At 49.1% G+C, this 57,671-nt stretch carries 52 protein-coding genes and 2 pseudogenes (1 of these 54 running past the window's edge); 8 read left to right on the top strand and 46 right to left on the bottom strand.

The window, feature by feature from the left end:
- The 20 genes from ACQ5DJ_RS04340 to coxB all read right to left on the bottom strand — a co-directional run.
- Positions 1-348, bottom strand: partial view of an ABC transporter ATP-binding protein gene (locus tag ACQ5DJ_RS04340; protein ID WP_429841356.1) — the beginning only. Its footprint begins 414 nt before the window's first position; 348 of the gene's 762 nt are visible here — the first part of the coding sequence; its start codon is at positions 346-348; the stop codon falls past the left edge of the window.
- A complete protein-coding gene (locus ACQ5DJ_RS04335; protein ID WP_429841355.1) occupies positions 345-1,376 on the bottom strand; it encodes a branched-chain amino acid ABC transporter permease in 1,032 nt (343 codons plus the stop codon). The genes ACQ5DJ_RS04340 and ACQ5DJ_RS04335 overlap by 4 nt, the downstream gene beginning before the upstream one ends.
- Positions 1,373-2,251: a branched-chain amino acid ABC transporter permease gene (locus tag ACQ5DJ_RS04330; RefSeq protein ID WP_017251567.1), complete on the bottom strand. Its 879-nt coding sequence runs from the start codon at positions 2,249-2,251 to the stop codon at positions 1,373-1,375. The genes ACQ5DJ_RS04335 and ACQ5DJ_RS04330 overlap by 4 nt, the downstream gene beginning before the upstream one ends.
- Positions 2,252-2,384: 133 nt before the next feature.
- Positions 2,385-3,212 (bottom strand): phenylacetic acid degradation operon negative regulatory protein PaaX, encoded by an 828-nt coding sequence (gene paaX, locus ACQ5DJ_RS04325; RefSeq protein WP_429841354.1) that lies wholly within the window; start codon positions 3,210-3,212, stop codon positions 2,385-2,387.
- Between the two features lie 169 nt (positions 3,213-3,381).
- Positions 3,382-3,807 carry a thioesterase family protein gene (locus ACQ5DJ_RS04320; protein WP_429841353.1) on the bottom strand — a complete coding sequence of 142 codons (426 nt, stop codon included), beginning with the start codon at positions 3,805-3,807 and terminating at the stop codon, positions 3,382-3,384.
- A 27-nt stretch (positions 3,808-3,834) separates the two neighbouring features.
- Positions 3,835-5,034, bottom strand: coding sequence for a thiolase family protein (locus ACQ5DJ_RS04315; RefSeq protein ID WP_429841352.1), 1,200 nt, complete (start codon positions 5,032-5,034; stop codon positions 3,835-3,837).
- Positions 5,035-5,068: 34 nt separating this feature from the next.
- Entirely contained in the window at positions 5,069-6,268 is a 1,200-nt protein-coding gene (locus ACQ5DJ_RS04310) for a thiolase family protein (protein WP_429841351.1), read from the bottom strand.
- Positions 6,265-7,020 carry a 3-hydroxyacyl-CoA dehydrogenase family protein gene (locus ACQ5DJ_RS04305; RefSeq protein WP_429841350.1) on the bottom strand — a complete coding sequence of 252 codons (756 nt, stop codon included), beginning with the start codon at positions 7,018-7,020 and terminating at the stop codon, positions 6,265-6,267. Before ACQ5DJ_RS04305 ends, ACQ5DJ_RS04310 begins: the two co-directional genes overlap by 4 nt.
- Positions 7,004-7,861 carry a 3-hydroxyacyl-CoA dehydrogenase family protein gene (locus ACQ5DJ_RS04300; protein WP_429841349.1) on the bottom strand — a complete coding sequence of 286 codons (858 nt, stop codon included), beginning with the start codon at positions 7,859-7,861 and terminating at the stop codon, positions 7,004-7,006. Before ACQ5DJ_RS04300 ends, ACQ5DJ_RS04305 begins: the two co-directional genes overlap by 17 nt.
- Before the next feature lie 22 nt (positions 7,862-7,883).
- Positions 7,884-8,663: an enoyl-CoA hydratase-related protein gene (locus tag ACQ5DJ_RS04295; RefSeq protein WP_429841348.1), complete on the bottom strand. Its 780-nt coding sequence runs from the start codon at positions 8,661-8,663 to the stop codon at positions 7,884-7,886.
- 9 nt (positions 8,664-8,672) lie between these two features.
- The gene (locus ACQ5DJ_RS04290) at positions 8,673-9,446 is read right to left on the bottom strand and encodes an enoyl-CoA hydratase-related protein (RefSeq protein WP_429841347.1); all 774 of its coding nucleotides are present in this window, start codon (positions 9,444-9,446) and stop codon (positions 8,673-8,675) included.
- Positions 9,447-9,479: 33 nt separating this feature from the next.
- A complete protein-coding gene (paaK, locus tag ACQ5DJ_RS04285) occupies positions 9,480-10,808 on the bottom strand; it encodes a phenylacetate--CoA ligase PaaK (RefSeq protein WP_429841346.1) in 1,329 nt (442 codons plus the stop codon).
- 56 nt (positions 10,809-10,864) lie between these two features.
- On the bottom strand, positions 10,865-11,650 hold the full coding sequence (locus ACQ5DJ_RS04280) for an enoyl-CoA hydratase-related protein (RefSeq protein WP_429841345.1): 786 nt from the start codon (positions 11,648-11,650) through the stop codon (positions 10,865-10,867).
- Positions 11,650-12,051, bottom strand: a complete 402-nt coding sequence (locus ACQ5DJ_RS04275) for a PaaI family thioesterase (protein ID WP_016741459.1) — start codon at positions 12,049-12,051, stop codon at positions 11,650-11,652. Before ACQ5DJ_RS04275 ends, ACQ5DJ_RS04280 begins: the two co-directional genes overlap by 1 nt.
- Positions 12,052-12,144: 93 nt before the next feature.
- Positions 12,145-12,606 carry a PaaI family thioesterase gene (locus ACQ5DJ_RS04270; protein ID WP_048034722.1) on the bottom strand — a complete coding sequence of 154 codons (462 nt, stop codon included), beginning with the start codon at positions 12,604-12,606 and terminating at the stop codon, positions 12,145-12,147.
- Between the two features lie 2 nt (positions 12,607-12,608).
- On the bottom strand, positions 12,609-12,908 hold the full coding sequence (locus ACQ5DJ_RS04265; protein ID WP_007723387.1) for an EthD family reductase: 300 nt from the start codon (positions 12,906-12,908) through the stop codon (positions 12,609-12,611).
- 588 nt (positions 12,909-13,496) lie between these two features.
- The gene (locus ACQ5DJ_RS04260; protein WP_106834647.1) at positions 13,497-13,814 is read right to left on the bottom strand and encodes a cytochrome C oxidase subunit IV family protein; all 318 of its coding nucleotides are present in this window, start codon (positions 13,812-13,814) and stop codon (positions 13,497-13,499) included.
- Between the two features lie 3 nt (positions 13,815-13,817).
- Positions 13,818-14,444 carry a cytochrome c oxidase subunit 3 gene (locus tag ACQ5DJ_RS04255; protein ID WP_429841344.1) on the bottom strand — a complete coding sequence of 209 codons (627 nt, stop codon included), beginning with the start codon at positions 14,442-14,444 and terminating at the stop codon, positions 13,818-13,820.
- Positions 14,444-16,288 carry a cytochrome c oxidase subunit I gene (gene ctaD / locus ACQ5DJ_RS04250; RefSeq protein ID WP_429841343.1) on the bottom strand — a complete coding sequence of 615 codons (1,845 nt, stop codon included), beginning with the start codon at positions 16,286-16,288 and terminating at the stop codon, positions 14,444-14,446. Before ctaD ends, ACQ5DJ_RS04255 begins: the two co-directional genes overlap by 1 nt.
- Positions 16,289-16,359: 71 nt before the next feature.
- Positions 16,360-17,388, bottom strand: coding sequence for a cytochrome c oxidase subunit II (gene coxB / locus ACQ5DJ_RS04245; protein WP_429841342.1), 1,029 nt, complete (start codon positions 17,386-17,388; stop codon positions 16,360-16,362).
- Positions 17,389-17,724: 336 nt separating this feature from the next.
- Here coxB and ACQ5DJ_RS04240 point away from each other — a divergent pair, with 336 nt between their 5' ends.
- Positions 17,725-18,561, top strand: coding sequence for an oxidoreductase (locus tag ACQ5DJ_RS04240; protein WP_429841341.1), 837 nt, complete (start codon positions 17,725-17,727; stop codon positions 18,559-18,561).
- Between the two features lie 60 nt (positions 18,562-18,621).
- Here ACQ5DJ_RS04240 and ACQ5DJ_RS04235 read toward each other — a convergent pair whose 3' ends face one another.
- The 6 genes from ACQ5DJ_RS04235 to ACQ5DJ_RS04210 all read right to left on the bottom strand — a co-directional run bounded on the left by ACQ5DJ_RS04235 (position 18,622) and on the right by ACQ5DJ_RS04210 (position 23,316).
- The gene (locus tag ACQ5DJ_RS04235; RefSeq protein WP_017251586.1) at positions 18,622-18,972 is read right to left on the bottom strand and encodes a DUF2512 family protein; all 351 of its coding nucleotides are present in this window, start codon (positions 18,970-18,972) and stop codon (positions 18,622-18,624) included.
- Positions 18,973-19,019: 47 nt separating this feature from the next.
- On the bottom strand, positions 19,020-19,247 hold the full coding sequence (locus ACQ5DJ_RS04230; protein ID WP_429841340.1) for a hypothetical protein: 228 nt from the start codon (positions 19,245-19,247) through the stop codon (positions 19,020-19,022).
- 28 nt (positions 19,248-19,275) lie between these two features.
- Positions 19,276-20,457, bottom strand: a complete 1,182-nt coding sequence (locus ACQ5DJ_RS04225; protein WP_429841339.1) for a Ger(x)C family spore germination protein — start codon at positions 20,455-20,457, stop codon at positions 19,276-19,278.
- 34 nt (positions 20,458-20,491) lie between these two features.
- Positions 20,492-22,000 (bottom strand): spore germination protein, encoded by a 1,509-nt coding sequence (locus ACQ5DJ_RS04220; RefSeq protein WP_429841338.1) that lies wholly within the window; start codon positions 21,998-22,000, stop codon positions 20,492-20,494.
- Between the two features lie 142 nt (positions 22,001-22,142).
- Entirely contained in the window at positions 22,143-22,787 is a 645-nt protein-coding gene (locus ACQ5DJ_RS04215) for a SurA N-terminal domain-containing protein (RefSeq protein ID WP_429841337.1), read from the bottom strand.
- 109 nt (positions 22,788-22,896) lie between these two features.
- Entirely contained in the window at positions 22,897-23,316 is a 420-nt protein-coding gene (locus ACQ5DJ_RS04210) for a hypothetical protein (protein WP_429841336.1), read from the bottom strand.
- Between the two features lie 218 nt (positions 23,317-23,534).
- On the opposite strand from ACQ5DJ_RS04210, the gene ACQ5DJ_RS04205 reads away from it, so the two are divergent.
- On the top strand, positions 23,535-24,278 hold the full coding sequence (locus ACQ5DJ_RS04205) for an ABC transporter ATP-binding protein (protein WP_429841335.1): 744 nt from the start codon (positions 23,535-23,537) through the stop codon (positions 24,276-24,278).
- A complete protein-coding gene (locus ACQ5DJ_RS04200; protein WP_429841334.1) occupies positions 24,275-25,414 on the top strand; it encodes an ABC transporter permease in 1,140 nt (379 codons plus the stop codon). Before ACQ5DJ_RS04205 ends, ACQ5DJ_RS04200 begins: the two co-directional genes overlap by 4 nt.
- Positions 25,415-25,739: 325 nt before the next feature.
- On the opposite strand, the gene ACQ5DJ_RS04195 is transcribed toward ACQ5DJ_RS04200, so the two are convergent.
- The gene (locus tag ACQ5DJ_RS04195; RefSeq protein WP_429841333.1) at positions 25,740-27,464 is read right to left on the bottom strand and encodes a methyl-accepting chemotaxis protein; all 1,725 of its coding nucleotides are present in this window, start codon (positions 27,462-27,464) and stop codon (positions 25,740-25,742) included.
- Positions 27,465-27,674: 210 nt separating this feature from the next.
- A complete protein-coding gene (locus tag ACQ5DJ_RS04190; RefSeq protein WP_429841332.1) occupies positions 27,675-28,439 on the bottom strand; it encodes a class I SAM-dependent methyltransferase in 765 nt (254 codons plus the stop codon).
- Between the two features lie 293 nt (positions 28,440-28,732).
- On the opposite strand from ACQ5DJ_RS04190, the gene ACQ5DJ_RS04185 reads away from it, so the two are divergent.
- Positions 28,733-30,862 (top strand): multicopper oxidase family protein, encoded by a 2,130-nt coding sequence (locus ACQ5DJ_RS04185; RefSeq protein ID WP_429841331.1) that lies wholly within the window; start codon positions 28,733-28,735, stop codon positions 30,860-30,862.
- Positions 30,863-30,919: 57 nt separating this feature from the next.
- On the opposite strand, the gene ACQ5DJ_RS04180 is transcribed toward ACQ5DJ_RS04185, so the two are convergent.
- The 9 genes from ACQ5DJ_RS04180 to ACQ5DJ_RS04140 all read right to left on the bottom strand — a co-directional run bounded on the left by ACQ5DJ_RS04180 (position 30,920) and on the right by ACQ5DJ_RS04140 (position 44,573).
- Positions 30,920-33,763, bottom strand: a complete 2,844-nt coding sequence (locus ACQ5DJ_RS04180; protein WP_429841330.1) for a VWA domain-containing protein — start codon at positions 33,761-33,763, stop codon at positions 30,920-30,922.
- A complete protein-coding gene (locus ACQ5DJ_RS04175) occupies positions 33,753-35,627 on the bottom strand; it encodes a vWA domain-containing protein (protein ID WP_429841329.1) in 1,875 nt (624 codons plus the stop codon). Before ACQ5DJ_RS04175 ends, ACQ5DJ_RS04180 begins: the two co-directional genes overlap by 11 nt.
- Before the next feature lie 16 nt (positions 35,628-35,643).
- Entirely contained in the window at positions 35,644-36,525 is an 882-nt protein-coding gene (locus ACQ5DJ_RS04170; RefSeq protein ID WP_429841328.1) for a DUF58 domain-containing protein, read from the bottom strand.
- Positions 36,522-37,505, bottom strand: coding sequence for an AAA family ATPase (locus ACQ5DJ_RS04165; RefSeq protein WP_144619222.1), 984 nt, complete (start codon positions 37,503-37,505; stop codon positions 36,522-36,524). The genes ACQ5DJ_RS04170 and ACQ5DJ_RS04165 overlap by 4 nt, the downstream gene beginning before the upstream one ends.
- Before the next feature lie 30 nt (positions 37,506-37,535).
- Positions 37,536-39,263, bottom strand: a complete 1,728-nt coding sequence (locus tag ACQ5DJ_RS04160) for a hypothetical protein (protein WP_429841327.1) — start codon at positions 39,261-39,263, stop codon at positions 37,536-37,538.
- Positions 39,264-39,266: 3 nt separating this feature from the next.
- Complete coding sequence (locus ACQ5DJ_RS04155; RefSeq protein WP_429841326.1) at positions 39,267-40,127, bottom strand: ABC transporter permease; 861 nt, start codon at positions 40,125-40,127, stop codon at positions 39,267-39,269.
- Positions 40,124-41,050 carry an ATP-binding cassette domain-containing protein gene (locus ACQ5DJ_RS04150; protein ID WP_429841325.1) on the bottom strand — a complete coding sequence of 309 codons (927 nt, stop codon included), beginning with the start codon at positions 41,048-41,050 and terminating at the stop codon, positions 40,124-40,126. The genes ACQ5DJ_RS04155 and ACQ5DJ_RS04150 overlap by 4 nt, the downstream gene beginning before the upstream one ends.
- Complete coding sequence (locus ACQ5DJ_RS04145) at positions 41,047-43,422, bottom strand: DUF7408 domain-containing protein (protein ID WP_429841324.1); 2,376 nt, start codon at positions 43,420-43,422, stop codon at positions 41,047-41,049. Before ACQ5DJ_RS04145 ends, ACQ5DJ_RS04150 begins: the two co-directional genes overlap by 4 nt.
- A 185-nt stretch (positions 43,423-43,607) precedes the next feature.
- Entirely contained in the window at positions 43,608-44,573 is a 966-nt protein-coding gene (locus ACQ5DJ_RS04140; protein WP_429841323.1) for a proline dehydrogenase family protein, read from the bottom strand.
- A 127-nt stretch (positions 44,574-44,700) separates the two neighbouring features.
- Here ACQ5DJ_RS04140 and ACQ5DJ_RS04135 point away from each other — a divergent pair.
- Positions 44,701-46,095 (top strand): annotated as a pseudogene (locus ACQ5DJ_RS04135) (PLP-dependent aminotransferase family protein); the annotation flags it as partial.
- Between the two features lie 503 nt (positions 46,096-46,598).
- Here the strand turns inward: ACQ5DJ_RS04135 and ACQ5DJ_RS04130 are convergent.
- From ACQ5DJ_RS04130 to ACQ5DJ_RS04095, 8 genes are all read right to left on the bottom strand, one after another.
- Positions 46,599-47,153, bottom strand: a complete 555-nt coding sequence (locus tag ACQ5DJ_RS04130; RefSeq protein ID WP_429841322.1) for a glycerol-3-phosphate responsive antiterminator — start codon at positions 47,151-47,153, stop codon at positions 46,599-46,601.
- Positions 47,154-47,166: 13 nt separating this feature from the next.
- Positions 47,167-48,837, bottom strand: coding sequence for an FAD-dependent oxidoreductase (locus tag ACQ5DJ_RS04125; protein ID WP_429841321.1), 1,671 nt, complete (start codon positions 48,835-48,837; stop codon positions 47,167-47,169).
- A gap of 147 nt (positions 48,838-48,984) precedes the next feature.
- Positions 48,985-50,484, bottom strand: coding sequence for a glycerol kinase GlpK (glpK, locus tag ACQ5DJ_RS04120; RefSeq protein WP_429841320.1), 1,500 nt, complete (start codon positions 50,482-50,484; stop codon positions 48,985-48,987).
- A 54-nt stretch (positions 50,485-50,538) separates the two neighbouring features.
- Positions 50,539-51,369: an MIP/aquaporin family protein gene (locus ACQ5DJ_RS04115; RefSeq protein ID WP_069849084.1), complete on the bottom strand. Its 831-nt coding sequence runs from the start codon at positions 51,367-51,369 to the stop codon at positions 50,539-50,541.
- Between the two features lie 216 nt (positions 51,370-51,585).
- Positions 51,586-52,008 (bottom strand): YvaD family protein, encoded by a 423-nt coding sequence (locus tag ACQ5DJ_RS04110; RefSeq protein WP_429841319.1) that lies wholly within the window; start codon positions 52,006-52,008, stop codon positions 51,586-51,588.
- Positions 52,005-52,367 (bottom strand): DMT family transporter, encoded by a 363-nt coding sequence (locus ACQ5DJ_RS04105; protein WP_429841318.1) that lies wholly within the window; start codon positions 52,365-52,367, stop codon positions 52,005-52,007. Before ACQ5DJ_RS04105 ends, ACQ5DJ_RS04110 begins: the two co-directional genes overlap by 4 nt.
- A 14-nt stretch (positions 52,368-52,381) precedes the next feature.
- Positions 52,382-52,951: a TetR/AcrR family transcriptional regulator gene (locus ACQ5DJ_RS04100; RefSeq protein ID WP_429841317.1), complete on the bottom strand. Its 570-nt coding sequence runs from the start codon at positions 52,949-52,951 to the stop codon at positions 52,382-52,384.
- Between the two features lie 91 nt (positions 52,952-53,042).
- Positions 53,043-54,464, bottom strand: a complete 1,422-nt coding sequence (locus ACQ5DJ_RS04095; protein WP_429841316.1) for a PLP-dependent aminotransferase family protein — start codon at positions 54,462-54,464, stop codon at positions 53,043-53,045.
- 115 nt (positions 54,465-54,579) lie between these two features.
- Here ACQ5DJ_RS04095 and ACQ5DJ_RS04090 point away from each other — a divergent pair, with 115 nt between their 5' ends.
- Both ACQ5DJ_RS04090 and ACQ5DJ_RS04085 read left to right on the top strand, forming a co-directional pair.
- Positions 54,580-55,155, top strand: coding sequence for a GNAT family N-acetyltransferase (locus ACQ5DJ_RS04090; protein WP_429841315.1), 576 nt, complete (start codon positions 54,580-54,582; stop codon positions 55,153-55,155).
- 133 nt (positions 55,156-55,288) lie between these two features.
- Positions 55,289-56,566 carry an erythromycin esterase family protein gene (locus ACQ5DJ_RS04085; protein ID WP_429841314.1) on the top strand — a complete coding sequence of 426 codons (1,278 nt, stop codon included), beginning with the start codon at positions 55,289-55,291 and terminating at the stop codon, positions 56,564-56,566.
- Positions 56,567-56,645: 79 nt separating this feature from the next.
- Here ACQ5DJ_RS04085 and ACQ5DJ_RS04080 read toward each other — a convergent pair whose 3' ends face one another.
- A complete protein-coding gene (locus ACQ5DJ_RS04080) occupies positions 56,646-57,305 on the bottom strand; it encodes an MBL fold metallo-hydrolase (RefSeq protein ID WP_429841313.1) in 660 nt (219 codons plus the stop codon).
- A gap of 78 nt (positions 57,306-57,383) precedes the next feature.
- On the opposite strand from ACQ5DJ_RS04080, the pseudogene ACQ5DJ_RS04075 reads away from it, so the two are divergent.
- Positions 57,384-57,623, top strand: a pseudogene (locus tag ACQ5DJ_RS04075) (alpha/beta fold hydrolase); the annotation flags it as partial.
- Positions 57,624-57,671 lie beyond the last annotated feature (48 nt).

The following is a 57,671-nucleotide window of genomic DNA, read 5'->3' as shown; positions in this document are numbered from 1 at the left end:
GCCGCAGGAAAAGAGACTCGCGCTTGTCTTCGTATGCATGCCGACCATCACGTTTTCCAAGACGGTCATATCGTCAAAGGTCTGGAGGTTTTGAAAGGTTCGCGTGATGCCCAATCCGGCATATTCATAGCCTTGCACACTTGTCAACGGCTGGCTGCTGAAGCGAATCTCTCCTTCTGAAGGCGGGATCACACCCGACACCATGTTGAGCACGGTGCTTTTCCCAGCGCCGTTCGGACCGATCAGCGCGAGAATCTCTCCTTCCCGCACCTGAAAATCTACTTGATTCACTGCCCGTACGCCGCCAAAATCACGAGAGAGCTTTTGCACATCCAAAAGTGTTGTCATGTTGCAGCCTTCCTTTCCACCTGCTGCTTTCGCTGTGCTTCGTCAGCCATGGCCTTCGCCTTTTTCGCCTGCCCTTTTTCGAAAGCAGACCGGATGCGCGGAACCAATCCTTCTGGCATGAACATGATGAACAGCACGAGAATCGCACCGAATACAATCGTGTCCACATCCCCCTGCAAGCCCGGCACCACTTCACTCAAGAGGATCAGCCCTTCACTGATAAAGCCAATCAGGATCGTCCCGATCAAAGCGCCCCAGATGCTTGTCATCCCGCCGATGACGACCATCGTGAGAAACTTGATCGACTCGTGCAGTCCGAACGGCTGCGGATCGAGAATTCCCATGTAATGGGCGTATAAGCCACCGGAAATACCAGCGAACATGCCGCTTACTACAAAGGCATTCAGCTTGAACTTGCGGACATCAATTCCCATCGAGGTCGCGGCAATCTCACTTTTGTGAATTGCCCGAAACGCTCGGCCGACGCGTGAATTCAATAGGTTGAGCGAGAAGAGCAGCACACAGGTGACGACTCCCCAAATCAGAAAGTACATGGATAGCTCGCTTCCACCAAAGAAAGTCATCTGGGGAATACTGATCATCCCGTTTGCTCCCCCCGTGACCGACTCCCATTCCGTAATCCCGATCTGGACGATGTAGCCAAATGCGAGCGTTGCCATCGCGAGGTAGTAGCCTTGCAGCCCCGCTATCGCCCGCCCGAGGATAAAGGCGAATAACCCCGGAACAACCGCAGCGGCGATGAGTCCGACAAATGGCGGCAGACCGTACTTCGTCGTCAATACAGCCGAGGTATAGGCACCTATCCCCCAAAACGAGGCTTGCCCCAGCGAAATTTGTCCAGCCAGCCCCATCACGAGGCATAGCCCGATGGTTACGATTGCTTGAAGACCGATAATAATTCCGACAGATCGATAGTATTCATCTGGCATAACGAATGGGAAAAGAATCATCAAAAACAGGTAGATTCCTATGCTTTTGCCCCACTTATCGATGATTTGCTTCATCATAGCCCTCCTTTTCCAACGCTGCGTTCTCCAAAGATGCCGGATGGCTTAATCAACAGCATGCCGATCAACACCAGAAAGGCGATCGCGTCCTTCATACCCGAGCTGATGTAACCAGCTCCAAGCGACTCGACGATCCCGAGTAAAAAGGCGGCTACGGCTGCTCCCAATGGATTTCCCAGTCCGCCAAGAATGGCTGCGGAAAAGCCTTTGATTCCGAGCAGCACGCCTATATCGTAGGAGGTTACGGAAAGCGGTGCGATCACGATTCCTGCAATCGCTCCTGTCGCTCCACTGATGGCAAAGGCCAGCATACTCATCTTTGTCGGGCTAATCCCCATCAGGCGAGCTGCCATCGGGTTGACCGAACAGGCGTTAATTTTTTTACCGAGAATCGTCTTGTCCATCAAGTACCAAAGTAGAAAAAGAATGATAAGAACAGCAGCCAAAATCCAGATACTTTGTTGTGCGATCATCACGCCGCCAATCGAGATCGGCTCATTGCTCGTAATCGGTTCGAGTGCAAACGCATCTTTTCCCCAAATAAAGCTGGCAATGCCGCGAATGAGTGTCGAGATTCCTATCGTCAAAATAATCAAACTAATTGGATTAGCCTTTTTGACGTAAGCGATTACATATTTCTGCATCAAAACACCGATCAAGGTGACCAGGAGGATCGCGAGCAATGCCGCCAACCCATATGGAAGATTCATGCCAATCAAGGCAACCGTGACCATTCCGCCCAGCATCAAAAATTCACCCTGCGCCAGATTAATCACCTTGCTTACGTTGTAAATCGTGATGAAACCAACCGCTACGATCGCGTAAATCCCGCCACTGACGAGGCCGTTTGCAACGTACTGTAGCAATTCCGTCATATTCGTGCTGTACCCCCTTGTTTCGCGTCCACCAAATTACACCCAAGTAAAACGCTTACATTTTAAATAATGGAAAAATAATTGAATGAAAAAGACCCTAGACGTGCTAGGGCCTTTCCTTCGCAGCTATCGCCTATGCGGATGGCGCAGCTTCATACACGGTCTCGAAGAATCGTACTGCCCCTGGATTCAATAACTGGTAGTAATTTTGGAACAACTGATCCGCCTCTTTGCCCAACCACAGCTCTGGCAACAATTCCTGCGGCAAATCAGGATCGATGAACAAGAACTTGCGGTATTGGTGGACGAGCTTTGTCTTCTCCACGAAGCAATGGCTGTCTGGAACCTCTTCCCCATTGCTGAGTTTTGCTGAAAGCTGCTCGTATTCTCCTCGGTAGGCATCGATGAAGGCCTTGTATTTTTCATTGATTTCATCGATATCCCAGCATTTCTGCACGAGTTGCTTCGGATTGCTCCAGCCCATATGCTCTGATGTAAAAATCTCGACATACTCCGTAATCTCGTGTGCTTCCGTCAGGTCCTTCACGCGATCACTGAGGTTATTCGGGCTGATCCATGTGCTGGTCGTCAGCATCCCGAAGCCCATCCAGCCCAGCTCCTTGCGCAGTTGATCCCGCAGCGCTCGACGCTCCTCTGGGATGTTGTAGCTGGCAATGCACCACATGCCGTCCCACACATCTGTCTCGACCTTATAAATACGTGCCGCTGCTTCTTCCAGCCGCTTTTTGCCACGCTCGGATACCGAGTAGAAGCTGCGGTTCCCTACTTTTCGCGATTCCAGCCAGCCTTGGCGAAGCATCCGAGAGATTGCTGCACGAACAGCCGGCTCCGACAGTCCGAATTCCCCCATCAGCTTGGTCAGACTACCAATCCAGATTTCGCTTCCATAATGGCGGACGTATTCCCCGTAAATTGTAAAAAGCATGGATTGTGGCTTCACGTTTCTTCTACCCCCAAATCGATTCATACCTATATGCTGTGTGAAATTGTACCATATTCTGTAGGAAGTGCGTGAATCGATCGAGAGTATATGACGATAAAATCGTATAACGTAATTTAAACGTAATTATAGTAAAACATTTTAAAAGAGTCAATTTATTCTGTCATATTTATTTATTCCCATTTACTTCCTGAATGATCTCTGCTTGCAAGGCCTCAAAACGACGCTTGATCTCGTCCTTTTTAAAGATGGCTTGGACGAACGTCCCGAGCCCTACACGATTACGCGTAGTGTCCGCCGTAACTTCGCACACTACGCGTTTTTCGGTAACCTGCACACAGGTAGCTCGGAACGTGACCTCCTGACAAATCACTGCTGGGCCGACGTGCTTGATGTCTACAGCAAATCCCGAGCCCTCTTCATCGGCTTCCAGATACGGTAAAATGACGCGTCTTCCCGCCCATTCCATGTAATAAATCATGCTGACTGTCGACATCACGGGATGCACAACTTGACCCTCAAAAACAGGCAGCATGTCCTTTGTCACTGTCACAGTAAATTCTTCCGTCGTCCCCGGCTGCAGTCTATCTATCAAGAGTACCTGCCTCCCTATCTGCCCAAGCTACACACGCTCGATAATCGTCGCAATTCCTTGTCCAACTCCAATGCACATCGCAGCCAAACCGTAACGGGCATCACGACGCTCCATTTCATACAGAAGAGTAGTAAGGATGCGCGCTCCGCTACACCCGAGCGGATGGCCCAAAGCAATCGCTCCGCCATTTACGTTGACCAGATCAGGATTGACGCCCAGCTCACGTACGCTCGCCACTGCCTGCGCCGCAAAAGCCTCGTTGAATTCGAATAGATCAATCTGCGCAAGCGACAAGCCTGCCTGTTTCAGTACTTTTCGCGTAGCAGGTACAGGCCCAATTCCCATCACGGATGGATCGACACCTGCGACTGCGGATGCAACGATTCTTGCACGAGGCTTCAAGCCGGCTGCAAGAGACGCTTCCTGTTCCATGATGAGCATAGCGCAGGCTCCATCGTTTAGACCGCTGGAGTTGCCTGCTGTGACACTGCCATCTGCTTGGAATGCTGGTTTCAGCTTTTGGAGCTGTTCGATGGTCGTCTCTGGACGTGCATGCTCATCGTGTTCAAACAGCGTAACCTCGCCTTTGCGACCTATCAGTTCTACGGGAACGATCTCGGCATCCCACTTTCCTTCTGCTAAGGCACGTGCGTAATTTTGCTGACTTCGCAAGGCAAACTCATCCTGTGCTTCACGGCTAATGCCGTATTGCTCCGCTACCTTCTCCGCTGTTTCCCCCAAGCTGATCGGCGGATACATCTCTTTCATTTTTTCGTTAACCAATCGCCAGCCCAACGTCGTATCGACCAACTGCTGATTGCCGCGCTGAAAAGCCGTGCCAGGCTTCATCATCACCAGCGGAGAGCGTGTCATGCTCTCTGTCCCGCCCGCGATATAGACATGACCTGCTCCGGCTTTGATTGCATTCGCGCTTTGGTTCACAGCCTCCAGACCTGAGCCGCACAGACGGTTCACTGTCACTCCCGGCACCTCGACAGGTAGTCCCGCCAACAGAAGTGACATACGCGCGACATTGCGGTTGTCCTCCCCAGCCTGATTGGCACACCCCATGATGACATCATCAATCGTCTTCGGATCGATAGAGTTGCGTTCCAGCAGCTTTTGAATCACCAATGCGCCCAGATCATCCGGGCGCACATCCTTCAACGCACCACCAATACGGCCGATTGGCGTGCGCACAGCATCTATGATGACAGGTGTACTCATTCTTCCACTCCTCCCATACACTAAGGCTTTTTTTCTATAGCGCTTCTACTAACGTGGCCAATCCTTGACCGCCGCCTATGCACAACGAAACGATTCCGTATTTCTTTTGGCGACGTCTCAGCTCGAAAAGAATCGTACCTGCCAGTCGGGCACCGCTCATTCCAAGTGGATGACCCAACGCGATTGCTCCACCGTTTACATTCGTTTTCAAAGGGTCCAGTCCCAGCTCGCGCATGCAGGCGAGTGACTGAGAAGCAAAAGCTTCATTTAACTCAAATAGATCAATTTGATCTACAGTCATGTTCGTTTCTGCGAGCAGCTTACGAATCGCAGCGACCGGCCCAATGCCCATAATGCGCGGATCAACACCAGCACTGACAAAATGAACAATGCGTCCTAAAGGCGCGACGCCTGTCTGTTGCAGCATTTCTTCATTCATCAAAAGCAAGGTCGCTGCCCCATCGTTGATACCGGAGGAGTTGCCTGCCGTGACGCTACCATCTTTTCGGAAGGCAGGTCGCAACTTGGACAATGACTCCACACTAGAATCCCTTCTTGGGAATTCATCCGTATCAAACAGCGTTTCTTCCCCTTTTTTCCCTTTTAACGTGATGGGAATGATCTCGTCGCGGAACAGACCTGCATCGATAGCATTGATAGCCCGAGACTGGCTCTCTGCTGCAAACCGATCCTGATCCTCGCGACTGATGCCGAATTGCTCCGCCACGTTTTCCGCTGTATCTCCCATGGTCAGATCGCCATAAAGCGAGACAGGAGCAGAACGCGGTCCGCCAAAAGACTCGATCAGCATCTGTCCCCCACGTTGATACGGCTGCTCGAATTTTTCCATGATGTACGGTGAACGAGTCAAATTCTCTACACCGCCTGCCAGCATGACCTGACTATGTCCTGCCTGGATGGACTGCGCAGCCAAATTGACTGCCTCTAGCCCGGATGCACACACCCGATTCACAGTCAGTCCAGGTATGGTGTCAGGAAGCCCTGCTTTCAACAAACCAACGCGTGCAATGTTAATAAACGGCCCGGCCGATATGACGTTTCCCATGATGACCCCATCAACAATCTCACCGGATTGTCCTGCCTTCGCAAGCGCTCCATTCAAGACAATAGCTGTCAGGTCGTCGATGGGGGTGTTCTTCAGGCTTCCGCCCAGCTTGCCGATTGGTGTACGTACTGCTGCTGCTACGTACACCTCCTTGTTAGTCAACCTCATGCCTCTACACCCACTTTATCTTCGTACGTGTAAAAGCCTTGCCCACTGCGTACACCGACACGCCCAGCCAGCACCAGCTTGCGTAATAGCGGCGCTGTGCGATAACGCTCCTCGGCCATGTCGCGCTGCAAGCCTCTCGATATCGCAAAAATCTCATCCAACCCGATACGATCTGCCCATTCAAGAGGGCCGTATGGGTAGTTGGTGCCTTTTTTCATCGCGATATCGATATCGGTAGCGGTTGCTGCTTTTTCCATCAGCGTAAAGGTAGCCTCGTTGATAATGAGTGTTAAAATGCGTGGGAACACGAGACCTACCTCATCGTTTACGGTCTCCGTCTCTTTCCCGAGTGATTGAAAGAAGCCTTCTGTTGCTTGAATCGTTTCCAGCTCCGTTTGCAGGGCAGGGGCAATCTCAATCAGCTCCCGTTCAACCAAGGGCACGAGCGTTCCAAATCCGCAAACACGTTCAGGATGCTGTGTCCATGACGCTACCTCCGTCGCTGTAATCGCGAGCGAAGTCGTGATGATCGGTACGTTTGGTGGCAATAGGTCATCCAGCTCTCGTACCTGCCTCTTTTTCGCCTGCAAATCGACGCTATTTACTTCCACAGCCAATTCAATCAGCTCAGGTTCAACCATCGCTTCTGCAAGCGTAAGCACCTGGTAGCCTCTTTCAACCATCAAATGATTCAACTCTGCGTACAGCGGGCTTGTGCCCACAAGCAATACAGCCTTATTTGTTGTAGTCATAGAAGCCTTCCCCCGTCTTTCTGCCCAAGCTGCCGGATTGAACCATTTGTTGCTGAATCCGGCTAGGCTTAAATCGTCCTTCATGGAAGAAGTCGGTATAGACCGATTTGGTGGTGGCAAAATTGATGTCGATGCCGATCATGTCTTGCAGCTCAAACGGTCCCATTTTGAATCCGCCAGCCAGCTTCATGATGCGGTCAATCTGCTCCACACCTGCCACATGATCGCCCAGGATGCGCAATGCTTCATTATAGTAAGGTCGTGCGATTCGATTGACGATAAAGCCAGGAGTGTCCGTTACCAAAACAGGCACCTTGCCCAACTCTTGCGCAAATCGATACGCCACCTCCACATTTTCCTCGCTCGATTTTTTCCCGCGAATAACCTCAACCAAGGGCATGACGGGTGCCGGATTGAAAAAATGAAATCCGAGAATGCGCTCTGGATGCGAAAGCCCTCCTGCAATCTCCGTAATCGAGATGGAGGAAGTATTCGTTAGTAAAAGGGCATCCTCTCTACAAATCCCACAAAGCTGACTGAAAATGCTTTTTTTCAAATCAAGACGCTCTGGCACTGCTTCGATGACGATATCGCAGTCTGCCAACTGCTCTATTTCCGATACGAGATGGACCAGCTCTAGCGTCTCTGTCATTTCTTGTTCACTGATTTTGTTTTTCTCCACGTCTTTTGTCAGGATCGATTCCAAATAGACAAGCGCTTTGTCCAGCACCGCCTGATTTGCATCCAGCAGCATGACCTGATGTCCTTTACGAGCACAGACGAGAGCGATCCCCGCTCCCATCGTTCCCGCCCCGATGACGCCTACTGTTTTTATACTCACTTGGGCTTGCCTCCCTTCGCCTCTAACGGCCTGTAAAAAGAGGCGCACGCTTTTCCATAAAAGCGGTGACCCCTTCCTTATGATCCGCTGTGCTGCCAGCCGCCTCTTGTGCAAAAGCTTCATATTCCAAGGTCTCTTCCAACCCCATCTCAAGCCCTTTGTACATCGTGCGCTTCATTAAACCAATCCCCTTCGTCGGCAATGACGCCAGCTTACGCGCATACGCCAACGCATCCTCCATGAAGCTCTCGGCAGGGTACACCTGATTGGCCAATCCAATTCGCAGTGCTTCCTCAGCAGATACCTTTTCCCCTGTCATCGCCAGCTCCAACGCCTTGCCGATCCCGACGATACGCGGCAGGAAGTAGCAGCCTCCCGAATCTGGAACGAGCCCGATGTTGACGAAAGCATTGACGAAGGATGCCTTTTCCGAAGCCAGGCGAATATCGCACGCTAGCGCAACACTCATGCCTGCACCTGCTGCTACACCGTTTACTGCTGCAATGATCGGCTTCTCTGTTTTTTGAAATTGAAGGATCATTGGATTATAGCGATCCCGCAAGAAACCACCGTAATCCACATCTCCTCCTCCAGAAACGTCACTGAGATCCTGACCCGCATTGAACGCCCGCCCTGCTCCGGTAAGAACGATGCAGCGCACATCCGCATCCTTCTGCGCTTGCTTCAATGCATCGGTGATTTCCTTGTTCATGACGGCTGTGAACGCATTGAATTTGTCCGGACGGTTCAAGGTCACTACTGCTACGCCTTCTGACACTTCATAAAGAATCGTTTCGTACATGGCCGCCTCCTAATTTCCCGTAAAACGGGGTTTGCGCTTCTCCAGAAAAGCTTGCATGCCTTCTTTTCGATCTTCGCTTGCCAAAAGAAGATAAAAACTGTTTCGCTCGTAATCCATTCCCTCCTGAAGGGGAAGATCACCAGCTTTGTACACGGCTTTTTTGATGACCTGTACCGCGAGCGGCGGCTGCTGGGCAATTTGCTTCGCCAGCTTGAGCGCTTCCTGATAGTACGCCTCCACTGGCACTACCCGATTGACCAGTCCGTATTTCAACGCTTCTTTGGCCGAAATCGGTTCACCTGTGAGCAACATCTCCAATGCTTTTCTCTCACCTACCACACGTGTCAGACGCTGTGTACCACCAGCCCCAGGCATGACTCCAAGCTTGATTTCCGGTTGACCAATGACGGCTGTTTCCGAAGCGATCACAATATCGCAGTTCATCATTAATTCACAGCCACCACCGAGCACAAAGCCGCTGATAGCACCAATAATCGGCTTGGAGATGAGTGAAATGCGATCCCAAACCGCGAACTGATTGCGCTTCATGATGTCGATGGCTGATGCTTCCGCCATTTCATTAATGTCGGCACCCGCTGCGAACGCCCTCGCATTGCCAGTCAGGATGATCACCCGAATATCCGGGTCGCGGTCCATTTGCTCCAGCTGTTCAACCAATTCGTCTACGAGCTGCAAATTCAGTGCGTTTAGAATCTTCGGTCGATTCAGCGTAATGATACCGACACCATCTTCACTGGCTACGCTAATATATTCATAGGCCATGAACTGTCACACCCTTTTTTTACAGGAGCTGGTTTAAATAGCTGCCTGTGATTTGTTCCGGTTATCCACGACACGAATCGCTTTTCCTTCGCTACGCTTCAAGGAATTCGGTGGTTGCACTCGCAGTACCACAGACACGCCCAACGTATTTTTGATGTGATGGCAAATTTCTTTCACCAATGGCGAGAGAGCAGAGCTGTCATTTCCACTGATCTCATTTGCATATGCTGGTGTCAGCTCGCAGTGCACCTCAAATCGGTCGAGGGCACCGTCACGTTCAATGACGACCTGATAGTGTGGAGCCAATTGGTTGAACGTAAGCAAAACGGATTCGATCTCTGTCGGAAATACATTGACCCCGCGAATAATGAGCATGTCATCTACACGCCCTTTGATGCGCGACATCCGCATGGTTGTCCGTCCGCACTTACAGGGCTCAGGATTGAGGGAAGCGATATCACCGGTGCGGTAGCGCACAACAGGGAATGCTTCTTTCGTCAGCGACGTGAATACGAGCTCGCCTTCTTGTCCATATGGGAGCACTTCTCCAGTACTCGGATCGATAATTTCTGCGTAGAAATGGTCTTCTGCGATATGCAGGCCATCCTGCACTTCATGACATTCAATGGAAACGCCTGGCCCCATCACTTCGCTCAGCCCGTAAATGTCCACCGCTTTAATGTCGAGCTCTTGCTCCAGCTGTACGCGCATTTCTTCCGACCACGGCTCTGCACCAAAAATCCCGTATTTGACACTCGTCTCACGTGGATCGATTCCTTGCTTTTTCATCTCTTCCACGATGTTGAGGACATAGGATGGCGTTGCTGCAATGCCACGTGGCTTGAAGTCCTCGATCAACGTAATTTGACGGGAGGTGTTGCCACCGGATACTGGCACCGCGACTGCGCCCATGTGCTCGATGCCGTTGTGCAAACCCAAACCACCTGTAAAAAGGCCGTAGCCATACGCGTTATGGAAAATGTCTCCTGGCTCTCCGCCCGCACAGCAAATGGCGCGCGCCACGATCTCCGCCCAATTCTCCAGATCTTTTTTGGTGTAGCCGACAACAGTCGGTTTTCCTTTTGTCCCGGATGAACCGTGAATGCGTGCTACTTCCTTCATTTCGACTGCAAACAGGTTGAACGGATAATTTTCTCGCAAATCTGTCTTTTTCATAAATGGAATCTTCTGTATGTCTTCGATCGATTGAATATCTTCTGGTTTCACACCAGCCTCATTGAATGTTTTTGTGTGGAAAGGGACGCGCTCGTATACGCGTTTGACCGTTTCTTTCAAGCGTGCCAGTTGTAGTTCCGTCATTTTCTCTCTTGGTAGCGTTTCCATTTCTGTATTAAAGATCATGTCGCTTCCCTCATTCCCTTGCGTTATGACTCGGTAGGAGTACTTGTTTGAAAATGTTACTCGCCCTTAAAAACTGGTTTTCGCTTTTCGCGAAAGGCTTCCAATGCTTCCAGACGATCTGTCGTGGGAATAATCACTTCATAACACATGGTTTCGATATCTAGACCTGTCTGCAAATCGACACTGCTTCCACGATCAATGGCTGATTTTGCCTGATAAACCGCCAGCGGAGCATTTGCCAAAATCTCGTTCGCCAGCCCCATTGCCAGCTCACGCAGCTCCTCCGTATCTTTTGCAACAGTATTTACAAAACCGATTTGATACGCTTCCTGCGCTTGGATGCGTCGTGCAGTCAGGATCAGCTCCTTTGCCTTGGAGGGGCCGATCAAGCGAGACAACCGCTGCGTACCACCCGCACCAGGAATGATGCCCAAGCTCACCTCTGTCAGACCCATTTTGGCGTCTGTGACGGCATAGCGGAAATCACAAGCCAGTGCCAGCTCAAAGCCCCCGCCAAAAGCAAATCCGTTGATCATAGCAATGGTCGGCTGCGGAAGCCTCTCCAACGCAGTAAATACATCGCGGATTTTGCGAACATTGCGGCGTACCTGCTGTTCCGTCAGTGTGCGGCGCTCCTTCAAATCTGCCCCTGCACTAAACGCTCGCCCTTCTGCCTTCACGATGACAACGCGAATCTCTTTTGCATCCAAACGCACCTGCTCAATCAAGTTCCCCAGACGCTCCAATGTATCGTAGTTCAGCGCATTCAGCTCATCTGGGCGATTTAGCGTAATCAGTCCTATATGTCCTTCACGTTCAAAGCGAACGCTCTCTTCCATCATCAACGTCCTCCTTGTGCAGGCGGGTTAACCCGCGCATACGTGCCGGTAGCAAAAGCCACAAGCTTGCCATCACAAGTCACGCGTGCTTCCATCACGATCAAGCTTTTTCCTTGTTTCAATACATGAGATTGTGCCTCGAGTACCTCACCGCGAGCCGGATGCAGGTATTGAATCTTGCTCTCCACCGTCACACATTGCTGTACACCATCCACATGAGGTGCTGCCCCATGCCCCATTGCCACATCGGCTAATGTCGCCGTAACGCCTCCGTGTACGACACCTTCGATGCTATTGAACAGCTCGGGGCGAATTTTCAGTGCTACCTTACAGCCCTGTTCATCTCGGTGCACAACTTCTATGCCCAGGTAGTGGTTGAATCGATTACGGATCTCCACTGACATCTTTGCCCCCTTTCTCGTATCGTCTTGAAACAGTGAAAGGAGCCTAAGCACATGGCTTTTGGCATCCTTTCTCCGTTTTATTTTCGCTGTCAGTTATTCGTTTTCGTCGATTTCGACGAAGTAATCACTTTTCCGGTAAGCCAGTGCATCCAGTGTCGCTACCAAGCCATGCTCGGTTTCTACGCGGATGCGGTACCAGGCTGTGCGATTGTTTTTCTTCTCTTCGGTCGCGGTTGCCACCAAGCGATTCCCTTTCATGGCAGCAGCCAAAAATCCGATGTTCATCGACAGTGCTACAGACGTTTTGCCATAGGAATTACAGGCCGCTGCAAAAACAAAGTCTGCCAGGGAGAAGATGATTGCGCCATGAGCGGTGCCGTGCGCATTCAGCATATGCTCGGCAACTGTGACTTCCGCAGTCGCCGTTCCTTCTCCCAGCTCAATCAGCTTGATGCCCAAAAATTGTGCAAATGGATCTTGCTTTAGCTTCTCACAAATCTCTGCGTAATGCTTCTGATGAAGCGCTTGTTCGTCTATCAATCTTTTCGTAGTCATGATTAAACTACTTCTGCAAAATGCATGGACACAATTGGTCCAGCGAAACCACGGAGGTCTTTTCCTGCTGCACGACCTTCTGGGGATGACAACGCTTCCATCAAAGCTTCTTTTGATTCAAAGTACATTTCTGCCATCAGATGCAGGTCGGATTCTCCCATTGGTGTTCCGTAAATTTTGCTCACTTCCATTTTGATTAAGCCAGGCATTTTCTCTGCCAATGGGCCATGTACCTCGAAATAATGCTTGTCAAAAGCATCGATATCTTCGGGCTTGCGATAAATTGCTACCAATTTCACCATCATGATCCCTGCTTTCCTCAGATTATAGTTGTAATGTGTGACGCCTAATTCATATAACGTTATTTTAACGCATGTTAATATTTTTATTATATAAAGCCTTTGTGACAGGTGCAAGTATTTTTCAAAAAGCAAGAAAACTCTGCCGGTTTGTATCCTCCCTTCTCTTCATCTTTATGACTGGGAAAAGGCTGACAGAATATGCTTTGATGGCGGTCTTCCAGCTTTTGTTGCTCGGGGAAAGCCCTGCCACATGTTTTCCAGTCGCCTGTATCCTCACTTCGCACTTGTTCGGGGTTTTTCAGTGAGACTTCCTTGAATTAACTTTTTCCGTGCTTAATAAAAGCCACGTGGGAAGAAGCGAATTTCCAGTCAAACGCCTCTGGAGCCCGACCTAGCTCCGGAAAAAATGGCGGGGAATCTCAGCTTCACTTATGGACTACCTCATTGAGACTTCTACGTTTGAAGCGCTCCCGCCATTTTTTCCGAAGCGTAGACTGGAAATTCGCTTCTTCCCCTCCACTACAGCTCTTTAAAACGCAAAAAAAGAGGACAGACCCAATGTCTGTCCTCTTCTATTCGCTCCACTTCCTAGACCCAAACCCAGAAAATAAAGACGAAAATTGCCAACAGGATTACGAATAACCCTGCAAAAATACTGATACGTGCAAACTCATGACCTTTTTGATCCATGTGCATCCAGACATACAGCTGGAAGAACGCTTGAACGAAGGCCAAAGCAACGATGAATGGTACGGTAAAACCTGATGGAATTGCTTCATACGCCACTGCAATGAATGCCAGTGCAGTCAATACAAGAGATCCGATGAAAGCAACTAGGTGTCTTTTCGGACCCTCGTGTTTGACTTTCGGCTTGCGTACCTCTTCATTATGAGCTTGTGCTCCCATAGATTATCCCACCTTTCCACCGATCATACCCATGAGATATACCACGGTAAAGATGAATACCCATACAACGTCGATAAAGTGCCAGTACAGACATGCCAGATAGAACTTCGGTGCAGTTACTACCGTCAGGCCCTTTTTCGTCGCAGATACTTGCAAAAGGATGATCCAGCTAATCCCGAACGCTACGTGAGCTCCGTGGAATCCAACCAATGTGTAGAAGGCAGATGAGAATGCACTCGTTGACATTTTCAGTCCTTCATTCACATAGTGTACAAACTCGTAAATCTCCAAAGCAAGGAAGCCGAGACCGAGCAATACAGTGATGGTCAGCCAAAGCTGAATCTTCTTCAGGTCTTTCCTGTGCAGAGCCAGCGTAGCCATAACACTTGTCATCGAGCTGGTAAGCAAGAGAAGTGTTGCCACGGCAACGAGATTCATGTCAAACAACGATTGGGATGTTGGTCCACCATTTGCCTGATCACGAAGAGCGATAAATGTTGCAAACAAGGAACCGAAGAGAACTGTCTCCCCACCGAGGAAGAGCCAGAAGCCAAGAACTTTATTCTTGCCTTCAAGGGTGGCTTTTTCCGGTTCGTCAGGCAATACTGCATGTGCATGATGGTTAGCCATTAAGCCTTAACCCCTTTCTCTTCGAGTTCGTCCTCATGAATGTGATAACCTGGATCGTCTTTCACAGAACGGGTAAACATGCAACCCAGTGTAAAGAGCAATCCAATAACTACTACCACGTAGTTGTGGTAGATAAAGCCATAACCTGCAATGAACAGACCGAGAGACATCAAGAATGGCAGGAACGATGGTGATGGCATGTGAATGTCACCGATTGGTTCTGCTGGTGTCATACCTTTGTTACCAGCCATCTTCTCCACCCACAACGCATCCAAACCACGAACGAGAGGAGTTTGAACAAAGTTGTATTCTGGTGGCGGCGAAGGAATGGACCACTCCAGAGAACGTCCATCCCATGGATCTGCAGGAGCGCGTTTGGAGCTTTTCGCTGCAACGACTACGTTGATCAAGAATAGGATGGTACCGATCGTCATACCAAATGCACCAATCGTACTGATAAAGTTCCCCATATCCAGGTTCTGATCTTTGAGGTATGTAAAGACGCGACGCGGCATCCCCATCAGACCCAGGAAGTGTTGCGGGAAGAAGGTAAGGTGGAAACCAATGAAGAACGTCCAGAAGTTCCATTTACCAATTGTTTCGTTCAGCATTTTACCGAACATTTTCGGCCACCAGTAGTAAAGACCAGCGAAGAGACCGAATACGAGACCCCCTACGATAACGTAGTGGAAGTGAGCAACTACGAAATAACTGTCATGGTATTGGTAGTCAGCCGGCGGAACCGCAAGCATAACCCCTGTCATACCACCAATTGTAAATGTTGGAATAAAGCCTACTGCAAACAGGTTTGCGGTAGGGAAGCGGATTTGACCGCCCCACATAGTCAACAGCCAGTTAAAGATTTTGATACCTGTAGGAACAGCAATCAACATGGTTGCAAGTCCAAACAGTGTGTTGGCAATTGCACCCAAACCTGTTGTGAACATGTGGTGAGCCCACACCATGAAGCCCAAGAAACCGATCAGCGCAGTTGCAAATACCATGGAGCTGTAACCAAACAGACGCTTTCTTGAGAATGTAGAAACCACTTCAGAAATGATACCGAATGCTGGGAGAATCAAAATGTATACTTCGGGGTGACCGAAGATCCAGAACAAGTGCTCCCAGATAACAACGTTACCACCTGCGTCAGGGTTGAAAAAGTTTCCGCCGAACAAACGGTCAAACATCAACAGAACCAAACCAACCGTAATCGCAGGGAATGCGAAGAGGATCAAACCGGATGTAATAAAGGACGACCAGGTGAACATTGGCATACGCATGAATGTCATACCTGGAGCACGCATGTTGATGATCGTAACCAAGAAGTTAATACCACCAATCAGCGTTCCGAGACCGGCAATTTGCAAACCGAGTACGTAGAAGTCTACGCCGATTCCACTGTATTGATTCAAAGCCAAAGTTGTATACGATGTCCAACCAGCATCAGGTGCGCCACCCAAGAACCAGCTTGTGTTCAGTAGCACTCCCCCGAAGAAGAATAGCCAGAATCCGAGTGCGTTAACAAACGGGAATGCTACGTCGCGTGCACCGATTTGAAGGGGAACAATCGCGTTCATCAAAGCAAAAATGATCGGCATTACTGCCAAGAAAATCATCGTGGTGCCGTGCATCGTAATTAATTCGTTAAACGTCTTGGCACCAACCAATTGAATCTCTGGGTACATCAACTGCAAACGAATCAGCAGGGCTTCCAAACCACCGGCCAAGAAGAAAATTCCACCAGCAATCAGATACAGGATCGCAATTTTCTTATGGTCCACTGTCGTAAGATAATCCCACAGCCCCGAGCGATTTGGTGCATGAGAAGCATGTGCAGACACGGGTTTACCTCCTTTTTAAGCGTCACTGCCTATGACGATTGTCAATGCAATAAGTTTTATGAGGCTTTACTTTACTTTTTCTCGCTTACGCTCAATGTCTCCATGTACTCTACAAGCGCTTTCACTTGGTTTTCTTCGAGATTGAGGTTAGGCATTTTGTTGCCTGGCTTCATTTTTTGCGGGTCTTTCAGCCACTCTGCAATGTTTTCAGGCGTATGTGCTTTGATACCTGCTACACGTTCGCGATCTGCAAAGTTAGTCAGGTTTGGACCCATCTTACCGCCTTTACCTGCCACAGCGTGACATCCCAAACAGCTCTTATCGAAGATTTGTTGACCTTCTGCAGCCAGTGGAGAAGTTGCCGTTACAGGTTCTTTTGCCTGAACGCCCTTCATGTTAGCTACCCAAGTGTCAAAATCTGCTTGTTCTTTTACTTCTACCTTGAAGTCCATCAAGGCGTGGGACGCTCCACAGAGCTCCGCACATTTACCGTAGTAAATGCCTGTTTTGTCTGCTTGCAACCACATTTTGTTTTCTTGCCCTGGGTTCGTATCGATTTTACCGCCCAATGCAGGAATCCAGAATGCATGCTTAACATCAGACGCTGATAATACGAATTGAACCTTTTTGCCAACTGGCAATACCAAGTCTTGTGCAGTTGCTACGCCAAGATCAGGATACTCGAATTCCCACCAGAATTGGTGAGCGGTAACCTTTACTTGAACTGCTTCCTCTTTTGGATACTCCTTGTGCAGTGCGAAACCGGTAGTAACAGTTGGAATCGCCATGATGATAAGGAGCAAGAAAGGAATGACCGTCCAAAGAATTTCAAGTGCATGATTTCCTTCGACCTGCTTAGGAATGCCTTGCTGTCCGGGACGCTTACGATAACGGATAAGGACGTACGTAAAGATCGCCATAACGACAATGAAGACGCCGATCATGATAGCGGAGGACAGCTTCATCAGGTCAAACTGCATAGCAGCTACCGGACCAGAGGGCTTGAGAGCTGAGAGCTCATCTTTGCCACACCCGGTTAACACTAGCGCCAGCAGAGCAAACAGGGAAAACTGACGCCAATACTGTTGCCAACCCTTCATACCAGTGAACCCCTCTTTCTTCGTGTTGGTAACGTTCTAGCCACGCCTACAACTAGAAGTTTTCGTACTTTTCTATCTGAATAAAGAAATCGCATTCAATACTTTCCACAACTATAATACCCAAACAGGAAAAGTATTAGCAGCCATTCCAAAAACAAACAGGAAAGTAAGGGGCAGTATTGCACACTTCTACCCAAGCGTGGTAACCATTTAAGTATACATAAATTTTCCTTAATACAAAGGCTATTTGTTATGATTTTGTTAACAAATTTATGAACAAATTTGTGAACTTTGCAGTTAAATCCTACCATTACAACCATATAAAAGGAGAATTTCATGCAAAAAAGACCAATTGCACTAGTCACTGGTACCTCAAGTGGCTTTGGTAAGCACGCATCAGTCGCTTTAGTCAAGGCTGGTTTTCAGGTAATTGCTGCTATGCGTGATCTAGCAAAAAGAGACCCTCTTGACAAACTGGCAAGCTTGCATATAGATCCCGAGCATCTGGAAGTCATTTCCCTTGATGTTACGCTTCCGGAACAAATTCAGGATGCGATCTCCTCTATCATTGCAAAGCATGGGCGCATTGATCTGTTGGTGAACAATGCCGGCTATGCGTTGGGTGGCTTTGCTGAGGAAGTCTCTTCTGAGGAATGGCGCAAGCAGTTTGATGTAAATGTGTTCGGACTGATCGATGTCACTCGGGCAGTCTTGCCTCATATGCGGCAGCAACAATCTGGACGAATTATTAACGTAAGTAGCATCAGTGGGCGATTTGGATTCCCTGGTCTCTCGCCGTATGCCGCATCCAAGCATGCAGTGGAAGGCTTCAGTGAATCGCTTCGACTTGAAATGCTCCCCTTTCAGGTTCAAGTCGTCCTTGTTGAGCCCGGCTCCTTTCGCACAGCAATCTGGGAGAAAAGTATGCAAGACCAACAGCTTGATGAAGCCTCTGCATACGCTTCCCAAATGAAACAACTGATGCGTCACGTAGAAGCGATCATCGAAAAGGCACCTGCTCCCGACGCAGTCATCTCGACGATTGTCCATGCGGCTACCACTCCCAAGCCACGATTTCGCTACCCGGTTGGCCGAGGCGTGGCGCTCACGATCGCCGCAAAAAATTGGCTTCCGTGGTCATGGATTGAGCGAATCGTGACAAAGCGATCGTGATGTTTTATTTTATGCATAAAAGAACACACCCCTGTAAGGAGTGTGTTTGCTCATTAAACACTATACACTTTCCGTTCGTCCTGTGCGTATCAGCCAAACATGTTGGATATATTCCGCTACACCAAAAAATATCGCAACAAAACCGGCCCCGATTGCAGCGATTTGAGCCGTCGGCAAAAACACAATACTTCCATAAACGATCAAAAAGCCGATAATCAAGTCAAACATGGTCGTCAGCCAAAGACTCCCTGATGTAAGAATCGCCCTATCCAAAAAATATCCGGCGACTGCCAAAACAAATCCGACTCCGACAGACTGATATAGATTTGCGAAATTCACTTCTGGAAAGAGAGCATCTGCCAAAACGACCAACACCGGACTAACGAGCAGCTTCATCAAAAGACCGTCCACGTCTATTTACTCTCCTTTACTGGGGGTGTACTCAGTATGCCCCTCGTTTACTTCAGCCATGTCATGACTCCGTCGTATACCGGCTTGTAAACCATTTCCATCCAATAAACAGGATTGGGGACAACCCCTTTTTCAGATCCTGCGTACAAGCCAACACTGATGACAAGCAACCCGAGAAAGACAGCAATCTCTTTGCGTTGCCGCTTCCGCATCAATCGGGGCAGTTCGTATGCACAAACGATTATGGATACAACGATGACAGCAAATGTCGACATGCAGACTCCCCCTGATCCTGTTACAAAATCACTTTTCATCAAAGGCATTATTGATGGTTCCTAAACGTCTGATTTTCACATCAGCTATGACATGTACAGGTAGCTTGGTAAATTCCTTTTCCCATTTGCTCTCTATCTTCTTCCATACTTTCGGGTATTTTCGATGGATCGCTTCGCCGAATCCATAGATGTCTACTCCATTTTTCTTGGCATTGGCAATTGCTTTTGTCGCCAACGCTTCCATTGATTTTTCCGCCTCTTTTTCCAGCTCCTTGATCGTATCCTTATCAGTCAGATCGAGTTTGCATTGCACTTCCCCAATATCATTTTCCAAACCGATGTGAACGATGATTCCAGGCGCACCATTTTTCATGGTAGCCTCGATTTTGGCGTCGGCGTGCATGACTTCCATCGTCAAGAGTCCTCCCCCCTTGCAAGGCATGCTTCCAACTGTGCTTTTTACTTTGCCTGTAATGTAACTATACGCTTTGCTGTCCGCTTCACTCAGCCAGGTGATCAGCTTATCCTCCCGGAAAGTAGCCAATGTCGTGTATTGAAGCAGGACAGGTGTATCTATTTCTTCAACATTTTTTCGTTCGTCTCCCTCACTTCCTGGCCCAGCCGTGCGGATACCTGTCAATACTGCTTGCTTTCCCTTGCTCGTAAAGTCGGTAATCAATTGATCCATCGTAACTGCTGCCGTAGGCGCCCATACCTTGGAAGATGTCTCCAAAGAAGCAAACATTTCTGTGGAAGGAATTTGTTCAAGCGGTGTGATCACTTTCAAGATATTGCGGGCCGTTGTTCCTCTAGCTACCGCGATATAAAAATCAGTTCGAAACTCATGGTCGCGTGAGACAAAATCAGTGATTGGAGAGATCCCTTCCCTGGCCACCTCCTCGCCAAATATGAGCATCCTGGTATGCGCCATGTATATTTTACGTGGAGATACCGTGGTCATTTTACGCACAGCCTCAAAGATGGTCGGAGCGTTCATGGTAAAGAGTGTAACGGGTGAACGTCCCGGCTTCCCTTTGTTGGCCGCGACCTCTGCCGGGTCTACTACTTGAACGGAAACTTGATAGCCTCCTTGCACTTTATCAATACCGATCCCGACAGCAATCGCCAAATCGTTTAGTTCTTTTCGATCCCAACAACCAGCTAGGATAATAACGAGCACGATGCAGAGAAGAACTTTTATCCCTTTCACTGGTGCCCACTCCTTTACATGCTGTGAAAACCTCTTACTTCTGGGGCGGTAATGGCTTTATCCCTTTAGATTGGCGACGCAAATTTTTTTTAGTAATCGATTCAGGCCGTTTGTCCAAGGCCCAGCGAGGCAAGCGAAGGATTGTGTCTCTTTGCTCTTTCAAGGAAAACGGGGCAAACGATTCCATATACGGTACACCAAATGAGCGCAGACTGCATAAATGCAACACTAAGGCAAGCATCCCTACAATAACCCCGTATATGCCAAAAGAAGCAGCCAGAACCATCAGGGGAAAACGAAGAATCCTCACAGTAATCGACATGTTGCTCGCTGGGAAAATAAAGCTGGATATTGCGGTAATTGAGACCACAATGACCATCGCAGCCGAAACAATCCCCGCTTCCACCGCTGCTTGTCCGATAACCAGTGTTCCCACGATGGAAATGGCTTGACCTACTGCACGCGGCATACGGATTCCAGCCTCTCGCAATATCTCAAAAGCCACTTCCATCATGATCGCCTCAATAAAGGCTGGAAAGGGCACTCCTTCTCGCTGTGCAGCCAAGCTAATTAGCAACTGTGTCGGGAGCATCTCTTGGTGGAAGGTCGTAATGGCGATATAGAGGGAGGGAGCAAGCAACGCGATTAAAAAACAGGCAAAACGCAGCATGCGAATCAACGTACTAAAATCAAAGCGCTGGTAGTAGTCTTCCGCTGAATGAAAAAACTCAACAAAAAGAGAGGGCACTGTCAAAACAAAGGGAGTCCCATCTACAAGAATCGCTACGCGTCCCTCTAATAGATTCGCGGCCACCACATCCGGGCGCTCCGAGTTAGAGATCGTGGGGAAAGGCGTGTAAGCTTCGTCCTGGATCAACTCCTCAATCATTCCACTTTCCATGATTCCATCGATGCTGATTCGATCCAGTCTATTGCGTACTTCTTCTACAACACCCTCTTCTACAATCCCTTTCATATACACAACCGCGACTTCAGTCTTGGTTTCTTCGCCAATTCTGCTCAATTCAATCCATAGCTTTTCACTGGAAATCCGTCTCCGCAGCAACGTAATATTCGTACGAAGTGTCTCCGTGAAACTCTCCCGCGGTCCACGAATGACGGTTTGCGATGACGGCTCAGTGACTCCTCTATCCTTCCACTCCTGCAAACCAATATGAATTCCTTGCGAGCAGCCATCTATGAGAATGATGACACAGCCGGACAGCAACGCTGTAAACAATGTGGGAAAGTCGAATAAATCCCCCATATCCCCAACGGTCAGGACCGATTCTTTTAAAAAGGGAACGAACTCATCCTCGCGTATCCCTTCCCATTCCTTCAAACGCGTCTTGTATAAGAGACTATCGATTAGTACGGCTTGTACCAGATACGAATCAACCATTCCATCCGCATACAAGACAGCTGCCCGAACCGGTTCTAGGCTATTTAGGACTACCTCTCGAATCACAATGTCATTGCTGTATCCGAGCGATTCTTTAATATAGTGAACGTTGTCGTCTAAGCTTGAACCAATCTGAGCCATTCGGATTGCTCCTCACATCGGCAATTATGAACACAGTTTCTCCGATTGCTCCCATTACTAAACAAAACGTTCATGTCCGTTTTCACAGAAAAAGACCTCGCACTCATTTAAGAGGACAAGGTCTTTTGGTATATGTTCTACACTATGGAGCAGGTGTTTGTACATCACCTGGCACAGGTGCATCGTCAAAGGACGGGTCGTTCCATTCTACTTTGTGTTTTTCCTGAAGCGTATTTAACCAGGTACCGTAGTTCTGACTGCGATTTTGGTCAGTCAGCATCATCTTGATCTGATCTTTGACTTTATCAAACTCAGGTGCCGGTGACCCCAGTTGTTCTTTATTTGTATCATAGTAGGTTTTGATTTGCTCCTCGGTAACCGGGAATGCTTTATCCAACAACCTGTCCCGTGTCATGAGCACGCTCAACTTATCCCGCAGCTGGGCCTCAGTCATCCCCATACTCTTCAAGTAGTTTTGGAATGCCTCAGGTGAACCTACCTGTTGTTTCATCGAATCAATCTCTTTATCCATATCTTCTTGCGTCACCGCGACGTTTTGCGCCTTGGCTTCCTGCTTGATTAACGCTTCCGCAACAAGTTCATGTATCATTTGTTTTCCGTACATTTTCTTCATTTCACTGTAAAGCTGATTTTGTGTAATGGAGGTATCGCCAGCCGTTACCAATACAGGGTCATTGCCTTTTGCCCATGATTGGTAAAAACCTAAAACAGCTAACCCCGTTAATAATATGGCAACCGTAAGCATGGAAAGATCAAACTTCTTCACTTGGATATCCTCTCTTTCTATAATCTGCCCTCCAAGTATAGAAAGAAGTTACGGTAGAAAAATGGAAAGCGTATTACACAACTTTTCCACATTTTAAACATATTATGCGCTACATAAAAAATCGGGTAAAAAAAGAGGAGAGAACGGAGGCGATGACAGGACCCAAAACTGCCCAAACCTGTAAAAAGCGTTCTTGTTTCCGGTCTTTTTCTACTTCCATGAACTGAGCGAGTGCTTCCTTGTCCCGAGTATCGTTAGACAGTAATTGCAGGATAATATCTTTGTCTTTTTCCGTCTTCTCTGCTTTCATTTCCAACTCTGTCTGCAGTTTATTCAATACTTGCAGTACATCATAACGCACATCCTCCATGCGTCCCAATTGATGTTCAATTCGTTCCAACCACTTCGTGACTACTATCATTTGTCCCTCAAGCTGATCGATTCGTTCTTCGAATTTGTCTAATTTCAAATAGATGCGCTGTATATGCTGATCTATATTTTTCTGATTTTCATATGGTCCCGCTGTCATAGATTCCACCTCCCCCGTCCGTCCTTTATACTACTTATTTATGTAGCGGAGAGGAGCATTGCTTGTACGGTTATCCCTCTTTGTTCAGTCTCGTGTAAAAAAAGGCGGCAAACAAATGTATTTCCAAATCCTGAATTCAGCTAAAATAGATGGGAGACTATCTAGCATTACTCTCAAATAAACGGGGACATGACCGTTTATTCATAAAGGAGGATACCATGACAACCTTGTTGGAGGTAAAAGGGGTAACGGGTGGGTACTCTTACAACCACGCTGTAATCAAAGACGTCTCCTTTCACATACGCGAAAAAGAAATTGTAGCGCTAATCGGGCTGAATGGCGCAGGCAAAAGCACGACAATCAAGCATATTTTAGGACTCTTGGAACCAATCGCAGGCGAAATAAGCATTGCGGGGAAGACCTTTCAATCAGACCCCGAAAACTATCGTTTGTCTTACGGGTATATTCCCGAGTCACCCATTTATTACGAAGAACTTACGCTGTGGGAGCATATCGAGTTAATGGCCATGAGCCACGGGCTGGATCAGGAAGTTTTTTATGAACGAGCACGTCCTCTCTTAAAAGAATTCCGCATGGAAGAAATGAAAGACCGATTTCCCCAGCAGTTTTCCAAAGGCATGAGACAAAAGCTCATGATCATGATGGCGTTGCTCGTACAACCGCCTCTGTACATCGTGGATGAACCGATCCTGGGTCTGGACCCTCTGGGGATTCGTTCTCTTCTCACGTGGTTGAACCGTTGCAAGGAGCAAGGGGCTGGCATTCTGATGTCCACACATATTTTGGCGACCGCCGAAAAGCATTGTGACCGATTCATCATTTTGCACAAAGGCGAGATTAGAGCCCAAGGAACGCTAGAGGAGCTTCGGGGTATTACAGGCCTCCCAGGTAGCTCTTTGGACGACATATACTTGCATATCGTAGAGGATGACGGCCAGTGAAAATAGACGTAGATCAATTATTTCGCAAACGGTTCCATGCCTTTTCAGTAGAATTCATTCGATATGCCCAGTACATGGCCAATGGCGGCCTGATGTTCGTCGCGATCTTTTTGATGGGCTTGCTCGCCTTCTACTACCGCAGCATCATCGCGATGATCCCACCCTGGTTCCCTTTGCCGTATGCCGTGGCTCTCGTGATTGCTTTTGTCGTTGTGAGAAGCCCCCTACGCACCTTTTTGCTGGAAGCGGATTTACTTTTTTTGACTCCGCACGAAGTAAGGCTGGATCGCTATTTTCGGAAGGCGCTCATCTACAATTTTGCCATTCAGAGCATCGTGGTGTTTATCATGCTGCTCCTGCTCATGCCAATGTATACAGAGGTCGTAGGTGCACAAGGCGTGCAGCTCTGGGTTTATTGGTGCATTCCCCTGCTTTTGAAGGGCTGGAATATTTACAGCAGTTGGACGTTCTTACGTTTGCCAGATCAGAAAAAGATCGGATTCTATACGCTCGCTCGATTTGCCTTTTCGTACACCCTCCTTGCTTGGGTATTGAGTGAAGGACAATTCTTACGCGTGGGTATGATCCCATTTGGTGTTCTTATCTGCGCTTCGCTCTTGATCTGGCTCCATTCGCGAATGATGACCTATAAGAAAAAACATTCCATACAATGGTATCGCCTGCTGGCCATCGAAAGCGGCTTGCGTCACCGCTTTTATCAGTTCATGAACAACTTCAGGGATGCCCCTGCCATGCAGCACCAGGTGAAGTCACGCTCGTGGCTCATTGCCCTGACAAAGCTGCTGCCTTACCGTCAATCAACAGCAGGACGTCATTTGTTTACTAAAAAATTTATTCGCTCTGGTGACTTTGCGGGCATTTATTTCAGACTTATCCTGCTGTCAGGCTTCGTCGTTCTCATATTGCCCGGCCCATATGCAAAGATCATTGCTGGCCTGCTCTTTCTCTTCATGACTGCCAGCCAGATCGGCAGCCTCTGGCGGCATCAGCAAAAGCGCAACGGATATGCGATCTTTCCGATTCGGGATGGTCAGTTGAAACAGTCATTTAACTGGCTGCGTATGATGCTATTGGGCGTGCATAGTGTAGTGCTTGTGCTCATTGGGTTATTGTAGTTAAAGAATGCTGTTTGCTTTTTATCAAAAGCCGCGTGGAAGAAGCGCATTCCCAGTCCAAGCGCCTCTGGAGCCCGCCCCAGCTCAGGAAAAAATGGCGGGGAATTTCAGCTTCACTTATGAAATACCTCATTGAAACTTCTACGTTTGAAGCGCTCCCGCCATTTATTTCTGAGCGGACAGTGAATCCCCCATGCGGGCGTAGGCCGAAGCGTAGACTGGAAATGCGCTTCTTCCCTCCACTACAGCCACAAAAAAACAGCTCTTCTCGGCATCATCCTGCCAGTAGAAGAGCTGTTTTTCTTTTATAGATAAAGTAATTTGTCTACAATCGGAACGTATCCACCTTGCTGCGCAGCTCCTGAATGCTGTCTGTCACCTGCTCCGTTTCAGATACGAACTGATCAACGTTTCCACTGACCTCATGCATCGTAGCTGATACTTCTTCGGTAGCTGCTGCTGTTTGTTCCGAGATTGCAGTAACCGTCAACACGGATTCATTCACCTTGTTCTGACCTTGCTTCATCGTCTCTACACTTGCCATGACATTCGCAAGCGACGTCTTCAAGGCATGCGTCATGTCAGACAGAGCCGTAATACCTTGTGTAACGGAATCCAAACGCTCTGTACCCGCGTTGTAGCGATCCAGCGTTGCATTTGTCTTTTCCGTAGCTTGTCTTACCTGATCTTGAATGTCTTTGATGCTCTCCTGAATGACGTGTGTTGCCGCACCCGTCTGTTCAGCCAGCTTGCGAACTTCTCCCGCTACCACCGCAAAGCCTCTGCCCGCTTCGCCAGCACGCGCACTCTCGATGGCTGCATTCAACGCCAACAGATTGGTTTGTCCGGCGATTTGCTGAATCGTTTCAATCACGTCGTTAATTCGGCTCGATTTTTCTTCGAGAATTGCCATTGTATTTTGCACTTCATGAAATTGTTTGTTCGTCTCTGTTCCATCTTCCAAAAACTCTTGTAATACTTTGTAGCTGCTCTCTCCGATATCGGACACGCGATTGGATACTGCATCCATCTCGTCAATCGCCGTATTCAATTCGGACAGCTCGCTCAAGAATTCTTGAACCGTTTGCACCGTCATCTCCATCGCAGTTGCTGTCTGCTCATTCCCCTGCGCAATCTCTTGGCTGGTAACCACGATATTTTTGTTTTGCTCGCGGACAGAGTTGGCACCTTCCCGAATGGAATTCGCCATGCTGTCGATATGCTCGGTTGTCTCTTTTACACCGCCAATGATTTGACGCAGTTGTGTCGTCATCTCACCAAAAGCAACGACAATTCGGCCAATCTCGTCTTTTTTGTTGGAAACAGAAATCTCTGTAGACGTGAGATCACCAGAAGCAATGCGCATAGACGCCTCTTGTACAACTTGCAGTGGACGCAGCATCTTCTTGATCAAAAAGAATACAGCAACCAAAGCAATAATCGTTACGACAACCATAGAGAGAATGATGCGTGGCATGGTCTCATCCAAAACCTGATCATTAATCAGTTCCACTTTGTCTGCCGCAGTATCTACACCTAGCACCGCGATTACTTGACCAGATGGATCTTCAATCGGTGCGAATGCACTTAGGTAGTCCCCGAACACAGGATCTTTGACGATTGGCGTACTGTTCGATCCGCCTTCCAGAGCAGGAGCAATATCAGCCATGCCAGTAGAGGTCGTCTCTTGACCAATTGCAGATGCTCCCTTTGCTCCTTTCGCCATTCCATCCACCATAATCCTTACCTTTTCACCGTCTGCATGAAGAATATAAACATAAAGGGCACCTGTTTTTTCAGTGTACTCAAGCAACAAATTTCGGATAGACCAGTAGTCGTCAGATTCTTGTGGCTGAGAGATAAATTTCGCTATCTTCTCTGAGTCAAGCCCTTGGGAGATATGCAATGCTGTGTTGATGCTTGAGCGCGAGAGTGTCTTTTCAACAGTAGTTACGCTGTTTTCGTAAATCATGATAATATTGATTGCCATCATGACGGCAATGATCACCGCTACAAGAGCAACTACCCGTGTTGCCAAGCTCTTACTCATCCTGTTTCACTTCTCCTTCGCCGGTTACGATATGTGTATTGCGGACCACCCACCTGGGAGCGGACGCATTGTTGCGGGAGGTTTTGCCTTTTCGTAAAAGGGTCGGCATTGCTGTTCTCACACGGTGCTACTCGATAAAAAAAGCACCCAAAAAGGGTGCTTTTCCTAAACACTCCCTACCAGTCTTATCGACAATCGGTAGTGATTCAATTAGGACTTTTGTTGGGCAATCAGGAAAAATCGATGGGTAGGAATATCGATATACCCGACCGCTTCGATTTTCTGGTGCAGATCGAGCAAGGCATCGGCATACTTTTCAACAGTAAAGTCGCGAATCTGCCATTCGATCGCCTTCAAGTAGTAAACAATGGCACCTATGTCGTAAAAACGCGAAAAGCTCATTTCCTCTCTTTGCTCCACAATCGTAAGACCGGCTTCCTTCAGTTCGTTCACTGCATAGGCCAGATTCCAGTGCAAGTAATCTGGCGAAATTGGTGCGCCCAGCAATCGATTCAGGTCGAGATTGTCTTGACCGCCAACTTGCTGAGTAACAAATGTGCCCCCTGGCTTCAACAGACGCTTCATTTCAGACGGCAAATAAGCTTCATGTCGATTGATAATCAAGTCGAGTGACTGATCCTCAAAAGGCAATATTTCTTCCCCGTCTACGGGAAACACACGAACACCCAAGGGCTCCAGATTGGCTTTTGCCACCGCTACATTCGGCTCATAGCCTTCTGTCGCATACGTCCCCACAGGGAACGGCGCAAGCCTAGAAAACAGTTCTCCACCGCCTGTTCCCATATCCAGCATAGAGCGGATTCCGTTCATGTTCTTTTTCACGATATTTACGTAGTTCCAGCCAAGTGGTGCATCCTGCATCCTGCCTGTCGCAGTCAATCTGGCAAAATCCCACCCAGCGAATGGTGCCCCCACTTCCTCTTGAAAGCTTTTGATCCAATCCTTATTCTCCATTTCTGCTTCTCCTCTCGTTTATACCAGTCTGTTCGCGTCCATACCAGACGAGGCAGGAGGAGCTCGAGAGCGTTGTTACGTTTGTACAAAATCAAAGGACATGAGAAAACGTCCCCTTCCTAATATTCTGATAACCCGAAAAAGAATACCAAAATTGTAATGTATATCCTGTATGTAAATCAAGTTGCACTTCTCCGACTTAAGGCGGAGTGAAAATACTGCCTCGGTACGTTTGGTCCTCGGCCGTTTCTCTATATCATTAGTATTGAACTAGTAAACAGGAGGAACTGATCATGGCTGATTTTGAAGTGCTTGCCGGGATTCATCAAGGATTGTTTCTGGTCCTTCTCATCGTCATGCTGGTCCCAACACTCATGGCAAACCAGCTCGTTTTCCGTCCCACGAAACGGGCTTTCATAAGCAGTGCTCGCATCGCTTTATGCTTTTCATGGTCGGCCCTTTTTGTATTTGCGGGGCATTTGGTGATGACGTGGGTTTTGTTTGAATCCTTTGGTTGGCTTTACATAAAGGATACGTTGCTTGGCTTTTTACCTTTTATTTTTGTTCCATTGCTCTTTTGCCTTCTCTCTACCTTTCCACGACTGTGGGAGTTGGCCGGAAAAGGCGGCAGAGAGTCAAGGCAATCACAAGTAGATACGGATTATATCCGCATTTTGTTACAAGAGAAAAATGTTAGGTCTGCAAAAGCAAACTCGCCAGATCTAAACGACGCATTAGATGCAGAGAGGCGAGGAGACGCAGCTTCCCCCGAATTGCTCGTTCCGCTACAAGCTAGCGTCTTGGGTTGTCTGATCGCACTCTTCCTTCAAGTCTTTTTTCCGGCTGTTACGCTGGAACCGTCCATTTTGTTTCTCGCTTGGGGCGTATTATTAGCCGGGGTCTCCCTGCTCTGGATTCGGCAATCGTGGCAGCATCAATACCACTCCACTGCTGAAAATTGGGTAAAACCACGCCGCCTGCACCGCTTTATCCGTTTTGCCGTGTTTCTCCTGATGACTGCTTTACTTGCGTCGGTCTGGGGAAATCAAGCGATGATAGCGAGTCGCCTTCCTAATCATTCACCTTTGGGAGGTCAGAATCAGGACGATCACGCTCTCCCCGATTTCGTTTTTCCTGTAAAGGCAAGTGCCCATTCGATGCCTACCACAGGGAAACGTAGAAGTGTCGATGGACCAACAGAACCAAAACAAGAAACCCCTGATCGAACGTTTTCGCTGAAAGCACAGAAAATATCCATCCGGCAAGAATCAGGTAAAACCGTAGAAGCATGGACCCTGAATGGACAATATCCCGGACCTGAGCTCCGTATGAAACAAGGTGAGCTCGTCGAAATCATCCTTCTGAACACGGACATTTCCGAAGGGATAGACATCCATTGGCATGGCATGCAGACTCCCGCTAACTATAATCGCATTGCAAAAGGAGAAAACTCTGTTTATCGTTTTCGCGCAGAACAAACAGGAACGTATTGGTATCATTCTCATCAGCAAATTCCTGAGCAAGTAGTGAACGGGCTATTCGGCGCCCTTGTGATCGAGCCAGCCAAGGCTACGACTACAGGCACACCCATCCGCGACATCGCCATGATTCATCACAAGGACGAAAAGGCAGGCGCGATGCTAAACGGCTCACATACACGAAAAATCGAAACCGTTACTCCTGGCACAACGGTTCGCCTTCGTTTTATAAACGCCGAAAATGCTCCTGTCACCTATTTGCTGCAAGGAACTCCTTTTCAGGTAGTAGCGATTGACGGAACCGAAGTAAACGAACCGAATTTGATTGCCAATCAAGCCTTGCAGCCGGGGGCAGGCGGTCGATACGACATTCAGTTTACGATGCCTAATCGTCCCGTGCTATTTGCTCCAGCTGCAAACCAGCATGACAAAGGGATGCTCTTACGTCCAGACGGGGCCGAAGATACTGTGCCGTCCTTAGATACAGAGCTTTCTGTCTTTGACCCTGCACGTTATGGCAGTCCGATCGCGCTTCCTTTTGATCTCTCTTCCCATTTTGATCGGGAATATCAGCTGCTCATTGATGGTCAGTACGGATTTTATGACGGTCAATTCGAGCGTTTGTCGACTGTAAATGGCGACTTGCTTCCTGATACACGGATGATGATTGAAGAGGGGGATCTCATCAAGCTGACTTTCGTCAACCGGAGCTTCCAGGATCAATCGCTGTATTTGCACGGTCATCATATGCTCATCTTGAGTCGGGACGGCAAAAAGGTTACAGGAAGTCCATGGTGGACGGACACTCTCCAGGTAGCGCCAGGTGAAACCTATGAAGTTGCTTTCCGCGCGAATAATCCTGGTACATCAATAGAAGAAAGCCTGCCTAAAGGTGACACTGCTTTTGGGATAGCAATCCCGCTCATGTATGAAGAGCATCTCTAAAAAGAAAACAGCAGTCCGTAGCGATTTTCGCCAGGCTGCTGTTTTCTTTTTTGTCTGTTACTGAGACTTTTTCCGGTTCTTGGCCGCCAATAGTCTGTTTAGCGTTTCGTCAGGCTGTGTTTGCTTCTCCTGTTTCTCTTTTGCCTGCTCATTCTTGACTACTGCTGGCTTCACCCGACTTCCAGCCGTCCCTACTGGATGAATAAGGGGAGCAGATACAACTTTCTGGTCATCTGTCCGCTCTTCACGTGTCCGTCTTGTCGCAGAGCGCTTCTCACCGAGGCGAGACAATACTGCCTGTTGTTCAGAATCGGCTGACGTGGACTTGCGCCATCTCCATAGACTAACTAGCCTTGCCCACCATTGATCCGGCAACTGTAGACGGCGAACGGCGATATCGATTGGCAGCAGCAAAGCCGCCAACATCAGCAACCACTCACTGATTGACTGTGTGTCCCATTTATCAGGAAGCGTCCCTCCAAAAGCTTCTTCCGGTTTGGTGATCTGATTCCCTCCACCAGCACTTAGCCACTCTTGAAGTTCTTTCTCTCCATCGGCATGTATCCCGTATTCGGGTGAATAGGAGACGGTCAATCCTGTCGTTTGGCTCGCCATGACTCGGCCTTGATTTTTTTGTGAGAGCTGAATCATGTACGTGCCCGGATCTGCCGTCTCGAATTCACCCTCCATGACGCCTGGCGCAACCGGCTTAAGCTTGATGACCTCTCGCTTCATCTCTTGATTGAGAACAACTGCCTCCATCTCTTGAGGCATGCTTCTACCAGCAGGCATCGTAACCCTCACATTGCCTTTTGCCCCGTTCACGCTTGTGGTCGTCTTCCAAGTGCCTTCTGTAATTTGTGGGAAAGTCCATGCCACGATTTCGTTCCACAGACGGCTGTTACCTCCCCAAGCCACCCAGTCCGGTGACCACTTCCCTTCCAGATCACTCGTCCAGGCGACAGAACGCCCCAGACCGTACTGCCAGCGCGTGAGAATCGGATCATCGTCAGCACTCATCAAGGATGATTCAGCTGTTTGCTTCTGTGTCGTTGCTATATACGCACGCACCGGAGGCAATGTCTGCTTCAGCGTAGGCCATGCTCCCACCCCTGTATAACCTGGTACTTGGGGCTTCTCCACAATAAACGTGCGACTGGCTAATGCAGTTTCCTTACTGAAGATTTTCGGGATGGATTCGGCATCGTTGGCAAAGTAATATCTGCCTTTTCCTAACTCGGCAATCATCTCCAGCAGCGACCTATCCGAATCATCACCCAGCGCCACAGTTGAAACGGTAATATTTTCAGCCGTCATTTGTTGTAGCAGGCCCTCGTAATCATCGCCGATTGCAGACTGCCCATCTGTGAGCAAAATAACGTGCTTGCGCTGGGTGTTCATCTCCTTTACACGTTCGTAGCCCAGCTGTAAGGCAGGAAAAATATCGGTCCCGCCATCCGCTTGGATTCTGCTGATCTGCTGTTGGATTTCGTCCAGCTTCGTGACAGATTGTGGCGCTACGACATCCCATGGCGCATCGTCAAATGCGATCACCCCGATGTAGTCCTGTGCATTCATCATGGTTGTCGCTCGAATCGCGGCTTCTCTAGCCAGCGCCATCTTATCCGCACCTCTGGCATCGGCGCTCATACTGCCCGACTTGTCGATAACCAGCTGAAGTCCGAGCGAAGGGAGTTGTTCCTTCCCTTTTAAATCCATGTGAACAGGTAATGCCTCTTCGATTGGTGTCTGGAACCAGCCACCCATACCGAAGCTATCTTTACCGCCTGTCATGATCAAACCAATGCCCAAATCACGTACAGCGGTCCGCATGCGCTCCATATCTGCATCAGTCATGCTGGTAGCAGGCACATCTGCCAGTACGATGGAGGCAAATTGCTTGTAGCCCTCAAGCTCCTTTGGCAGCAGTTCGAGCTCGCGCAGCTCCACCTTGATATTACCCGCTTCTAGCGCTTGAATGAGGTTGCTGGCTGCACCTGGATGCCCTTCGGCTACGAGTACGACTGGTGCCCCAGCTACCTGTGTATAGGCTGTAGCCTGATTGTTCGCCGCTACGGTATCTTGTCGCGGCTCGATTTCCACGCGATAGCGATGAAAGCCCTGTTGCATCGCTTTTTGCGAAAAAACGAACCGGTTGTTGCCCTTGCCGATCTGTACCGTTTGCTGGCCCGCCTCGCGATTGCCTTCATACAGGCGCAGGGTTGCCTCGGTTGCTATTGTACTCTCCACATCAACGGTGATGCCGTATTCCTCTCCCGCATACAGTCTTTGCGGTACCTGTACAGATGTAAGAACGACCTCATCCCCGTGTGGCTGCTGCAAGGATACAGCCTCTACAGCGATTCCTCGCTCCCTCGCCAGTCTCGTCTGCCGTGCCGCATCTCCGTTTGTTTCCTGACCATCTGTCAGCAAGACGACTTTTCCTCTGGCATTGGTAGGGATCATGGCAGACGCCAAACGGATTCCTTCTGCCAAATTGGTTGCATTCCGGTTGACATCCACGCCCAAGGGCTGTACCTCTTGGCGTATCGTCAACGGTTGATCGACCGCTGCCTCTGCACCTACTGCAATGACAGCATACTTATCCGCTGCTTGCTTTTGCCCGATCGCCTCCCGCAAAAAGGAGAGAACTCGCAGATCTTCCTTCATGGAAGCCGATCGATCTACAACAAACACAATCGTTTTCGCCTGAACAGGTGTCAGCAGCTGTGTCCCTGCCAACGCCAAAACCAGAAGGAGGAACAAGAGCGAGCGAATCGTTGCAATTGTCGCCTTTCTGCCGATTGGCATTTGCTTTTGATGTCGCCACCAGCTGATGATGACGTACGCAACGGGTAGCAATAGCACCAGGAATAGCGGCTGTATAAAGTTAATACCCACGCTGATACACTCTCCATTCCACCACTAGCACCAAGAGAGCAAACGCCGCTAACCAATAGGTCAACTCCTTCGTTCCCAGCGCTCCTGTTGTGTCAGTCGCTGTTGCTTCCTCACTCTCCTTTTGTTCATCGGCATTCTTCCGGGCAACGCTCACAGACTTTGGTGTAATATTCGATTCTTCCTCATTCATTTGGACAGTAAAATACGTACTTTTGATCCCAGTATCTACCCCTTCGTCAAGACGATACAATCCGGTCAGCTCCGGCAGCTGCATCGTTTTCGACGTGGCGTTCTCCGTAAGAGACTGCTGGTGTCCATTCGGATACGTCAAAGTACGTGTTGTCGCTCCCGGTGAGAGTGGGATAGTCAAGACTTCTCCCGGATGTGCCGTGGGGATTGGGGCTGTTTGACCAGGTGACAGCCAGTTGACGACATTTTGCATGAAAATCGGAAATGCAGGACGCAGCGGAAAGTCCGATGCATGCAAATCAAATCCGATGATGACCATTCGACGACCGTCTATGATCCCAGCTCTGACCAGATCGACATCGCCTGCGCGTACCAATGGCTTCATACCAGGCATCTCGTCCAATACGTATCCTTTAGCGACGTGCACATCCCGCCAATCTACGTGCTTGAGCAGCGGGTCATCTGGGGAAACTGGCCTTGGCTGTTGATCCAGTTCTTTTTCTCCAGCAAGCGGTAACCACTCTGTTTTCTTGTTCGGAGCAATCAACAAAATGTTTCCTTTTGGTAGCTGGTCTGGCACGACTCCGTCAAAAACCCACAGGTCACGCGCAGCCGCCGTTGCAACTGGTGCCTGCTGAACCGTTTCCACCTCCAGACTTCCAACTGTCTGCAACACTTGATGGAGGAAGCGGTTCCCCTCTGGTGAATACAACGCTGCTTTTCCCCTCCCGGCAGCGAATGGCACGCTCCACATGACATTATCCTGGGAAAGTCCGTCCTGCTCCGGTTCGATGACTGCACGATAGACGCTAGACACCGCCAGCTTCTGAAACGAAAATGTCTGGGAGCTTCCTGCCCCAATCGCAAAAGAATCCGTATCCAGCAGCTTGTCTTGCTCATCAAAAACAGTGACTTTTCCTTTCGCAGGCATACTGCCGTGATTGTCCACCCGCAGTAGTCCCTCTACCCCTTTTTCCGTAGGTTGGGTCACAAAAACTCCGATTGCGGTATTCTCGCGGGTACTCCCCATCTGCATGAACTGAAAGCTCCCGGAAAAAGCAGGAACTGAACCTCCATCCAACTTGCGCTCCCCACTTCCGTCCCCCATCCAAACTACTCCACTGCCTGGTTCATTCTCTGCAATAGCTCCCGCTAATGACAACGCAGCGACTTGATCGGATGTCCCGGAAAAAGGCGCAAGCTTTTCGATGGCTTGCAAGAGCGGCTCTTTGTCTGCACTTTTGGAAACCAAAACATTCGGCTCTCGCCCTGCCTCGATGAGGGTCATCGTCTGCCTGCTTCCCAGCTTCTCTACGAGTGCTTTTGCCTGTGAAACGGCTCGTTCCAGCCGCGTCTCGTTCCCTTCCTTCGCCATCATGCTCCCGGATGTATCCACGACCAAAATCGTATGGTCGGATGTGATCCCCTCAGTGGGAACAGCCGGTCGTATCAAAGCCAGCACGAGCAAGCAGGCAACGAGCAGTTGCAGCAGCAACAACAGGTTGCGCCGCAGCCTTTCCCACGGTTTCACCGCTTCCCAGTTTTGCATCGTGCGCTGCCACAGGAGTGTACTTGGTATGACACGATCCTCTACTTTTCGCTTGAGCAGGTAGAGGACGATGATGGTCGGGATAATCAGCGCAAACCACAAGTTGCCCAAACCCATCCACTGCATGTTGTCTCTCTCCTCTCTAGCGAATCAAGCCGGCCTGACGAAAGACATGGAAGACAATCGATTCCAGCGATTGTTCCGCCTCTACAGACACGAAGGCGATCCCTCTTCCATAAGCAAACGCGGACAGTTCTTGTTGATAATCTCGCAAGCTCTTGTGGTACTCTTCCATCAAAAGGCTGGTTAGGGATACTTCTTTTGCTTGCCCGGTCTCTGAATCTATCAACCGCAGCTCTCCCGCATACTCGGGCGCAAGCTCTTCCTTGGAAAGCACCTGAACCAGCGTGACCTCTTGTTTGGCCGCCTGCAAATACGCGATGCCTTCCGTATAGCCTGACTCGAACAAAAAGTCCGACAGCACGATGGATGTACCAGCTTTGCCGCTGACAGCCCCAGGCTGGCGCATTGCCGTTTGCATATCACCTGCTTCCCCTTCTTGCAGGGAAGATAGAAAGCTGAGCAAGCGATGTGCCTGGCTCTTTCCTTGCAGCCCGGTAAGTGCTGTCGTAATGCGGCTGTCAAATGCATAGACCGATACATGATCGAGGTGGCACAGTGACAAATAGCCAAGGGCCGCGGCAATCTCGACAGCACGGGCCATTTTGTTCGGTTGCCCGTAGCTCATCGAACGACTGCAATCGATATACAAGTTCACATGAAGCTCTGTTTCATCCAAGTACTTTTTCAAAAACAGCTTGCCTGAACGGGCATACGCATTCCAATCGAGCTGCCGCAAATCATCGCCGGGAACATACGCCCGAAAATCTGCGAACTCCATGGAGCTGCCCAGCTGTCTCGCCCTTCGCTTGCCTGCTTGGCTGCCGCTGACCGCTTTGCGACTAGCCATCTGCATTCGCTCCAGTCTGGCGAGCCATGACGGATCAAGCAGGTGTTGATTCATACCTTTTGCGTCCCCAGTTCGTCCAAAATATCCATAATGACGCGGTCTGGTCGGATGCCGTTTGCCTCTCCTTCAAAATTGAGGAAAATGCGGTGGCGCAAAGCTGGCAGAGCAACTGCTGTCACGTCCTCGTACGCCAGATTGTATCGGCCAGCTAATAACGCACGTACCTTTGCCAAGGAGACAATCGCCTGCACGCCACGCGGACCTGCGCCGTTGCGCACATATTTGTTTACTGAAGCAATCGCCTGTTCCCCCGGATGCGTCGCTAAAAGCAGCTTCACGGCATAATCCAGTACCGCATCGGCAACCAGCACTTCACGCGCAGCCTGCTGAATCTCAGCAATTTGCTCAGCTGAAGCCACTTTTTCCACGGTGATCACCTGGCTCGTGGTCGTTTGCCGCACGATCATTTTCAGTTCTTCTTCCGTCGGATACGGCACGTCGATCTTCAATAAAAAGCGGTCCATTTGCGCTTCTGGCAACGGGTATGTCCCTTCCTGTTCCAGCGGGTTCTGTGTCGCGAGAACGAAGAACGGCGCCGGTAGCAGACGAGTCACACCGCCGGCAGAAACGGTTCGCTCCTGCATGGCCTCCAACAGGGCGCTTTGCGTCTTCGGCGTCGCCCGGTTGATTTCGTCAGCCAGCACGACATGAGCGAAGATTGGACCATGTTGGAATTGGAAAGACTGCTGTCCCTTCTCGTCGACTAACAGGATGTTCGTTCCAGTAATGTCTGTCGGCATCAGGTCCGGTGTGAACTGAATGCGCTGAAACGACAGCTCGAAGGCTTGGGACAATGTCCGAACAAGCAGCGTTTTTCCCAATCCGGGTACGCCTTCCAAAAGCGCATGTCCCCCTGCAAACACGGCCCACAGAAGTTGCTCGACCACGTCTTTTTGTCCTACCAATACCTTTCCAATTTCCTGCCTGACAAGCTCTACTCGCTGCAAGCAATCCTCTAGCGTTTGCTGCGCCATCGCCGTGTCTCCTTCCTGTTGTTGAATGATCTAAGGCTCAATTTTGCTGAAATAATCCTTCACGATCTGCTGGTAATCCCCGGGAATAGTGCCCTTTTCCATACTTTCACGGGCAAATTGCTCATACTGGCCGTACACTTCCTCGTACGGCAGCGTTCCACCTGAGGAAACTTGTGTGTTTCCGCTTTGCTGCGACTGGGAAGGTCCTGACCCGAGTGTGCCTCCGACTGTATCAACAGGTCCTTTGTCTCCACCTATGTGATCTGCCGGGACGGTAACGAGCTCGTGTTTGCCTTTTCCTAACCCGGCCCCGGCACCTTGACCGCTTCCTTGACCGCTTCCTTGACCGCTTCCTTGACCGCTTCCTTGACCGCCGTTTCCGTTTCCATTACTGTTGCCGTTTCCTTGCCCCGAGCCATTATTTCCATTCCCGGGCTGGTTTGCCGGGGTCGCTCCTTGATTGGGACTGGTACCTGCTCCCGGTGTTGCCGCAGTTGGCTGATTCCCAGGTGTCCCCGATGCTGGAGTCGCCTGGCCTGTTGCTGCCGTACCTGTCCCAGCTCCACTTGCTCCTGCATTTCCTGCTTGTGCTCCTGCACTGGCAAGCGTCATTTGTGACTGATTGAGCGAAGCAGCGGCATGAATAGCTGCGAGCATGGCTTGCTGAGATTGCTGGATGCCCGTCATGGCTTGCATCAAGCTGTTCTCGAGCGCAGTCATCGCTTGAGGCACTTGTCCTTGGGCTGTTTGCTGGGCTGCATCCGCCAGTTGTTTGGCGATATCCTCCAGCTCCTTCGAGTCGGCAGACTCTGCCTCTTTTTTCAATTGTTCTGCTGCACTTGCGAGTTCGCGGGCGATCCCTTCCCGCTCTTTTTGCGGCATGCTTTCCATGGCTTTTGCCATTTGTGCCAGGGCCTCGGTCATCGCTTGTCGATCTTTCGCTTCCATCGCGCCAGCCAAGGCTTTTGTCCCTTCTTGATTACCCAAGCTGCGCTGGAGTGCTTGCAGCGCCTTTTCTTTGTGCTGCTCTGCATCTCTGACCTTCTCCAATTGTTTTTCCGCAGCACGCAATGCATTTTGACGTTCTGCCGGGTCGTCTGCTTTCGCCAGAGCCTTTTTTGCCTGCTCCAGCATTTCCTCCAGCTGCTTTTTCTGCACGTCGGTTAAGCCTGTATTCTTTTTCACATCCTGCTTGATTGCCTCTACTTCTTCCTCGACCTGCACGATTGCTTTCTTTTCCTCTGCCATCTGGGCCAGTCGCAAGTCTTGCGAATTCGGCCAAAGAAACAGCACCAGACACACCAATAGCAAGCTGCTTGTGACATACACCTTTTTTTGGACCAGCGACCAGATGCGGACGCTCTCAACGATTTGCGGCAAATTTTTACGCAGATGCTGCAGGGCGTCTTCCCTCTGCATACCCGCTACCATCGACTGATTCTCTTGATTCTCCCATGCTGTGACGACTCGCTGAGCCAAACCATTGCCGTCTGCCACTTGCGCACAATGAAGCCAGGTAGGGCGCATCCAAAGCGCACGCACCAGACCTGTAAGGACAACAAGCACTGGCAGTACAACCGCGATCCATTGGTAAAACGGAATCGGCCAGATGCGGGAAAGGAGGAGGAGCACCAGACTCGCTCCCATTCCCCACAAACCGTAGACCGCTAGCTGCTGTATCCATACACGCAAGCCCAGTTGCTTCCGAATGGGTGCAAGCAGCGACTTCAACTCGTCGTTCGATTTAGAGGTAAACATGGCTTATTGCTCCTCTTTTACTTTGCGAAATCTCGGTTTCACTGGCTGAATGAGATAGATGGAGAGTAAAAGGCAGAACAGTGTAACGATCCCGAAAAACAGGCAGTAAACCGCGTACGGGTCCACATTCCCAATCCTGAGCTGCGGCCCTTCTTCAAAAATGTTTAACATCGCAAACAATGGGTTGAAATTATGCATGAGATCTGGCCAGTCCGGCATGGTTGCGGATGACATGCCACCCGAACGGCGCTGGTACCGAATGAACTCTTTGATAATTTCCGCCAGTATGCTCGATCCAATCGCATATCCAAACACCACGGCATATGTGACCACCGTAGCGATACCTGTCCGTTTGATTAGCGTGGACATGAGTACACCAATGCTGCCGATGCCAAACATCGTAATGACGTAAAAGCCAAACACCTTGATCACTTGTGCAGGTGAGATTCCTCCATACAAAAAGACGATGGCATAGAGCGGGATGGTCGCAATGACCAGGAAGGTCATGAAGCTGAGCGACGCCAGCCATTTGCCTAAAATCAATCGTGTGGCGCTGACATTCGTGGTTAACAGTACGCTCAACGTCTGGCGTTCGCGCTCACCGGAAATCACACCTGACGTTAGTCCCGGCACGACGAAGCAGATCATCCCGAGCTGAAACACAGACAACATCATGAACAGCTCGCGTGTATCATTCGGATTGTAGTAGCTGCCACCGTTTGTCATAAAGAAAATTAACGTGAGCGTCATTGCGCCCAAAACGAGCAAATAGAGCAGGATGATCCACGGTGACCGATTGGTCCGCATCCGCATTTTCCATTCATTGAACAAGACAGGGTTGCGAAATCGTCTCAAGTCGCTCATGAGCCCACCCCTTTCGTAATTTCCAGGAAGATTTCTTCCAAATCACCAACTGTCTCATTAAACGCGGCAACAGGATAGCCTGACACCGCAAGCTCCCGCAGCAGCTCAACCTGTTCTTCGTCATTGCCTGAAAAGCCTGCAACGACCCAGTTCCCTTCGCGTGTCACCCTGGTAATGGCGGGCATCTCACGCAAGCGTGTCATTGCTTCATCAACCCGATCCAACAGGCGGATACGCAATACCCGCTGTTCTTGCATTCTCGAGTAAATCTCATCGACTCGTCCAAAGGCAACCAGATTGCCTTCCTCCACAATCCCGATGACGTCGCACATCTCCGCTAACTCAGGCAATATGTGCGAGCTAATGATAATCGTCTTGCCCATGTCCCGCAGTTCCTTCAAAATCTCCCGCAGCTCGATGCGTGCGCGCGGGTCCAACCCAGAAGCTGGTTCGTCCAAAATGAGCACTTCGGGATTGTGAACCAGCGAGCGAGCCAGCCCGAGACGCTGCTTCATCCCCCTCGACAACGAGTCAACGTAGGCATCCCGCTTGTGGGTGAGATTCACCAGCTCTAATAACTGCGGAATGATTTGTTTTCGCTCTGCTGCCGGAATATCGTAATTCGCGCCGTAAAAATCAAGGTACTCTTCTGCTGTCAAATTGTCGTAGACACCAAAAAAGTCTGGCATGTAGCCGATCAGCTTGCGTACTTCCTTTGGATGCTTGGTCACTTCGTAGCCGCCTACGTATGCTTTCCCGCTGGTCGGCTCCAATAAAGTCGCCAAAATAGACATCGTCGTCGATTTTCCTGCCCCGTTCGGACCGACGAAACCAAAAACGGTACCCTTGTCAATTTCGAGCGAAAGTCCTTTTAATGCTTCCATTTTGCCGTATCGCTTGCGCAAATTTTGAATCTGGATCACTTCTTGCTCACCTTCCCTTCCACACTGACACTTGGAACCCCAATGTGGCGATCATCCTCAAACTGGTGGGCAAATTTGATGCGGACAATGCCGTCGCCCGAAACATAAGTAGTGGTCTTGTCGCTTGTCATCACGTTGTTCATGAATGCTTTTTCAAATGGTTCGAAAGCTTTTGTCTTCCAGTTGTAAACCTCTTTTTCAAATGTCGTATTGTCTTCTGACCAGGTGTACAGATACAAATTGCTGATGGTAAGATCCTGTCCTTCCTGATTCAGATTGATGTCAAAGGTAATATCCCCGGCAGGCAGTCTAAAGCCATCTCCGTAGTCATCTACCGGAACAGAGCTGCCCGACATCGTTACATCAAACGATCCCGTCGGATAATAAATGTGTCCATCCTTGGATGGATTCACTTGCAGTGTCGAAGTGACCATTGCAATGCTGGTGTTCTCCGTATTTTCGTTTGGTACGACTGCCTCAACAACTTGCTCTTCGGTCCAGCCCACGAGTTTTACCACTTCAGACTGACCACCACGTCTATCCATCATGTCTAGCATTTCCACGATGACTTGTTCACGCGTTTGTCTTTCATAGCCATTCGATTGCATGTACTGCGGCAGTGCATGTCCCGTATTCATCCGATGTTGGTTCCGCTTTGCTTGTTGTTGAGGGGCAAACGGCAAGTTCACTTCGACACTGCTGCCAGCCGCCAACTGTGGAAACTCTTGTACCTGCATACCAGTAGAGATCGTCACATCCCGCAGCGAATACTTCGTATGGTTCGTCACGGTTCCTTTCAGTGCGCCGTTCTCATATGACAGGTTCGATTCTATTTTTCCTACGTCCGATATGGATTGCTCCGTCGCAACCTTGCGCATCGACCAGAATTCTACATCTCGGAAATCAATATGGGTCTGATCCGGCTGCATGGAAATCCACGTTTTCGGAACTTGATCAACATAATTTCTTTCAGTGACAGGTTGAGTTATACCCTCTCCCTTTATAGTCAAACGATAGTCGTCATTACTCGGTACGAATAATGCGGTTACACTCATCGCATTCGCCTGTCCGTTGTTTTGCAGCTCAATATAGCCTACCTGGTGCAACTTTACACCCACACCCCGCTGGATGGCACCAATCGAGAAGATTCCAATTCCCGCCAACACCGAAATAGCAGGGACGATCACCCACATATAGCTTTGCTTGCGGCCTCTCCGCAAAATATAGAAAAGAACTGGCCCTACAACCAGGGCATAAATACCGAAAAATACTGCGAACCAGCCAACCTCTGGAATTTTCAAGGATGGGACTCGATCAGCAGCATCCCGAAGCGGCCAAATGTTATCGATCATGCTCGTATTTGAAACGTTGATAGAAGAACCAAAAGCCTTGACTAATGTATCTGCCCAAAAGCGACTGTTTCCTGCCCAGCTGGCTACTGGTTCCGCCGCCAAGTCATAGGCGACGTACAATACTTTTCCAGCTCCCACATTATGTACAGCCATCAGCGGAATATTTCCTTCGCTATATAGAACTTTCCCTGCCTTCAATGTCCCATTGCTTACAGTAAAGGGGGACGTCAGTGCAATCGGATTCGTCTTACCCACTTTTAAACTAGAGAGTGTCTGTACACTCGTCACTCCTGTCACTTCTACTGGTGACAAGTCACCCAAAACGCCTCCGGATTTCTTGTACTGTGCTCCTCCGGCTAAAATCAGCATCCCGCCAGATTTCGTCCAATCCCGAATCGCTTTGATCTGCTGTTCATTCAATGAATCCAAAGCAAAATTGTTGATGACGAGCATATTGATCATCTTGAGCTGAGTACCTGTCACAGGCATATTGTCTGCCTTCATCGTCAAGAGCTGGACAGGGCTATGAATAGAGCCTTTCGGCAGAACACCAAGGAAGTTAGCTGTGTCGGGGTTTTCTGCTAACACACCGATCATCAGCGTATCTTCGCTGTATGAAGTGCCTGTTATCGGCGTTTGCGCGATCATCTTATCATTTTGCATCAAGGCCACAAAAGAACTGCCATGCAGCTCTGAACCAGGAACGAGAATCGTTACCTGCTTGGTCACTCCGCTTGCAATCGAAACTGGCTGATAATTGGCAACTGCGAAGCGCCTGTCTCCCTGTTCCCCAGTGGCGACAAACAGCTCCCCTTCGATATCCGCCCCTCCATTTTTCACCGTCACGACAACGGGAACCATCCCCGTTTGCCTGTACTTTCCTTCAATTCCGACTGTTACTCCCAGCTGAATGTTTCCCTCTGCCAAGGCTGTTCCCGTTAATCCTAAAGGAACACCTGCTACCATCAGGAGGAACGCACAGAAGGCCAGGAGCCACCGCTTACACTGCGCCGTTTTCATTCGTTCAAAACCTCCACGGACCATTCTTTTTTTCTACCTATCTTTTCTTCTCATACAGTTATTGACGTTATTTCCAGACAAATAGCTACATTTTTTTTCAAAATGAAGTCGATTGGTAACTGAGTGTGAGGGTGAAAAAAAAGAAAAAACGTCAGGATTGTGCTCTGACGTTTTTCGTAATCCTTCTATGACATGCCATACCCTACATCCTGAAGCCCCGCCGGATCAAACATATCGGCTATCGCCTGATGTACATGAGGCGGGTGCTCCGCTAGTCGATGACACAAGTACAAGTACCACTCTGTCCCATACGTGAGATACAATCGCACCGGAACCCCCTTTTCTCGCAAAGCATGAGCTAGCTCAGGTCGAACCCCGTATAACAGCTCGACCTCTACATTCGATCGATGCAAATAGTCACGGCGGGCTAGCTCGTCTACAATCGCTTGGTCGTGGGTGGCGAGTGAGCATACACGCCCAGCTTGCACACACATGTCAGCCAGCTCTAGGTATCGTTCGTTCAACTCGACTGAACGCGCCAAAGCGATTTCCTGGGGTTCTTTAAATGCGCCTTTGACCAAGCGAATTTTCCCCGGGAGTCCGAGCACCCGTTTCACATCATCCAACGAGCGGTGTAAATGCGCTTGAATTGTAATGCCCACATTTTCATGTCGCTGTGCCAAGCGCTCATACATGCTGATAATCGCCTCTGTTTTCGTCGATTCCTCCATGCTGATCATCAAGTACTGGCCGCTATGCCTCGCCCGCTCCGCCAACTCCTCTACGTGGGCAAAAGCCAGCTCTTGATCCCGTAACAAGCCGAGATGGGACAGATCAAAGGAGATTCCGACTGATGTATGTAGTTGGGAGCAATCCACAGTTAACGCGAGAAATTCCCGCTGCGCTTCATGTACAACCTGCAAATCCAGCGTATTTTCACCAATGTGTTCAACTGATAGGCGGTAGCCCATGTTTTCCAAGCGCTGGGCTATTTTCATTGCTTCCGCACGCGTTTCGCCTGTTACATAACGTTTCGTAGCCGCCAAAAGCAACGGATATAACAAGGGCGATGTTCTGACCGCTTCCTTGATTCGTTCATCACGGGCGATTGTACGCAAAATCTCTGCGGTTCTTCTCTCTTCTGGTGTCATCCTTCTCTCTCCTTTAGCAGTGGCATACCTCTTCTCTTCCTTCACCCTACCATGGTACGCTGGTGTGGATTAGGTCCAGTTTCCCACTATTTCGAGAGGACCAGTTACATAAGGAGGCTCGCACGCCTTGCTCTGGATGACCATTGACCGAGAGAAACCCATTCCGTTAATCAGACAAATTTATTCTGAATTGCGCACAAAGATTTTGAGCGGAGAAGTGACAGCCGGCTTCAAGCTTCCTTCAACCCGCAAAGTAGCCAGTGAACTGCACCTCTCTCGCAATGTGGTGTTAGAAGCGTACGAGCAGCTATTAGCCGAGGGCTACATCGAGAGCAGACGTGGCTCCGGGTATTTTGTTGCTTCGGGCATTTATTTGGAACAGTACGCCCGGGTGACAGAGACTGGTTTGCCGAAAGTGAATCAGCACTTCAACGAAGCCGAGAGCAAGCTGATCGATTTTCGTTCCGGTGTTCCTGCTCTGGAGCACTTTCCTCGTAGCCTCTGGGGCAAAACCGTCCAACGCGTCTGTCAGGAAGCGCCGCTGTCAGTCTTTGGCTATAATCGTCCCGAGGGACGCACGGAGCTACGCACGATTTTGTGTCGCTATTTGTATCGAACACGCGGTGTGCAATGCGAACCCGAACAAATCATTATGACATCCGGAGCTACTCAGGCGCTCACCCTGATTGCCAACGTGCTTCTGCGTCCTGATCGTCACGTAGTCATCGAGGATCCGATCACGCACGATATCCAAAGTATTTTCACCAGGACAGGGGCTCGTTTACTACCTGTTCCGACAGATGCCTACGGGATGGATATGGAACAGCTACCGTCATTATCTGCCCACCGCCCCCGCTTCGTATTTGTCACGCCTTCACATCAGTTCCCTCTCGGCGGTACCATGCCGATCCAACGAAGACTTCAACTCATTCGTTATGCAAGAGAAGCTGACTGTTACATTGTCGAGGATGATTACGACAGCGAGTTTCGCTACGAGACTGCTCCCATCAGCTCTATTCAGGGACTTGCCCCGGAGCGTGTTATCTACATCGGTTCCTTTAGCAAAATCCTTTCTCCCGGACTGCGCCAGGGATACCTTGTCCTGCCAAAAGCATTGGTAGCTTCCTATCAGCAAGCAAAATGGCTATCCGATTTGCACACCCCTTCGATTGATCAGCTTGCTCTGGGGGTTTTTATCGAGGAGGGGCATCTAGAAAAATACGTGAATCGCGTAAAAAAGCTGTACAAAAAACGCCGACAATGCTTGATTGATGCTCTACAACTAGCTTTTGGTGATGGTATGCGCATTTGGGGGGAGGCTGCTGGTCTGCACATCGTAGCTGCTTTTCCCACGGTTCGCTTCACACCTGACGTCCTGACTGCACTGGAGCAAGCCGGAGTGCGTGTCTACCCGGTCGAGGAACACGCCATTGTCAAAGACAATCATACAGATAAAATCATTCTTGGATACGGCAATACCAATGAGGCACAGATCGAAGAAGGCGTCGAGAGGATCAGGAGGCGAGAAGGTAGGAGCCTGGATGATTACGCTCGTCGCTCTCCTTCTCACTTGCCCAAAAGAAGAGCCAAATCTCTCGAATACCTCTCAAGATTTGGCTCTCGTTCTACTACTTATCTGTTAGCGAAAGCGTCCGCAGCAGCCAGGAGGGCACCAACGACAGTGATCCGGGCATCTCCGTCTATGGTCAAACTCCCAACTCCGGAAAGGTCTCTGCCAGCCACCTCCACGCTCCCATCCTGGTGGCCGTTCCCGATCTCTTTGCCAAGGGTAATAAGAAGAATGTCCTTCCCGCGAAGAATACGATGATTGCCATTGAGAGCTTTGATAATTCACTCAACCGCCTTCTTTCCTCTTATTTTTTGCTGACTATATGTGTATATGCACGGTGATGTTCATCCGCATAGACTACTGACCTTTCTAAAAATAAAAGGGTATCTACCTATCAAAAAAACCGGTATTCCTACGAACAGGAATGACCGGCTTTTGACGACCCTAATATGCCCTTATGATTTCATCCACAGCTCTCTGCGAGAAGTGGTTACAGATGTTGCACCGGCAAGAATAGCACGATCCACATCTTCCTTTGTACGAATAAATCCTCCAGCGATAACCGGAATATTGGTTCGTACAGTGATTTCTTCGATCAGGTGGGGAATGATTCCTGGCAAAACCTCGACGTAATCTGGTTTGGTTCTCGCAAGCTGGGTAAGACTGCTGTCTAATGCCATCGTATCAATGAGAAACAGTCGTTGGATGGAAATGAGCCCTTTTTTCTTGGCGGCTAGAACGGCACTGTTCCGTGTCGTGATGATTCCTTCGGGCTGGGCTTCTTGCGCAAGAAACTCCATCGCATATTCATCAGACTTCAAGCCGTCTATGAGATCAGCATGAATCAGCAGTTTTTTCCCGAACGCTCTGGCCCGTTTTCCCAGTGGCTTTACTTGTGCTACATGAGCATTCAGCAAAATAATGCGCTCGTAGCAGCTTTCCATGAGTTCATCAAATTCTTTTAATGTCCGGGCGGCAGGAAGTATTTTTTGATTGATCAGGTTTGCCAATCACGAATCACCCCTATTGAAATGTTTTCGCAAGATGATATTCCTCTTCAAACACTTTTATTTCATGTTCTTTTCTCTCATCCGACCATTGCAGCTCATGAGCGAGCTCTTCTCCCACCATTCGATACACAGGCTCCAGTGTATCCCTCTCGAAGAATAGTCTGCCACTGCGACGAATCAGAAAATCGCTCATGGTCATGACCATTTCTTCCTTTACAGCGTAGCGCAGTTCTGCTTTCAGCAGTGCTTCGATCGGAGACACATTTTGAGCATTTTGTGTCAAAAGCTCCTGGCACATCGTTACGATTTGCTCACTGTTGCTTCCATATTTTCCGACCAGAACGCGGATTTGTTCCTCGGTGATTCCCCATTGGCGAAGTCGCTCTGCCTGTGCTTTCACAAATACAGGAATCTTGGCTGCAGAGTCAAATTTTCCGCCCGCGAGGACGATTTTGTCTGTCCGGCAGGCTTTGAATGCTCTGCCCTCTTCTTCCGTCAATTGCTTGGCCACCACATCCACAATCCGCTCGGCCATCTTACGGAAGCCCGTCAATTTTCCACCTGCGATCGTAATCAGCCCGCTTTTGGAATAAAAAATCTCGTCCTTGCGTGACAATTCGGATGGGGACTTGCCGTCTTCATGGATCAGCGGTCTGAGTCCTGCCCAGCTGGAGCTGACATCCTGTTCCGTCAGTTTCACAGAAGGGAACATCTCATTCGCGGCATTCAATACATACTCCATGTCTTCTCTCGTTACCGTTGGGCGCTCCAGCACACCTTTGTAATTCGTGTCAGTGGTACCGATATACGTACTGTTATTGCGCGGAATGGCAAATAGCATACGCCCATCGGATACATCGAAATAAACGGCCTGCTTTAACGGCAGTCTGTTATATGGCACGACCAGATGGACACCTTTTGTCAGGTGGAGGCGCTTGCCGTACAAGGAGTTGTCCTTTTCTCGAAGCTGATCCACCCAAGGACCTGCTGCATTGACGATTTTTTTTGCATGGAGGGAGTACTCCGTGCCCGTAAGCAAATCCTTCGCGCTGATCCCGATGACTTTGCCGTTTTCATAAATAAAGCCAGTGGCTTCGGTATAGTTCACGCAGAGCGCTCCGTGCGAGCTTGCTGTTTTCATGACCTCAACCGTAAGTCTAGCATCATCTGTCCGATATTCGAAATAAAGCCCGCCGCCCTTGAGAATATCGCGGCGCAAAAGCGGTTCTGCCTCCACAGTTCTCTCTTTGTTCAGCATGATGCGTCGTTCTTTTCTTTCGACGCCAGCCAACACATCGTAAACATACAAACCAATAGAGGTTGCCAGCTTGCCATAGGTACCATTTTTCACGATTGGCAAAATCATTTTTTCCGGGATGACGATATGTGGCGCATTGCGATACAAAATAGCTCGCTCCCGGCCTACTTCCCGCACCAGCTGCACATCGCCCTGCTTCAAATAGCGCAATCCTCCATGAACGAGCTTGGTAGAGCGACTGCTGGTGCCCGCAGCGAAGTCCTGTCTTTCTACGAGTCCGACACTCAGACCTCTCGCGGCTGCGTCGAGGGCAATACCTGCTCCCGTCACCCCACCACCAATGACCAAAAGATCGAGTTGTTTGTTTGCCATTTTATCCAGACAAGCCTGGCGTTGACTTGATGATAATGCATGTTGATCGTTCATCGTTCTTCTCATCCTCTCTAAAAGAAAAAGACAGCCAATATCCAAAAGAAGCAATGCAATGTCATTGCTCTTCTGATACTGGCTGTCTCCGTAGTCTCCACAGCATGATTAACTTATCTTTAACTTTAGACCTCTTTTACACAAAAATCAATGCCTAATCTTGTAACCCATCGTTGCCGTAACAGCTTGCTTCCAACCTGCGTACAGCTCCTGGCGCAATTCCTCCGCCATATCCGGTGAGAAGGAGCGCTCCACCACTTTGTTATTCACAATATCTTCCTTGCTTCCCCAATACCCGACGGCAAGCCCTGCCAGGTAAGCTGCTCCCAGCGCAGTCGTTTCATTGACACGCGGACGCTCAACCTCTGTATTCAGGATGTCGGACTGGAACTGCATCAAAAAGTTATTCGCCACGGCTCCACCGTCTACCGCTAGTTTTTGCAGCCGGATGCCAGAATCAGCCTCCATCGCTTCAAGCACATCCCGTGTCTGATAAGCCAGAGACTCCAGCGCTGCCCGAATCAAATGATCTTCCGTCGTTCCGCGGGTCAAGCCGAAGATCGCGCCCCTTGCTTCCATATCCCAATACGGTGCTCCCAGTCCAACAAAGGCTGGAACCATATAGACACCGTCTGTGCTGCCAACAGCGAGTGCGTGCTTTTCCGAATCCGACGATTTTTCGATCAGCTTAAGTCCGTCACGCAGCCATTGAATCGCCGCACCAGCTACAAAAATACTGCCTTCCAGGGCGTACTCTACCTTGCCATCCACTCCCCAGGCAATGGTCGTCAACAACCCGTTTTTGGAAGCAACTGCCTTTTCTCCGGTATTCATCAGCATGAAGCAACCTGTTCCGTATGTGTTTTTGGCCTGCCCTTCCGCAAAGCACGCCTGCCCAAACAAAGCGGCCTGCTGATCTCCGGCAATCCCGGCAATCGGAATCTGGAATTCGAAGAGCTTCTCGTCTGTGTAGCCGTACAATTCGCTGGAAGGACGGACAGCTGGCAGCATGGCTTTCGGGATTTGCAGCATGTTCAATAGCTCGTCGTCCCACTCCAGGGAATGAATATTAAACATCAACGTGCGCGAAGCATTGGAATAGTCGGTCACATGTACAAGGCCATTGGTCAGCTTCCAAATCAGCCATGTATCGATGGTTCCAAACAAGAGGTCGCCTTTCTCAGCTCTCTCCCGTGCTCCCTCCACATGATCGAGCAGCCATTTTACCTTTGTCCCGGAAAAGTAAGCGTCAATCAACAATCCTGTCTTTTCACGAACGGTTTGCTCATAGCCTTGCTCTTTCAACTGGTTGCAAATATCGATGGACTGTCTGCTTTGCCATACAATTGCATTGTGAATTGGCTTACCCGTGTGCTTATCCCATACCACGGTTGTTTCCCGCTGATTGGTAATCCCAATCCCTGCGATCTCTTCCGGCTTCACATGATTTTCCAGTAAAACCGCTTTCAAAACCTCCAGCTGTGATTCCCAGATTTCCTCGGCATTGTGCTCCACCCAACCCGGCTTCGGATAGATTTGCGTGAATTCCTTCTGGGCCACACCGATAATGGCACCTGATTTATCGAATAAAATAGCGCGAGAGCTCGTGGTTCCCTGATCGAGGGAAAGCATATATTTATTGTCCATGACAACTGTTCCTCCTTCACTCATATGAAATCGCCTTCATTCTTACCTTTATGTCTAGGAACGCGCACTTTCGGATGCGAGTCGCTCCTTGCTACCGATTGATTTTTTGGTTGTCATTCCGACCACGATGGCAATCACCATGAAAGCCGCTAATGCTATTACACCTGTCAGCGAATGATCTGTAAACGTCCATTTGTAAAAAAACGCTCCACTTACTGCTCCAATAATTGGTCCAACAACAGGAATCCATGCATAGCGCCAGTTGGACTTTCCTTTGCCGTGGATGGGCAAGAGAGCATGAGCGAGACGAGGTCCCAGGTCACGGGCTGGATTGATTGCATACCCCGTAGTACCACCAAGAGACAAACCGATTGCAACAATCAGGAAGCCGACGATAAACGGATTCAGTCCTTCTGCAAATTTATTCGCTCCGATCGCCAGTAGACCGAGCACCAAGAAAAACGTACCTAAAATTTCACTGAACAGATTCGCGACCGTATTGGGAATCGCAGGACCTGTTGCAAATACCCCTAGTTTGGCTCCTGCATCATTCGTCTCACGCCAATGCGGGTAATAAAAGATCCAGACGAACGTCGCTCCCATAAACGCCCCAATCAGTTGAGCCGCTATGTAGCCCGGAACATGCTCCCACGGAAATTGACCGATGCTTGCCAGTGCAATCGTAAGTGCCGGATTCAAATGCGCTCCGCTAATGCTTCCTACTGCATAGGCACCGCACGCAACTGCCAGACCCCAGCCCAGCGTGATTACAATCCAACCGCCGTTTTGGGAATACGCCTTTTTCAAGTTTTGTCCGGCGCAAACACCTGCCCCCAAAATGATCAAGATCATCGTCCCGATCAATTCCCCTACATAAATAGACATGCCCCATCCTCCCCCTTTTTGGAAAAAACGTAAACCTATTCCCGTTAAGCGCTTACAATACGCCAACTCCTTTGTGGTTTGTCTGGAGAGAAAATAAAAAAGCTAATACTCGCAAAACAAGAGCTAATGCCCTCATTTTGCAAATATTAGCTGATCTCCCAATCTCCACAGCACTATTAACTTAAGACCTACTATATAGCCACCGTTCAAAATTTGTCAAGAATCCCTTTCCTTCACTTTTGCCAGTTCTCGCATCAAGCCCGGCAAAAAGAATAACGGGTACATCAGCAGGTACAGGTTCGGAATCCACCAAGACCAATCATAATCTGCCCTGAACGCCCAAAAAGCGATCGCCTGCAAACCCGAGCAGGATGTCAAAACGAGCGACAGCATGGCAAGCGGCTTCCAGATGTTCCGTCCTCTGCGATAGGCGTACAGACTGGCAAAGCCCGTGATGGAAATGAAAATATCCAATGGAAAAAAGGACAAGTTCCATGCAAGCAAATTGGGGTCGTAGTAATCCTGATACAGATATTCCACAGGGAGAAGCTCCAAAAATGTAACGAGCCAGTATACGACAAACGCCACATCGGTGACCCAGAAGAATACGAGCATTGCTCTTACATTTCTCTCACTCATTTCGCCTCAGCTACTCCTGTATCTTTAGAAGATTGCGCATGAGAGCTGTCTCCCAGATTCAATAGCACACAGCCCACGATAATCAGTCCGACAGCAATCAATTTTTTGACAGTGAAAGCGTCCTTGAAGACCACCACACCAATGACCGCGATGATCGCCGTGCCGAGACCAGACCAGATGGCATAGGCGGTCCCAACCTCCATTTCCTTGAGCGCCAGGCTCAGCGACGAGAAGCACAAAATATAAAAGATAAACATCATCACACTGGGTACAGGCTTGCTCAGCCCGTCGGACAGCTTCATCGATGTTGTTCCAGCCACCTCTAGCAAAATGGCCATTAATAGATAGATCCAACTCATTATGCTCCTCCTACTTACTTGTTTGAAGACGAAGAATCTACGATGCCGCCTAGTAAAATATCGATAACCGCATCAAGCGCATCGCCAATCGTCACATGATGATGGTTCGCCAACTGCTGATCAATCAGCTGGTTGAGCGTTCCAGTATACATCTGAATCAGGATCGGAAGCTGGATACGCCGAAATACACCCTCCTCTACTCCTTGCTCCAGAATGATCCGAACATGCTCCCACTCCTGTTGATTGAACTCGTCGATCAGCTTCCATTGCTCGGGATAGTAGCGCTTCAGCTCGTACCACACGCGCAGGTCCGTTCGTGAGAAATTGTTCGGGACCAGTGCCAGGAGCTGTCGCATCTTCTCTACCAAATCGAGGTCAGTATCCTGTAAAATCTGGTCTTCCGCTTTACGTAAATCCTCGATATTTTCTTCAATGACTTTGGTGATCAAAACTTCTTTCGATGGAAAGCTCGCATACAACGTCTTGGTGCTAACGCCTGCACGCCGAGCTAAATCAGACATGGTAAAACGGACGCCCTTGGTCTCAATCTCATGATAGGCGCATTGTAGGATTCGCTCCTGCATGTTCTTGCCCCCCTCTCGAAAACAAGGAAAATATTCTGTTTTTCATATTTTCCAAAAGGTACTCTTAGCATAACGGCGTACTCAAGCATTGTCAACAATCACCAAACCACGCTTGGCTCAATGCCTCGATACCGGGTTCGATTTTTTCCAATGGAATACCACCGAAGCCGAGGAAAAACTCTTTTGGCAAGGGATTAGGTGGCACCAGCCATGTAAACGATGCAGACGAGGCTCTCACACCTGCCTGAATCGCCAGCTTTTTCAACTCTTCCTCGCCTCGCTCGCTGTTTACCCGCAGCAGAACGTGAAAACCCGCATCGGCTCCGATGACTGTCGCTCTTTCTCCGAAATGCTTTTGCACAGCCAGCAGCAGCGCATCATGTTTTTTGCGATACAGCTTGCGCATTTTGCGGACATGCTTTTCGAAATATCCTTTTTCCATAAAGGCTTCCATCGTCCGCTGATGCAGTCGGGATGAGGATGGTTCCATCAGTGTCTCGCGCAGTAGGTCGTAGTACGTATCCAGCAGAGATTCAGGCAAGACCATGTACCATATGCCGATTGCTGGCGCCAACACCTGCGCAAAGCTCCCCATATAGATCACATTCGCATCTGGGAGCAAGCCTTGCATGGACGGAATCGGTCTGCCATGATAACGAAACTCTCCGTCGTAATCGTCTTCGATGATGTATCCTCCCACATTTTTGGCCCATTCGAGCAATTGCAGCCGCTTGGATATGGGCATGATCATCCCACGCGGGTATTGATGAGCCGAAGAAACGGCAGTCAACCCAACCCCTGACTCATATAGCTCACTGACGCTAATTCCGTCCTCTGTTAGTGAGATCGGCACCACGTCGTATCCGTGCTGGCGAAACGTATTGGCAAACAGCAAATACCCCGGATTTTCTACGCCGATGCGTTGGAACTGCGGCTTTACCATCAAACATATCAGAGACAGCAAGCCAAACTGGTCCGCCCCAATCACCACTTGATTCGGCGAACAAGCGACACCCCGGTACCTGTGCAAGTAATCAGCGATTTGTTTCCTGAGTCCAGCCTCCCCTTGCGGATCTCCATAAAAAAGATTCTCATGCTGCTCTATGTGAAGCGTCTCATTGTACAAACGACGCCAAATCATGGTTGGAAACAATGAAAAATCATTGCGGGAGAGGTGAAAGTCATAGACGTACTCCCGTTCGTCACGCACCATGGGCCGCTGGATAGTTTGTGTGCTCGCACCAGCACCCGGTTTCACTTCAGGATCAGGCAATTTCTCCACGTAATACCCACTGCGCGGTTTACTTTGGATAAAACCTTCCGCCAGCAGCTGCTGGTATGCCATCTCCACTGGTGTTGTGCTTAGGCCCAGCAAGTCAGCCAGTTTGCGAACGGACGGCAGCTTGCTACCCACCGCCAAGCGTCCTGCGACGATCTCCTTTTTCAAATAAGCATAAAGCTGTACGTATTGCGGCTCGTTGTCGTTTTCCTGCCAGTTTGGGGTCAAGAGCATCTCGATTCCCCCTCCATCTGTCCTTTTCATTTTTACAAAACTGCATATTTTCAAGTATACACTTGCTCGTTATCCTAAGAAAAAGAAGTTTTGTACGAACAGGAGGACAACGATTATGTCTATGACACAAGAGAATACACGTGCAGCGGTTCGCTTTTTGGAAGGGGAACGCGTCTTTTTGCGACCAATTGGCACAGAAGATACCGAATTATACTTCCGCTCCTTGTTCAACAAGGAAACGCGTATGCTGACTGGTACTCAAAAGCATTTCACACGTGAGCAAATCCAGCAGTATATCGAGAACAAAAGCCAGGATTCTTCCAGCGTCCTCTTATTGATCTGCCTGTGTGAAAATGATCAGGTGATTGGCGACGTCCAAATCGGAGATATCGATCCGAAAAATCGCAACGCCTTCATTCGAATCTCGATTGATCAAAATGCCAATCAAGGAAAAGGTTACGGAAGCGAAGCCCTTCTGCTGATGCTCGATTATGGTTTTGGCATCCTCAATCTGCATCGCATCGAGCTAAACGTATTCGGCTTTAACGAACGTGCCATCCACACGTATGAAAAGCTCGGCTTCCAACGAGAAGGCGTACAGCGACAAGCCCTTTATTACAACCACGCCTATCATGACTCTATTCTCATGTCCATGCTGGCAGATGAGTATCGGGCGAAATATGTGAAATAACAAAGAGAAACGCACTCGGGGATTACAAAGCCCAAGTGCGTTTTTTTAATCTAGGTAAACGACTTCATAAAGGAGTATAATTGGGAAAATGGTAAGAAAAACCACCTACGAACCGCAAGAAAGAGAGAGTGACATGAAGAGTAAACTCCTATTCACCATCAGCTTGTTCATGATCCTAAGTGTATTGACAGGGTTCCATCCCGCATCAGCCAGCACCTTGCAACAGTCATTGCAAGCAAACCTTGTCCCTGTTTCAAAAATGGAGCTTCCTGCAAAAACCATCATCGGGTTTGGAGAAGCTACGCATGGCAACAAGCAATTCACTACGCTGAAGTTAGATATTTTTAAGCATTTAGTAGAAAAGCAAGGTTATCGCGTATTTGCCATCGAAGGTGATTTTGGCGGTGGACAAAAGGTCAATGAATACATTTTAGGCGGCAGCGGAACTGCTCAGGATGCCGCAAAAGCCATCGGATTTACGATTTACCATACAGAAGAAATGGCCGCCCTTCTCTCTTGGATGCGCGCCTTTAATGAGAAGCGAGATCCCAAAGATCAAATTCATTTCTACGGCTTTGATATGCAACGCTATGACCATAACAAAAACGGGCTATTCTCCTATTTGAAAAAAGTTGATCCGGCACTCGCATCCAAGTATGAGAAGCTGCTTACGAATCTGAATGATAAGACGGTGTATGATCAAAAGATCACCCTCGTACAGGAAGCGCTCACCCACATAAAAAGCTTGATAGAGCAGATGAAACAAAAACAATCTGTTTATATCGCGAAAAGCTCTATGAAAGAATATGAGCTGGCTACTGCCTTCGCAGAATCCATCAAGCAAAACGCTACACTGCGCGGAACAAACACGAACTATGGCAACACCCGTGATCGCTATATGGCGGACAAAGTAATGTGGATTTTATCCTTTGAAAAGAAGCATTACGGTCGCAATAACCTGTTCATCGCCGGACATAATGGACACATTGAAAAGACCTCCACTTCCGCAGGAATGACAACCTGCATGGGAGCACATCTCGCAAAAGCCTTGGGAGACCAATATTACGCAATCGGAAGTGAATTCTACGAAAGCACCTTCCTTGCGAATGACGCCTCTACCAATGAGCGCAAAGCGTTTACTGTAAAAAATAGTGGCAAAGATCGGCTAGCTGTTCTGTTTGCTCAGACAGGGATGGCGGATGGATTCCTTGACTTTGCAAAGGCACAGCATCATGCGGATTTTTACACCTATCTGAATAAAGCACAGCCCATCAGTGCAATCGGTGATGTCTTTAGTGGATGGTATGGAAAAATGGAGAAGCTGTATACGTTGCAGATGATTCCAGCGAAAGCTTTTGATGCGATCATCTTCGTACGAACTGCTACTCCTTCGGTTATGAACAAGGATTAATGGGTGAGGACATTTGCCTGGCATAAAGGAAACGGCAGCCGATTAAACTGGCTGCCGTTTTTGTGAGTATAGGCTATCATTACTGACTATGCTCTACGATCTGATCCTTCACATTTTCGTTACTGAATCCCCCGTGATAACAAACCACAGCTGCAATGTCGAGGTCTACGTACCTTTTTAAAGAGAATCGGGCTGTATTCATATCCGGTGTGCTCGGGGCATGAATTCCCCCGAGAATCCCGTTTACACTGTACATCGAGTCCCCGACAACGAGAGTCTTGCTTTGCTTTAAATAAAGGCTGATATGACCGGGAGTATGCCCAGGAGTATGGATGACACGAATCCCGCCGCAAAAGGGCAGTTCCTGACCGTCACTCACGGTATGATCCACTCTGCCTTTGGGAGGATTCTCAAGATGCCCGTCTTTTAAAAGCGGCAGCTCCCCTTGAATATACGGTTTATCTAGTTCGTGTGCATAAACGTGAACATGATCCCCGCACTCCTGCAAAATCTCAGGAAGACTGCCGATATGATCCACATCCTGATGCGTCAAAATCACAGCATTTAGCTTGTCGAACGATACTCCTACCTTTTCCATCGCCACTCGTAAATCATCCATTTGCCCTGGGAATCCGGTGTCTATTAAAACAGCCATGTCTCGATCCCATAAAAGAACGGGGTGAATGATATTCCCATGAAAATCTAGATGAAGCATTTCTACTCCCTTTGAAATTTCCATCAGGCAGACCTCCGTAAAACTTTATTTTTACGTAAGGTTATATTATTATGTTAGTTTTGTTTTTGTCAACATCTGTAAACGTCTTATAATTATGACCAGCGCGGACGAGGCGACAGTGGCAACAGGCTGGCGTACGCTTATGAACGTAAAATTGAAGACATTGAAGCCCTGATCGATGCAGCAGGAGGTACGGCTTATCTATACGGTCATTCTTCGGGTGCTATACTGGCACTTGAAGCTGGGCGACAAAAAAAACCATTCCTTAAAGGAATGGCTTCTTCATTCATTCAAAACTGGATCTGCATGATCAGTTGCTAAGTGTGTGGATAAGTCCTCGACCGATTAGTATTCGTCAGCTCCACGCGT

It is taken from the genome of Brevibacillus sp. FIR094 (assembly GCF_050477165.1).
In the GTDB taxonomy this organism is placed as follows: Bacteria; Bacillota; Bacilli; order Brevibacillales; family Brevibacillaceae; genus Brevibacillus.
Note: the sequence above shows the minus strand (reverse complement) of the source record. Positions and strands in the feature narration are given on the sequence as shown.

Bases quoted from the DNA above. Each gene is read 5' to 3' on its own strand.
- ACQ5DJ_RS04160 (WP_429841327.1), bottom strand. From the start codon at position 39,263: ATGTTTACCTCTAAATCGAACGACGAGTTGAAGTCGCTGCTTGCACCC.
- ACQ5DJ_RS04210 (WP_429841336.1), bottom strand. From the start codon at position 23,316: ATGACAGCGGGACCATATGAAAATCAGAAAAATATAGATCAGCATATA.
- ACQ5DJ_RS04085 (WP_429841314.1), top strand. From the start codon at position 55,289: ATGAAGAGTAAACTCCTATTCACCATCAGCTTGTTCATGATCCTAAGT.
- ACQ5DJ_RS04190 (WP_429841332.1), bottom strand. From the start codon at position 28,439: ATGGAGAATAAGGATTGGATCAAAAGCTTTCAAGAGGAAGTGGGGGCA.
- ACQ5DJ_RS04240 (WP_429841341.1), top strand. From the start codon at position 17,725: ATGCAAAAAAGACCAATTGCACTAGTCACTGGTACCTCAAGTGGCTTT.
- coxB (WP_429841342.1), bottom strand. From the start codon at position 17,388: ATGAAGGGTTGGCAACAGTATTGGCGTCAGTTTTCCCTGTTTGCTCTG.
- ACQ5DJ_RS04105 (WP_429841318.1), bottom strand. From the start codon at position 52,367: ATGAGTTGGATCTATCTATTAATGGCCATTTTGCTAGAGGTGGCTGGA.
- ACQ5DJ_RS04295 (WP_429841348.1), bottom strand. From the start codon at position 8,663: ATGTACGAAACGATTCTTTATGAAGTGTCAGAAGGCGTAGCAGTAGTG.
- ACQ5DJ_RS04265 (WP_007723387.1), bottom strand. From the start codon at position 12,908: ATGGTGAAATTGGTAGCAATTTATCGCAAGCCCGAAGATATCGATGCT.
- ACQ5DJ_RS04275 (WP_016741459.1), bottom strand. From the start codon at position 12,051: ATGTCAGTGGAGATCCGTAATCGATTCAACCACTACCTGGGCATAGAA.
- ACQ5DJ_RS04095 (WP_429841316.1), bottom strand. From the start codon at position 54,464: ATGCTCTTGACCCCAAACTGGCAGGAAAACGACAACGAGCCGCAATAC.
- ACQ5DJ_RS04290 (WP_429841347.1), bottom strand. From the start codon at position 9,446: ATGGCCTATGAATATATTAGCGTAGCCAGTGAAGATGGTGTCGGTATC.
- ACQ5DJ_RS04125 (WP_429841321.1), bottom strand. From the start codon at position 48,837: ATGAACGATCAACATGCATTATCATCAAGTCAACGCCAGGCTTGTCTG.
- ACQ5DJ_RS04330 (WP_017251567.1), bottom strand. From the start codon at position 2,251: ATGACGGAATTGCTACAGTACGTTGCAAACGGCCTCGTCAGTGGCGGG.
- ACQ5DJ_RS04310 (WP_429841351.1), bottom strand. From the start codon at position 6,268: ATGAGGTTGACTAACAAGGAGGTGTACGTAGCAGCAGCAGTACGTACA.
- ACQ5DJ_RS04205 (WP_429841335.1), top strand. From the start codon at position 23,535: ATGACAACCTTGTTGGAGGTAAAAGGGGTAACGGGTGGGTACTCTTAC.
- ACQ5DJ_RS04220 (WP_429841338.1), bottom strand. From the start codon at position 22,000: ATGGCTCAGATTGGTTCAAGCTTAGACGACAACGTTCACTATATTAAA.
- paaK (WP_429841346.1), bottom strand. From the start codon at position 10,808: ATGATCTTTAATACAGAAATGGAAACGCTACCAAGAGAGAAAATGACG.
- ACQ5DJ_RS04305 (WP_429841350.1), bottom strand. From the start codon at position 7,020: ATGACTACAACAAATAAGGCTGTATTGCTTGTGGGCACAAGCCCGCTG.
- ACQ5DJ_RS04115 (WP_069849084.1), bottom strand. From the start codon at position 51,369: ATGTCTATTTATGTAGGGGAATTGATCGGGACGATGATCTTGATCATT.
- ACQ5DJ_RS04110 (WP_429841319.1), bottom strand. From the start codon at position 52,008: ATGAGTGAGAGAAATGTAAGAGCAATGCTCGTATTCTTCTGGGTCACC.
- ACQ5DJ_RS04335 (WP_429841355.1), bottom strand. From the start codon at position 1,376: ATGATGAAGCAAATCATCGATAAGTGGGGCAAAAGCATAGGAATCTAC.
- ACQ5DJ_RS04175 (WP_429841329.1), bottom strand. From the start codon at position 35,627: ATGCAGTGGATGGGTTTGGGCAACTTGTGGTTTGCGCTGATTATCCCG.
- glpK (WP_429841320.1), bottom strand. From the start codon at position 50,484: ATGGACAATAAATATATGCTTTCCCTCGATCAGGGAACCACGAGCTCT.
- ACQ5DJ_RS04185 (WP_429841331.1), top strand. From the start codon at position 28,733: ATGGCTGATTTTGAAGTGCTTGCCGGGATTCATCAAGGATTGTTTCTG.
- ACQ5DJ_RS04280 (WP_429841345.1), bottom strand. From the start codon at position 11,650: ATGATGGAAGAGAGCGTTCGCTTTGAACGTGAAGGACATATAGGACTG.
- ACQ5DJ_RS04230 (WP_429841340.1), bottom strand. From the start codon at position 19,247: ATGTCGACATTTGCTGTCATCGTTGTATCCATAATCGTTTGTGCATAC.
- ACQ5DJ_RS04260 (WP_106834647.1), bottom strand. From the start codon at position 13,814: ATGGGAGCACAAGCTCATAATGAAGAGGTACGCAAGCCGAAAGTCAAA.
- ACQ5DJ_RS04270 (WP_048034722.1), bottom strand. From the start codon at position 12,606: ATGACTACGAAAAGATTGATAGACGAACAAGCGCTTCATCAGAAGCAT.
- ACQ5DJ_RS04155 (WP_429841326.1), bottom strand. From the start codon at position 40,127: ATGAGCGACTTGAGACGATTTCGCAACCCTGTCTTGTTCAATGAATGG.
- ACQ5DJ_RS04080 (WP_429841313.1), bottom strand. From the start codon at position 57,305: ATGGAAATTTCAAAGGGAGTAGAAATGCTTCATCTAGATTTTCATGGG.
- ACQ5DJ_RS04140 (WP_429841323.1), bottom strand. From the start codon at position 44,573: ATGACACCAGAAGAGAGAAGAACCGCAGAGATTTTGCGTACAATCGCC.
- ACQ5DJ_RS04255 (WP_429841344.1), bottom strand. From the start codon at position 14,444: ATGGCTAACCATCATGCACATGCAGTATTGCCTGACGAACCGGAAAAA.
- ACQ5DJ_RS04165 (WP_144619222.1), bottom strand. From the start codon at position 37,505: ATGGCGCAGCAAACGCTAGAGGATTGCTTGCAGCGAGTAGAGCTTGTC.
- ACQ5DJ_RS04090 (WP_429841315.1), top strand. From the start codon at position 54,580: ATGTCTATGACACAAGAGAATACACGTGCAGCGGTTCGCTTTTTGGAA.
- ACQ5DJ_RS04145 (WP_429841324.1), bottom strand. From the start codon at position 43,422: ATGAAAACGGCGCAGTGTAAGCGGTGGCTCCTGGCCTTCTGTGCGTTC.
- ACQ5DJ_RS04100 (WP_429841317.1), bottom strand. From the start codon at position 52,951: ATGCAGGAGCGAATCCTACAATGCGCCTATCATGAGATTGAGACCAAG.
- ACQ5DJ_RS04195 (WP_429841333.1), bottom strand. From the start codon at position 27,464: ATGAGTAAGAGCTTGGCAACACGGGTAGTTGCTCTTGTAGCGGTGATC.
- ACQ5DJ_RS04170 (WP_429841328.1), bottom strand. From the start codon at position 36,525: ATGAATCAACACCTGCTTGATCCGTCATGGCTCGCCAGACTGGAGCGA.
- ACQ5DJ_RS04315 (WP_429841352.1), bottom strand. From the start codon at position 5,034: ATGAGTACACCTGTCATCATAGATGCTGTGCGCACGCCAATCGGCCGT.